Raw genomic sequence first — 47,893 nt, forward strand, 5'->3', positions numbered from 1 at the left:
CGACGCCCACCTTTATCTGCGACGGGCGCTGGCCTGGCAGGCGCAGCTCGGAACCCCCGAGCGGTGGCACGCACGGGTGGCCGAGCTCAATCGGAACGGTGTGCGGCGCACCCTGCGGGTCGATCTGTCGGGAGCCGAGGGGCAGCGCCGAGAGGTCCGCGCAGAGGCCGAGACCATCGCGGCCGCCGACGATCAGCGGAAGGCGCTGGCCGCGAGCGGATACCTGACGCCACACTGGCCGGCGCCGTACGGGCTCGGCGCCGACCCGACCAGTCAGGTGCTGATCGACGAAGAACTCGATCGCGCCGGGGTGCGCAGACCCGATCTGGTGATCGCCGGATGGGCCATCCCGACGATCATCGAACACGGCACCGACCACCAGCGTGAGCGTTTCGTCCGGCCGACCCTCGATGGTGAGGTCATGTGGTGCCAGCTGTTCTCCGAGCCCGGCGCCGGCTCCGACCTGGCGGCCCTGCGCACCAAGGCCACCCGCGTCGACGGCGGCTGGACCCTGCAGGGACAGAAGGTGTGGACCTCGCATGCGCACGACGCCGACTGGGCCATCTGCCTGGCCCGGACGGATCCCGAGGCGCCGAAGCACAAAGGCATCTCGTATTTTCTGGTCGACATGCGGTCGGACGGGATCGAGACCCGTCCGCTGCGGGAGATCACCGGCCGGGCCCTGTTCAACGAGGTGTTCCTCGACGACGTGTTCGTCCCGGACGACTGCCTGGTCGGTGAGCTGAACAACGGCTGGCGGCTGGCCCGCACCACCCTCGCCAACGAGCGTGTGGCGATGGGTGGATCGGCGCTCGGCAAGGAGATGGAAGCGCTGCTCGAGCAGATCGACGGCGTCGAACTGACCGGATCACAGCTCGAGACGCTCGGTGAACTCATCTCTCAGGCTCAACTCGGTCAGGTGCTCGACTTCCGGTCCGTGCTGAGCTCGATCAACGGGACCGATCCGGGGGCAGCCTCGAGCGTGCGGAAGCTGATCGGCGTCCGGCACCGCCAGGCAGTGCCCGAGTTCGCGCAGCAACTCCACGGTGTCGACGGGTTGGCGCAGTCGGCGGCTTCGCAAGATTTTCTCTTGAACAGGTGCCTGTCGATCGCAGGTGGTACCACCCAGATCCTCGCCACCGCCGCCGCCGAACGGCTCCTGGGATTGCCTCGCTGAGGGGTCCCAATCTCTGATACAACTAGAACAGGTTCTAATTCGCTGAAGAGGTGTAAATAGTGGACTTCACGCGCGACTCCACAGCTGAAACTGTGAGTGATGTCATCGACTCCGTCCTGCAACGTCACGAGTCGATCTGGGATGCGGCGCTTGCCGACGTCGGTGGCTTCGAGACCCCGCTGTGGGCATCGCTTGCCGAGTCGGGGCTGTTGGCACTGCCGCTGCCCGAGGCGTCCGGGGGCGACGACGTCGCGGTGGGCGGGCTGATCCCGATCCCCACGGCCCTGGGTCATGCCGCCGCGGTGACGCCTGCGATCGGAACGTTGATCGCTGGTCTGGCGCCCTTGGCGCAGCGTGCGCCCGAGTTGGCGGTGGATCTGGGGGCGAAGGTCCAGGCGGGTGGCTGGCTGGCGACGGCGGTCAGCGAACCGGGGTCGGCCCTGACAGATACTCCGCACACCTCGGTCTCGGGCGGCACTCTCTCCGGTGTCAAGACCGGCGTACTGCACGCCGAGGGCGCCTCCGCGATTCTCGTCTCCGCTGATGTCGGCGTCGTGGTGGTTCCCGCCGACGCCCCCGGCGTTCGGATCACCCGCACCACGTCGTCGTCAGGCTGGGGGGAGTACGCCGTGGTGTTCACCGACGTTGCTGCGGACACCATCATCGACGGCGACCCGACCTGGCTCGAGCAGCATCACAGTCTGGGCCTGGCCGCCTACGCCGACGGACTGATCGCGGGCGCCATGAAGCTCACGGCTACCCACGTGTCCGAACGCATCCAGTTCGACAAGCCGATCGGCACCTTCCAAGCCGTACAGCAACAACTCGCCGACATCTACGTCGTGGCCCGGTCGATGACTTTGGCGACCACGTCCGCGGGCTGGCGGCTCGCCGAGGGGCTCGACGCCGGAACTGATCTGGCGCTCTCCGGCTACTGGCTGGCTCAGGAGATCCCGGCGACCATGCGGACGATGATCCACCTGCATGGTGGCGTCGGAGTGGACCTCACGTACCCACTGCACCGCTACTTTTCCATCGCCAAGGACCTGGCCCGGCTCGTCGGTGGACCCACCGGCCGGCTCGACGCCCTGGCGCAACAGGTTGAGGCAGGAGCGTAGAAGATGTTCATCGATCTGACCCCCGAACAGCGGGCTCTGAAAATGGAGCTGCGCGAGTATTTTTCGAATCTGGTGTCGCCGGAGGACGCGGTCACGATGCTCACCGAGCGGCATGGCCCGACCTATCGCAAGGTCATCCGGCAGATGGGCAGCGACGGCTGGCTCGGAGTCGGTTGGCCAAAAGAGTACGGCGGCAGAGGGTTCGGCCAGATAGAGCAGCAGATCTTCGTCAACGAGGCAGCGCGTGCCGACATCCCGCTGCCCGCGGTGACACTGCAAACGGTCGGGCCGACGTTGCAGGCCTACGGCACCGACGAACAGAAGCAACGCTTCCTTCCCGATATCCTCGCCGGCGAGGTCCACTTCGCCATCGGTTACACCGAACCCGATGCGGGGACCGACCTCGCCTCGCTCAAGACCAGTGCAGTGCGACACGGCGACGAATACATCGTCAACGGCCAGAAGATCTTCACCACCGGCGGTCACGACGCGGATTATGTCTGGCTGGCGGTCCGCACCGACAAGGATGTCGCGAAACACAAGGGCATCTCGATGCTCATCGTCGACACCAAGGATCCCGGCTACAGCTGGACCCCCATCATCACCGCCGACCGAGCTCACCATGTGAACGCCACGTATTACTCGGACGTCCGCGTCCCGGCGGGCATGGTCGTGGGCGAGGTGAACGGTGGATGGCGCCTGATCACCACGCAGCTCAACCACGAACGCGTGATGCTCGGGCCGGCCGGTCGGCTCGACGGACTGCTGGCCCGCATCACCGACTGGGCGAATCGGCCGGGGCCGGACGGCACGGTACCGGGCAAACACACGGACGTGCGCCGGGCGCTGGCCGAACTGCACGCCTACTACCGGATCAACGAGCTGCTGAACTGGCAGGTCGCTTCCGGTGGCGACTCCATCTCCATGGCCGACGCGGCCGCGACCAAGGTGTTTGCCACCGAACGACTGCAGCACGTACACAGGTTGATCGACGAGATCCTGGGCCGTCATGGCGACTTCTCGGACCCCGCGACGGCAGAGCTCGCCGACTGGTTCGACGTGCAGGCCAAGCGCAACGTCGTCATCACTTTCGGCGGCGGCGTGAACGAGGTCATGCGAGAGATGATCGCGACCGCAGGCCTCGGTCTTCCCAGGGGTAAACGATGAGCGACGGCCGGGCCGCGATCCTGGCGGCCACCGACGAGGTGCGCGCGGCGGGTACGAGTGCTCCGCAAGCCGGGCGCGACCCGATCAACACCCCGATGATCAACAACTGGGTCGAGGCGATCGGAGACACCAACCCCATCTACGTCGACCCCGATGCCGCCCGCTCCGCCGGATATGACGATGTGGTCGCACCGCCGGCGATGGCGCAGGTCTGGACCATGCGCGGCCTGAACGGCGTTCGCGCCGCCGATGATCCGCTGGGTCAGGTGACAGAGATCCTCGATGCGGCCGGATACTCGTCGGTGGTCGCGACCAACTGCGACTCCACCTATCACCGGTACACCACGCCCGGCGAAGAGGTGACCATCGAAGCCGCGCTCACCGATGTCGTCGGGCCCAAACAGACCGCGCTGGGCGAGGGGTGGTTCTTCACCACCAAGAACATCTGGAAGGTCGGTGACGAAGTCGTCGCCGAAATGGATTTTCGCATCCTGAAGTTCCGGCCGACTGAGAAGGCCGCCAAGCCGGATTCGTCAGGCGGCGAGGTGATCTCGTCACTCGGAGTCGCAACCGACGATGTGGACCCGACGAAGATGATGCGTCCCACACCGTCCCTCGACACGTTGTTCTTCTGGGATGGGGTCCGCGAACACGAGCTCCGGATCCAGCAGGTCGAGGACGGATCGCTGCGGCACCCGCCGGTCCCGGCGCTGTGGAAACCGAAGGGGGAGAGCACCGACTACGTGGTGTCCTCGGGCCGTGGCACCGTCTACAGCTATGTGGTGCACCATGCTCCGCAGGTACCGGGCCGCACACTCCCGTTCGTCATCGCCCTGGTGGAACTCGACGAAGGGGTGCGGTTGCTCGGTGAACTCCGCGGGATCGATCCGGCGCAGGTCATCGTCGGCCTGCCCGTCCAGGTCGAGTTTCTCGATTTCCCGGCCGACGGGTCCGCACGCACCGAGGCGTGGACGTTGTACTCGTGGCAACCGGCAGGAGAGCTTTCATGACCGTTCCCGTGACACCCCCGGAAGCCGTTGTCGGGACCGAACTCCCACAACTCACCGTCACCGCGACACCGACTTTCGTGGTGTCGACCGCGTTGGCCACCAGGGACTTCCAGGACGTCCATCATGACCGCGACCTTGCACACAGCAAGGGGTCGAAGGACATCTTCGTCAACATCCTGACCGACACCGGCCTGGTTCAGCGGTACATCACCGACTGGGCGGGTCAGCGAGCCCAGATCCGTTCGATCAAACTCCGGCTCGGAGTCCCCTGGTACGCCTACGACACGTTGACCCTCACGGGCACGGTGTCTGAGGTGGACGGCGATCTCGTGACCGTCGAGGTGATCGGTAAGGACAGTCTCGGAAACCACGTCACGTCGGTGGTGACGCTGGTGATGGATCACACCGTCGCTGGAGTATCCGGGTCCAGAAGTGAAGCAGGAGTGGCACAGTGAGTGGATTGTCCGGCAAGGCGGCCATCGCCGGGATCGGCGCCACCGACTTCTCGAAGAACTCCGGGCGCAGCGAGCTCCGTCTCGCGGCCGAGGCGGTGACGGCTGCCGTCGCCGACGCCGGCCTGACACCTGCAGACGTCGACGGACTGGTGTCGTTCACCATGGACACCAACACCGAGATCGCAGTCGCCAGGGCGTCCGGCATCGGAGAGCTGACGTACTTCTCCCGCATCCACTACGGCGGCGGCGCAGCATGTTCCACTGTGCAACAGGCCGCCATGGCAGTGGCCACCGGTGTGGCCGACGTCGTGGTCGCCTATCGCGCATTCAATGAGCGATCCGGTATGCGGTTCGGTCAGGTCAACACCTCACTGGTGGCACAGGACAACTCCTCGGGGACCGACAATGCGTTCAGCTATCCGCACGGGCTGAGTACTCCCGCCGCCTTCGTGGCCATGGTGGCCCAGCGATACATGCACGAATACGGCGCCACCAGCGAAGATTTCGGGCGCATCTCGGTCGTCGACCGCAAGCATGCCGCCGTCAACCCGGAAGCGTTCTTCTACGGCAAACCGATCACGCTCGAAGATCATCAGAATTCCCGGTACATCGCAGAGCCGCTCCATCTCCTCGATTGCTGCCAGGAATCCGACGGTGGCGTCGCATTCGTGATCGTGTCGGCAGAACGGGCCAAAGAGCTGCCGCACACCCCAGCGATCATCGCCGGGGCCGCGTCCGGCAGCGGTGAAGATCAATACATCATGACCAGCTACTACCGCGACGATCTGGCCGGATTGCCCGAGATGGGACTCGTCGGCCGGCAACTGTGGCAGCAGTCGGGCCTCGGACCCGATGATGTCGATCTCGCGATCCTGTACGACCACTTCACGCCGTACACCCTGATGCAACTCGAGCAACTCGGGTTCTGCGGGCGCGGTGAAGCGAAAGATTTCGTCCGCGAACCGGGAGCTCTCGAGGTGGGCGGGCGACTACCGCTCAACACCCACGGTGGTCAACTGGGTGAGGCGTACATCCATGGCATGAACGGCATCGCCGAAGCCGTCCGGCAACTTCGCGGAAAATCGGTCAACCAGGTCCCGGGGGCACGTAAAGTCGTGGTCACCGCCGGAACCGGGGTTCCCACAAGTGGTTTGGTTCTCACGGCTTAGGAGCTTCGCATGGCGTTCAATCTTGCTGACGTGTTCGAAACTGTCGTGGATTCGGTCCCCGACACCATCGCGCTGACGTATGAGGGTGTCGACCACAGCTACCACCAGCTGGAGGTGGAGGCGAACAGGGTCGCGCACATGCTGACCGCCGCCGGGATCGGCGCCGGCGACCACGTCTCCCTGTTCCTCAAGAACAGCGTGGAACACGTGGACACCATCTTGGGAGTCATCAAGATCCGTGCGGTACCCATCAACATCAACTACCGCTACACCCCGGCAGAGCTCCTGTACATCTTCGAGAACTCCGATTCGGTGGCGATCGTCGTCGAAGAGGCCGAGCACCAGGACAACCTCGCTCAGATCGTCGCCTCGATCCCCACCTTGCGAACCATTTTCGTGATCGGCGACATCACCGAGGGGCTCGCTGCGGCGGCCGCTGACTCCGGCGTCACGGTGCAGCCCTTCGATCCGTCCGGATACTCAGACGAGCGCGACTTCGAACCCCGCACCGGCGACGAACTGTGGGTTCTCTACACCGGCGGGACCACCGGTTATCCCAAGGGGGTCATGTGGCGTCACGACGACTTCTTCCACAAGCCGTTGTCCGGTGGAAACCCCTATGACGAGAACCCACGGAAGGACCTCGCCGAAGTCGGCGCGGCGGCAAAGGAATTCCCGGGTCTGTCATTCCTGATCGCGGCGCCGTTGATGCACGGGGCGGCCCTCTACTCGCTGTTCACCTTCCTGACGCTCGGTGCCCGCCTGGTACTGATGCGCGGATTCGACCCGGAGAAGGTCGTCCGATCGATCGAAGCCGACAAGGTCAACGTGGTGCTCATCGTGGGTGATGGCATGGGCTCGCCGCTCGCCGACGCCATGGAGAAGTTGAAGGATGAGGTAGATCTTTCCACCCTGTTCTCGATCACCTCGGGCGGCGCGATCTGGTCGGTGGGAGTACGTGAGCGGATGCTGGCGGTCAAGCCGGATCTGGTGCTGCGGGACAACTTCGGTGCTTCGGAGACGGGCAATGACGGCGCGTTCGAGGTGCGCGAAGATGGCACTCTGGCGATGCCGCCTTCGTCGAAGATGTCGGTGCTCGACGAGAAACTCAACGTGATCCCACCGGGATCCGAGGACGTGGGGATGATCGCGCGGATCGGCCGGGTGCCGTTGGGCTACTACCGCGACGAGGAGAAGTCTGCGCGCACCTTTCCGCAGCTCGCGGACGGCACCAGGGTCGCGGTGCTCGGCGACATGGGACTGGTCGAGGCCGACGGCACGATCGTGTTCCTCGGTCGAGGGTCCCAGTGCATCAACACCGGAGGCGAGAAGGTGTACGCCGAAGAGGTCGAGGCGTGTCTGCACGCCCATCCCGCGGTGGCAGATGCGCTGGTGGTGCCGTCGCCGGACGAACGGATGGGGCAGAAGGTCTCGGCGGTCGTCGCGATCCGCCCAGGTGTCCCCGAACCCGGACTCGACGAGATCCAGGCACACTGCCGAACGATGCTCGCGGGGTACAAGATTCCTCGTCTCCTCGTCATCGTCGACGAGATCAAGCGGACGCCTGCCGGTAAAGCGGATTACAAGTGGGCGAAGCAGGCAGCACTCGACGCGGCGGGCGCGCCGGCCTAGCTCCGTGCGGAGTCGGCAACCCTGTCGGGTTCCGCCACGGGTTCCATCCGATTGGGGGCAAAGATTGCCAGCAGTACTGCGGCCACGATACTGAGGGCGCCGAGTGTGATGGACGCCGTGTTCATGGGACCGATGAAAGCATCCTTCGCGCCGTCGGCGATACTGTTCGCTAGCTCTGGCTGTCCCGGAGCAAGCCGCTCGGCGACTTGAAGTGCCTCTGCCAGGGTATTGGTGATGTGTTCCTTGATGCTGCCGGCGGCGGCCGCCACCTCCTGTGCCTGCCCAAGTTGGCCCGCGGATTCCAGCTGGGCTGCGGTCTGCCGCAGCTCGGCCTGGGCGGTATCTGCGGTGGCGCTCACGTCGCGGGTGTAGCCGGAGGCCAGAAGGCTTCCCGCGATGGCGATTCCGATCGCCGACCCGAGTTCGCGTGAGGTGTCGTTGATCGCGGAACCGACCCCTTGATTGTCCGCCGGGGTATTGACCATGATCGCAGTCGTCGACGGTGCTGTAGCGATACCCAGGCCCAGAGCAAAGACGATGAGGCAGACTGCGACGGTCCAGTATTCCGAGTGGTGAATCAGACCGATCAGCATCACGCCGACGCCCATCACGAACATTCCGGCCGCCAAAATGATTCGCAGATTGACCTTCACCGCTATCCAATTGCCGATCAGCGAGCAGACCATGACGACTATGACCATCGGGAACAGCGCGACTGCCGATTTGAGTGGCGAGTAACCGAATACCAGTTGGAGATATTGCAACAACACCAAGAACAACCCGAACGCCGCCATGAACTGCACGGCCACGCTGAATGAGCCTGCAGCGAACGCACGGTTTCTGAACAGCCTCACGTCGAGCAACGGCTCGGGGCGATGAAGCTGCGAATACCAGAAGAGTGCGACGAGACCGATGCCGGCAACAAAAGCGATCAGGGTCAGTGGATCGAACCACCCGCGATGGGGTGATTCGATGAGCGCAAACACCAGCAGAGCGACGGCCAGCGCTGAGGTCGCCGACCCCCACCAGTCGAATCGCGGGGAGGTCGAATCTCTCGACGTTGCGATGGTGCAGGACAATGCGGCGGTGGCCGCGGCTGCGATGGCGAATGTCAGAAAGATGGAATGCCAACTGAAGAATTCCAGTAAGACGCCGGTGACAAAGAATCCTGCGATGCCTCCGACGCCCGCAACACCCGCCCAGATGCTTACCGCAAGGGGTCGTTTGGCGTCTGGTACACCGGACGTGATCAACGACAGCGTTGCGGGCATCACGAAGGCCGCACCTACCCCTGTCAAGCATCGGGCGGCGATGAATTGGGTGGGGTCAGACACCCAAATCGGGAGTAACGAACCTATCGCGAACACGACAAGTCCGCCGATGAGTACTTCTCGACGTCCGAACCGGTCGCCGATGGCACCGGCAGGGAGCAGCAGTGCGGCAAGTGTGAGCGTGTATCCGTCGATCAGCCATGTCACCTGATTCGAATTCGCCTGAACTGCAGGCGCAATATCCGGGATGGCCGTATTGAGGGACGCCATCGCCGCGATGACCATGCTGACCGCCACACATGCGACAAAGATGAGCCAGACAGTCCGAAATCCGATTTTGTCGTTTGGTGATGCCCCCACCGTTGATTCCATTTATCCAACCTAGCCAGAACACCCGGCTGACATCGGGACTTCGCGTTGTGTAACCGTTATCACTACGTACGGTGTGGCTTCCACAGTATCTCTGCCTCTTGTGTCACATTAGTCACACTGGTAACTGAAATCGCCATGTTGCTGGTATGGCCGAGCCAACCGGACCGGCCGCACTCGGACGAGAGGGAATCCGATGGCCGCATCTCAGGTCAACGATGTCTCCGCAGTCAAACTCCGCCTATGGCGGGTACTCACGATGCTGGCTTCGCTCGTGGCCGTCATCGTCGGACTCGTCGCAATATTCATGAGCGCCGCCTGAGGCCTCGCTCGCACAACTGCGCCCCCTCGCGAGGTTTCACGAGATAGAGCAGATTGCTGAGCGAGGTCCCAGCTGCCCATCTCTACTTCTTGGTGAGCACTACGTTCCCGAGGGCCGGAGCGTCCTCGCGGTCTGCGACCGACACCGAGATCAGGTATCGGTTGCCGTCGTCCCACACCTTGATACGTAGCGTTTCACCGGGAAACACGACCCCGGCAAACTTTGCGCCGTAGCTTGCGACGCGTTCGACGTCGCCGTCGAGGAGTTGATCGATCAGCGTGCGGAGCACGATCCCGTAGGTACCCAGCCCATGCAGGATCGGCCGCGGAAATCCGGCCTTCTCTGCGAACGCGGGGTCGGAGTGCAACGGATTGCGGTCTCCACACAGTCGGTACAGCAGTGCCTGCTGCGGAAGGGTCTTCTCTTCGATGACGTGATCGGGTTCGCGGTCGGGATAGGTGATCTTGTCAGAGGTGCCGCGTTCACCTCCGAAACCGCCTGCGCCCTTGCAGAAGATGGATGACCGGGCAGTCCACAGCGGCTCGCCTGCTTCGTCCACCGTGACGAACTCTTCGACGATGACCGCGGCCGAACCCTTGTCCTGCAATTCGACGATCGTCGTGGTGGTGGTCGCCGTACCCGCCGCCGGAATCGGTTTGTGCACCTGCACTTCCTGCGCCCCGTGCACCACCGAGCCCAGGTCGATCTCGATACCCGGCTTGGATACCTTCGGTGGCTCGGTCTCGTGGAAGTGGGCAGCGACCGTGGCGAAGGCGGGAAGAACCTTCGGCCGCTGGTCGTCGAGGTAGGCCAGTCCGGCGGCGTTCAGCGGGTCGGACCCCGCACCCACGGCGAGGTTGTAGAGCGCGACGTCGGAGGCATTCCAGCTGAAGGTCTCCTTGGCCACCACGGCGCCGAGGGCGACGGCGGGATCGATCGGCATCAGCCTGCCTTCTCTTCGGTGGCGCGGGCCCTCTGCGCATTGGTCGCAATGTCCAGGGCGGCAAGGTATCCGAACACCATGGCAGGTCCGATGGTGGCTCCTGGCCCGGCATAGGTGTGGCCCATCACCGGCGAGCTGGTGTTGCCGGCGGCATACAGACCGTCGATCACGGAGCCGTCCGCCCGCAGCGCCCGGCCTGCCGCATCGGTGTTGATGCCGCCCTTGGTGCCCAGATCGCCCGGCACCATCTTCACCGCATAGAACGGTCCCTTCTTCAGGGGCCCAAGGCTCGGATTGGGCTTGTTGGTGATGTCGCCGTAGTAGTGGTCGTACTGGCTCACGCCGCGCCCGAAATCTTCGTCCTTGCCTGCAGCGGCGAAGGCGTTGAATCGCTCTGCGGTCTGAGTCAAACCGTCTGCCGGAACGCCGATCTTTTCCGCGAGGTCGGCGAGACTGTCTGCCTTCGTGATCACACCGGACTTGAACCATTTGCCCGGCAACGGCTGTCGGCCAGAGACCGACGCGAACATGTACCGATTGCGGTAGGTCTGGTCGAAGACGAGCCAACAGGGCAGGTTTTCGCCAGGGCCCTCACCCTGCCCGAACTCGCCACCGTACATCTGGTGGACGGCCTCGACATAGGGCAGCGACTCGTTCATGAATCGCCGGCCGCGATCGTTGATCATGAAACTGCCTGGCAGGGCCCGCTCGGACAGCGCGAACCACGGGCCGCGCGGCAGCGGAATCGTCGGCCCCCACCACGCGTCTTCCATGTAACTCACTCCCGCACCGATCTTCAGGCCCGCATTGATGCCGTCACCGGTGTTGGACTCGGCGCCCGTGGTCCACTGCGAACCGATGGGCTCGCGTTGGTACTTGTGGCGCATCTCGTCGTTGTGCTCGAATCCGCCGCAAGCCAGGACCACACCTTGGCGGGCGCGCAGCGTCTTCGTCTGTCCGTCGGATTCGACGACGACGCCGACGACCCGGCCACCTTCGGTGACGAGATCCACGAGGGGCGTGTTCAAGCGCAACGGGATTCCGGCCTGACGTACCCCCAGGAGCAGCTCGCCCATCAGGGCGGCCCCCATGGCGATGAGCTTCTTGCCGGTGAGCTTCGCCCAGATAAAACGCGATCCGACCTTCACCGCACGCAGCGGGCCTTTCCAGTGCCGTAGGCCGGTGCTCAGCCAGCGGTAGTCCGACTGCATCACGACCACGTTCAGCGGAGACTTCGTGTACGGCGGGTGCAGCGTCTTGAAGTCGTCGCCGAGCTTGCGGGAATCGAACGGCTTCGGCTCGCACGAACGCCCGCCCACGCGACCTCCCGGAGCCTCCGGATAGTAGTCCGAGTAGTTTTTGACCCACTCGAGTTCGAGCTTCGAGTGCTCCGTAAGAAATGCCAGCGCCTCGGGTCCGCGGTCGATGTAGGCGTCGATTCGTTCTGGGGCGACACCGTCGCCGACGATCGAGCGCACGTACGTCCGCGCGGCGTCGGGATCGTCTTTCACGCCGTCGCGCTGGAGCACCTGGTTGTTCGGGATCCACACGCCGCCGCCGGAGCGGGAGGTCGACCCGCCCCAGTACGCGGATTTCTCGATGATCACGGTGTCGAGGCCATGTGCCGCGGCGGTGATCGCCGTGCTCATCCCGGCGCCACCGGCACCGACCACGATCACATCGAAGGTCTCGTCCACCGAGGTCTGCCCCGATCCGGTCTGTCCAGATCCAGTGTGGTCCGAACTGGTCATCAATTACCCCTTTGCGCCGAAAACGTCTCTCAAGCCGGCCGACTTCTACCGACAAGGTAGAACACGTTATAAAGTGACTCACTAGGCAGGCTATACCAGCCTGGAAGGCGTTGGCGAGTGCCTGATGTACGGCAAAACAGAAACATGTTCCAGTTCGCTGGGCCCGGCAGGAGAGCGAGGCAGACCATGACGATCACCGACCAGCAGCGTCACCAGATCGCCGACGAACTGGCCAGGGCGGAGGCGACGGCAGTGGCCATCGACCCGCCGGTAGTTGCGTTTCCCGACATCGACGCCACCGACGCCTATGAGATCCAGTTGATCAACATTCGCAAGCGCCTTGATGCCGGGGCAAGAGTCGCAGGCCACAAGGTCGGGCTCGCCTCGGAGGCGATGCAGAAGATGATGGGCGTCGATGAGCCCGACTACGGCCATCTGCTCGATGTGATGGAGTACCACGAGCACACCCCCATCGATGCCACGAAGTTCTGTTTTCCGCGGGTGGAGGTGGAAGTCGGCTTCATCCTGGGCGCGGACCTGCCCGGCGCGGGATGCACCAACGACGACGTGATCGCAGCGGTCGAGTGGGTGGTGCCGTCGATCGAGTTGATCGATTCCCGGATCAGGGACTGGAAGATCTCGCTGCCCGACACGATCGCTGACAACGCGTCGTCATGTGGCTGGGTGCTGGGGGAGCAGCGGGTGAAGATCGCTGACATCGACACCGGGAACATCGACGCGACACTGCATCGCAACGGGGAATTGATCGCCGAGGGCAACTCGAGCGCGGTCCTGGGACACCCGCTCACGGCTGTGTCGTGGCTGGCACGCAAGGTCGAGAGCTTCGGGGTGCGCTTGCGCAAAGGCGACGTGATCCTGCCGGGGACGGCGACGCGCGCGATCGACATCCGATCGGGCGACCACTTCGTGGCCGACTTCGTCGGCTTGGGCAGTGTCACTCTCGACTTCACCTGAGCCCGAACTCTGGTTTTCACACTTTCACAACTTTTACGTCAGGAGCATCCAGTGTCAGACAAGGTCACCGCCGCGATCATCGGGTCGGGCAACATCGGTACAGATCTGATGTACAAATTGGCGCGGTCAGAGGTCATCGAGCCGCGGTGGATGGTCGGCATCGATGCCGATTCCGAAGGCATGAAGCGGGCCGCCGACCGCGGACTGATCACCATGGCCGGCGGCGCCGACGAACTGCTCGCGTCCACGGAGAAGCCCGACCTCATCTTCGAGGCCACGTCGGCCTATGTGCACCGCGAATACGCACCGAAGTACGAGGCCGCGGGCATCACCGCCATCGATCTCACCCCGGCCGCGGTGGGTCCGGCCGTCGTGCCGCCCGCGAACCTGCGCGAGCACCTCGACGCACCCAACACGAACATGATCACCTGTGGTGGTCAGGCGACGATTCCGATGGTGCACGCCGTGTCATCGGTTGTCCCGGTGGTGTACGCGGAGATCGTCGCCTCGGTGTCGTCGGAGTCCGCAGGCCCGGGCACACGCGCCAACATCGACGAGTTCACCAAGACCACCTCCCGCGGGATCGAGACGATCGGTGGTGCCGATCGCGGTAAGGCGATCATCATCTTGAATCCGGCTGATCCGCCGATGATCATGCGCGACACCATCTTCTGCGCCATCCCGGAGGACGCGGACATCGATGCGATCGCCGACGCGATCCACCGGCGGGAGAAGGAGATCCAGGAGTACGTACCCGGATACCGGCTGCTGCAGGATCCGCAGTTCGACCCGCCCAGTGTCGGCAACGGCGGCATGGCCAGGGTGTCGATCTTCGTGGAGGTCGAGGGCGCCGGGGACTTCCTGCCGCCTTACGCCGGCAACCTCGACATCATGACCGCCGCCGCCACCAAGGTCGGCGAAGAGATCGCCAAGCAGAAGCTCGCAGCGAAGGTAGGTGTGTGACATGTTCGCCAACTCAGCCGATGTGATGGCCGGTGCTCGCAAGTACAGCGACAACCTGGACATCCGCATCACAGATTCGTCCCTGCGCGACGGCAGCCATCACAAGCGGCACCAGTTCACCGAGCAGGAGGTTCGCGACATCGTCGGCGCCCTCGACGGAGCCGGCGTGCCGGTGATCGAGGTGACCCACGGTGATGGTCTGGGCGGCTCGTCGTTCAACTACGGCTTTTCCAAAACCCCTGAGCAGCAGCTGATCAAGGCGGCGGTGGAGACCGCGACGTCGGCGAAGATCGCGTTCTTGATGTTGCCCGGACTGGGGATCAAGGACGACATCCGGGCCGCGCAGGACAACGGAGCCCAGATCTGCCGGATCGCGACGCATTGCACCGAGGCCGACGTGTCAATCCAGCACTTCGGGCTGGCCCGCGAACTCGGTCTGGAGACCGTGGGGTTCTTGATGATGTCGCATAGTCAGCCGCCGGAGGTGCTGGCCAAGCAGGCCCGGATCATGGCCGATGCCGGATGTCAGTGCGTCTATGTCGTCGATTCGGCCGGAGCTCTTGTCCTCGAGCAGGTCTCGGACCGGGTGGCTGCGCTCAAAGCCGAGCTCGGCGACGATGCGCAGATCGGCTTCCACGGCCACGAGAACCTCGACATCGCCGTCGCCAATTCCGTTGCGGCGGTGCGGGCCGGAGCGCAACAGATCGACGGATCGGTGCGTCGATTCGGCGCAGGCGCGGGCAATACGCCGGTCGAGGCGTTTGTGGGGGTCTGCGACAAGCTCGGCATCAGCACTGGCATCGATTTCATGAAGATCGCCGACGCCGCCCAGGACGTCGTGCGGCCGGTGATGCCCACCGAATGCCTCGTCGACCGGCCGGCGATGATGATGGGTTATGCGGGCTGCTACAGCTCCTTCCTCAAACACGCTGAGGGCCACGCTGAGAAATACGGGGTGTCGGCGGCGGAGATCTTGTTGGAGGCCGGCAGCCGGAAGCTCGTCGGTGGCCAGGAGGACCAGCTCATCGACATCGCCCTCGAACTGAAGAAAAAGCAGGACGCCAACGCGGGAGTGTGACGCCTGAACGGGTGGCTCGGGTTACCATTTGTCCGAATTGACGACTCGGATGCGAGTCGGACTCCACGCGAGGTGATCGGTGAGGGCCCATGACGTACGACCGGTCGCGTGTCGATTCCGGCGGTTGGCAGTCTGCGGGGACGACCTCGAGGCGCAGGTCACGCACGGTGCCCGCGGCGAGAGATGATGGCGGCCGCCCGACGACGGGCGGTGGTTTGTTCGCATCGGCGTCCGGCGATTCGCGGTTGCGCTTCGTCGGTCTGCTGCTCGCCGCAGCGGGTGTGCTCGTTGTTGTCTGTAGTTTTCTGACCTGGGCGAGCGCCTCGGACGACGAGTTGAGCTTGTCGGTGACCGGGATGGGTTCGGTGTCGTTCGAGGCGTCGGAGGCGCGCGCTCAGGCTTTGGGTGGGTCCGCTGACGTGGCGGCCGAACTCGACCAGCGCAGCAAGTCACCGGGAATCTTCACGGCGCTGATGGGTGCACTGCTGGTAGGCGCAGCGATACCACTGGTGCTGGGCCGCTATCCCGGACTCGGAGCCGCGGCAGGCAGCATCCTCGCGCTCATCGCGGTGTTCATGTCTTTGGAGTATCTGTTCGCCCCGGGTGACGCCGTGCTCGAGGGCACCGGCAGTACCGGCATCGGTTACGCCGGACTCGGATTGTGGCTGGTTACCCTCGGTGCGTTCGGTGCGCTGGCGGCGTCTGGATTCGGGACGATCATCGCGCTACGCGGAGGGCGATCGCCGGCGACGGAGACCGCGGCGCCCAGGCGCAGGGCCGAGGCTGCGGCTCCGGCCAGACCGTCGGCGAGGCGTAGCGGAGCCCGGCCGGGCCCGACGGTATCGGCACCTGCATCTCGACCGAACTTCCGGCCGGAACCGGGATATCGGGCCCGCCAGGGTGGCGGCGATGGGCCGATGGGACGACGCCCACCCCCCGCTCAACCCGGATACCGGCCGACTCCGCCACCCAGGCCCCTCCCGAACTCTTATCCCACCGTGAATCAGCCTGCGAGAGGCAGAGATCTACCTCCTCGAGTGGTGCGGCCGGGACCTGTACCGCCTGGCCAGATCCCGCCGGGCAGGGGCGTCCCGCCCGGTCAGCGCCCGCCACCGCGACGTGCTCCGGCGCCGCCAACCGACGTGCAGGGAGAAGACGGACGATGACCCAAGGCTCTGCGTCCGGCTCCGGGCTACGTGCTCGGCGGTCGGCGAATCCGAAGCTCAAGCCGGCCGGTGCCGTTCTTGCTGTGGCGGGCGCCGCGATGGTGATCTTCAGCTTCTTCAGCTGGGCCTCCGCCGAGGACGAGCTCTTCAGCGCGGCGGTGACCGGTATGGGGTCGGTGTCGATCGAGGGTGGATTCGGCTCCGGCTCAGGAGAACTCGAGCAGCTACTCGAAGACAACAGCAAATCACCAGGGATCTCCACGGCCGTCTTCGGCGTGCTGCTCATCCTCGCCGCGGTGTTGTTGATCCTCAATCGGTTCCCGGGAATCGCTGCCGTGGTCGCCGCTGTGCTGGCTCTCCTTGCGACGATCAGGGTGCTCTTCTTCCTCTTCGACCCTGTCGACGCCCTGATCGAGAACGCGGGAGACTCGTCCATCGGCGACGTGGGCTGGGGACTCTGCCTGGTGGCCGTGGGTTCTGTGGTGGCTCTTGTCGTATCCGGCTGGGCGGTCGTGCTTGCCGTCCGGTCGCCGGCTGCGCCTGCGTCGACTGGCCGGTGAGTCCGCGCGTTACGATCGATTTCGATCAGTAGCGCCCGCGGGACGGGTGGAACCACTCACAGTAGGGGGACAGATGACTTACGGCCCACCACCCGGCAACTTCCCTCCGTCCGGCGGTCAGCCGGGTGGATTTCCTCCGCCCGGAGGGCCGGGTCAGCCGCAGGGCGGATACCAAGCAGGTGGCCATCAACCCGGCGGCTATCAATCCGGCAGCGGCTACCAACCTGGTGGCTACCCGCCGTCACAATCCGGCCATCAATCGGCGTTCGGCGCGCCAGGTGGCGGGCGACCGTCCGCGTCCGGACTGCTCGCGCCGGCGTCGTCGAATCCTCTGTTGAAGTTCACCGGTATCGCGCTGGCGGTGGGCGGACTGCTGATGGTGCTGTTCAGCTTCTTCAGCTGGGCGGCCGATGACAACGAGCTCGGGAGCGTCTCGATATCAGGTATGGGTTCGGTGTCGTTCGATGGTTCGGGGAGCGACGAGATCTCGCAACTGCTGGAGGACAGCAGCAAATCGCCCGGCATCTTCACCCTGATCCTGGGTGTGCTGATCATTGCAGCGGCCGTGCCGCTGATCATCAACAAGTTCCCGGGCATCGGCGCCATCACCGCAACGGTGCTCGGCCTGATTGCGACGATACTGGCGTTGGTCTATCTCTTCAGCCCGGCGGGGGCGGTACTGGACGACTCCGGTGACTCCGACATCTCGGATGCCGGCTTCGGACTCTGGCTGGTGACCATCGGCGCGCTCGCCGCACTGATCGCCGGCGGGCTATCGGTGTTCTTCGCGCTCACGTCGCCGGCGGGCCACCCTCCGCGCAATCAGACCCCTCCGGGGTACGGACCCACTCCGGGACAAGGTTACGGTCGACAACCATCTCAGGGATACGGCCAAGGCCAGCACTATGGCCCTCCCCAGGGTCAACCAGGTCAGGGCTTCGGCCAGCAGCCGGGCCAAGGGTATGGTCAGCAACCCGGACATGGGTACGGCCAGCACGGTCCGGGTCAGGGACAGCAGTTCGGGCCGTACGGTCAGCAGTAGTCAGCCATGAGCGATCAGAAGAACTCAGGCGGTCAGTAGTAGCCGTCGGGGTCCACGTCGGGGGATTCCTTGGGGACGATCCCCTCACTCACCCCGTGATCGATGCTCGCCGACATCCGTGGGCAGGTCGGCAACATCGCGGGGTTACCGCCCTCGGCGCGAATCGCCTTGAACTCGGGGCAGTTGTCCCGGGCCTGTGAGGTCCATTGCACGCTCGTGTGATGCGGGCTGTACTTCTTCACCATCACGCAGGCGTGGCAGGTCCGGCATTCGATCTCGGTGAGGCCACCCCGCAGATAGTGCTCTTTGTCCCGGGTGGTGGCCTTTTCCACAGCCGCCTTGCGCTCCGGATCTCCGGTGAAATCCGGGGCCTTGGACCAACTGACCGTCATGATCGGAGACGGAGCGCAGCGGAGCCCGACCCGATTTCCCGCCACTCCCTCATCAGGTTGCTGTCGCTTTGTCGGCGTCGGCGCGCTCGGCTTTGATCCGGATGTTCTCCTGCACCTCGAGGTTCCAGTTCTCGACTGCCTTGGTGGTGTCGATCTCGTACTCGTAGCGCTGGGTCATCTCTTCGGTGACATCGGCGACGTCGACGTAGAACTGCTCGTACCAACGGCGCAACTGATACACCGGGCCGTCTTCCTCGACCAGCAACGGATTGTCGATGCGGCTCTTGTGCTTCCAGATCTCGACGTCCTGGAGGAAACCGACCTCGATGCCTGCCGTGATCTTCGTGGCCATCTTATCTGCCTGCTCCGCGGTGAGACCCTCGGGGATCTTGGCGATCACGCCGTACATCAGCACGAACGAGTTGTTGTCGATCGGATAGTGGCAGTTCGTCAGGATCGTCTCGATCGCATATCCGCCGTAGTACTGGACCATCGGATTGAGCATGTAGGCCGGGCCGTAGTATGCCGCAATCGATTCCAGCTTGGTGTCGCCGTACGCCGTCATGATGTCGACGTCCGGCCTGCCATGCGAATTCATGTACTGCGCGGCGGTTTCGCCTTCGAAGACGTTCTTGAAGTAGTCCGGCAGTGAGTAGTGGACATAGAAGAAGTGCGCCATGTCGACGACGTTGTCGATGATCTCGCGGCAGTTGGAGCCTTCGATCACGATCGTGTTCCAGGTCCAGCCGGTCCACTGATCGCTGTTCAATTCGTCGAGTTCGGGGATCACCACGTTGTCTGGCGGGGGGTTTCCCTCGGGATCGTTGTAGACGAACACCTGGCCGTTGCGGATCATCCCGGGCCAGGACCGGGTCTTGGCCAGCTTGGGGGCGCGCTTCGCGTACGGGACGCCGGCACACCGGCCGTTGGCCTTCCAGCGCCAGTCGTGGAACGGGCAGGCGATGTTGCCGTCCTTGATCGAACCCTGCGAGAGATCCCCGCCCATGTGCCGGCAGTACGCGTCGAGGATCTTCAGTTCACCCTCGGCGACCCACACGACGAGCTTGGTTCCGAATACCGTCACCGAGTGGGGCTTGCCGTCGTCGTAGTCGGCCAGCAGGCCGAGGCAGTGCCAGCCGCGGGCGAATCGCGTCGGGGGCGTGCCGGTGTCGATCTCGCGAACAGCGCCGCCGTCGGCATTGTTGTCGATCCCGGCCTTCGCCGTCGTCTCCACCATGTTCTGCTCCCTATGTTCGGCGATGCCGGAATGGCTGCGCATCTGCCGGTTTGCATGTCTGCCCGGGTCGAGCTCGGCCTGCGGCTGTGTCTCCACCGGATTAAGCGCTTTCGCTTACTAGAACATGTTACAAAACTCTGTTCTGTCATGCCAGTCAATTGGCACTTTTGCACGCGATTGGGACGTAAAAGGCCAGCACTCGACATAAATGAGAACGTGTTCTAGTCTTGAAACGAAGAAGTGGAACGAGAGCGAGGAGTTGCTCGATGAGTGATCGCAGCCGAGCGGGCGCAGAGGTGTTGGAGAAGATCAGCGCGTTGCTACCTGAGATCGAACAACGGGCCCAGGAATGCGAGGACCTGCGGCAGATCCCGGATGAGACGATCGCGTCCCTGGCCGACGTCGGATTCTTCCGGCTCTTGCAGCCCGAGCAATGGGGTGGCCACCAGGTCGACCCGGTGACGTTCTACGAAGCCGTGCGCCGCATCGGGTCGGCCTGCGGTTCGACCGGATGGGTCTCCAGCATCATCGGTGTGCACAACTGGCACCTCGCGCTCTTTCCGCAGCAGGCACAGGAAGACGTCTGGGGCGAAGACACCTCGGTGCGCATCTCGTCCTCGTACGCCCCGATGGGCGTGGGAGAGGTCGTCGAGGGTGGATACAAAGTCAACGGTTCCTGGGCCTGGTCGTCGGGATGCGGTCACGCGGAGTGGGTTGTCCTCGGTGGTCCGGTCATCAAGAACGGCAAGCCCGTCGATTTCGTGAGCTTCCTGATCCCGCGCTCGGACTACACGATTCGCGACGTGTGGCACGTCGTGGGCCTCAAGGGCACCGGGTCGAACACCATCGACGTCAAGGACGTCTTCGTTCCCAGTCACCGGATGCTCAGTTTCCGGGCGATGAGCACCGGTACGGCTCCTGGACTCGAGAAGAACACCGCGCCCGTGTACAAGATGCCGTGGGGCTCGGTGCATCCCAGCGTCATCTCTGCGCCGATCGTCGGAATGGCCTACGGCGCCTACGCCGCGCACGTCGAGCATCAGGGCAAGCGCGTGCGTGCCGCCTACGCCGGCGAGAAAGCGAAAGACGACCCGTTCGCCAAGGTGCGCATCGCCGAGGCAGCGAGTGACATCGACGCGGCCTGGACGCAGCTGTCGGGCAACCTCCAGTCCGAGTACGACCTGCTGGTCGCCGGCGAAGAGGTCCCGATGGAGCTGCGGCTGAAGACTCGGCGTGACCAGGTTCGTGCCACCGGCCGCGCCGTGGCGTCGATCGACCGCCTCTTCGAGAACTCGGGGGCGCACGCGCTCGACAGTGACACCCCGATTCAGCGGTTCTGGCGCGACGCCCACGCCGGGCGGGTCCACGCCGCAAACGACGCCGAGCGTGCCTATGTGGCATTCGGCAACGGCGAGTTCGGGATCCCGATCGGCGACACCATGGTCTGAGTCGTCTCGGTGCACGCCAGCACAGCCACATCCACTTGTGGACAACCGATTTCTTGAGGAGTAGTTCGACGATGACTGAAGCGCTGGGCCCGATTCGTTCTCTCGGCTATATGCGTATCGATGCCACCGACGTGGCTGCATGGCGAGAGTTCGGTCTCAAGGTTCTCGGCATGTCGGAGGGCTCGGGTCCCACCGAGAATGCGCTCTATCTGCGGATGGACGACTTCCCGGCTCGCCTGGTGATCGTGCCGGGCGACCGCGACCACCTCGCGAGTTCGGGCTGGGAATGCGCGAACGCTGCGGCCTTGCAGGAAGTCCGCGACCGCTTGTCCGCCGCGGGGGTCATCTTCCGAGAAGGCAAGGACGAGGAGCTCGAGGATCGCCAGGTCGTCGAGATGGTCGTGTTCGAAGACCCGTCCGGCAACGTGCTCGAGGCCTTTCACGGGGTGGCCTTGCAGCATCGCCGGGTGGTCAGTCCGTACGGTCACAAGTTCGTGACCGGGGAACAGGGGCTCGGCCACGTGGTCCTCACGACCGACGACGACGCAGCGTCGTTACGGTTCTACCGGGACGTGCTGGGCTTCCGGCTACGCGATTCGATGCGACTGCCACCTGAGCTGGTCGGTCGCGAAAAAGGCGACGAGCCACCATGGTTGCGGTTCTTCGGCTGCAATCCGCGACATCACAGCCTGGCCTTCCTGCCGTTCCCGAACGATACGGGCATCGTCCACCTGATGATCGAGGTGGAGAACACCGACGATGTGGGCCTCGCGCACGACCGTGCGCTGCGGAAGAAGGTCCCCATGTCGGCGACCCTCGGCCGCCACGTCAACGACCTCATGTACTCCTTCTACATGAAGACCCCCGGCGGGTTCGATGTCGAATTCGGTTGCGAGGGAAGGCAGGTCGATGACCACGAGTGGGTCGCGAGAGAGAGCACCGCGGTGAGTCTGTGGGGACACGACTTCTCCATCGGGTTCAAGAACGCCTGACGCAATGGTCTCGCATCCGCTCGGAACCGATGATTTCGATGGTCGACAGTTCCGCACCGCGATGGGGCAGTTCTGTACCGGCGTCACGGTGATCACGACGGTGGCGCCGGACGAGACCCCGGTGGGTTTCGCCTGTCAATCGTTCGCGGCTCTGTCGCTCGATCCGCCGCTGGTCCTGTTCTGCCCGATGAAGACATCCCGCAGCTGGAAGGTGATCGAGCAGAGCAAGAAGTTCTGCGTGAACGTGCTCTCCAACAATCAGCAGAACGTCAGTGCGGCCTTCGGTGCACCCGGCGACGACAAGTTTGCCGGAATCGAATGGGATCCTTCACCGCTGGGGCTTCCGGTGATCAAACATTCGCTGTCGTGGGTCGATTGCACCCTCGAGAGGGTCGACGACGGGGGAGATCACTTCATCGTGATCGGAAGGGTGCAGACTTTGGGGGAAGTGCTGCAGGACAAGCCTTTGCTGTTCTACCGTGGTGGCTACCTGTCCACTGAGCATCCGCATGTCACCCCCGCTCAGGCGGAGCTCGAGAACTTCCTGACCTGGACCGGCGACGACACCTGGCTGTAGTGCGTTCAGCCGTTCAACGAGGAGCGAGATGACAACGACGGTGACCCCTGACGTGACAGCACCGTTCGCGGCGGCTGTGGCCGAGGCCGAAAAGCTGATTTCCTCAGCCGATTTCATCCGGAACGACGACGATCTCGCCGAAGGGTACGACTACCTCGCCGGGAGCATCCGGGCCAGTCTGCAGATGGCCTGGGCCTACGGGAAGAGCCACCCGTTCTTCGTCACGTCCACCGGGCCGTATACCAAGATGGGCCTGGACAACCCCGACACGCTCTACTATCACGCCAACGTCGAGGCGAACGCCGAGTACCTGATCACCGGGACCCGCGGTGACACCGCGGATCTCAGTTTTCAGGTGCTCAAGGGTGACTACACCGCGACCGACGTTCCCGGTGGCGACGACGCCTTCGACGATCGCCGCCTCGAGATCGACGCGGACGGATCCTTCGCGCTGAGGTTCGGTCCACCGAAGGACAACCCGGGGCCCAACTACTTCGTACTGGGCGAAGGTTCATCGATGCTTGCGGTCCGTGAGGTGTACGGCGACTGGTCGCAACACAAGGGGCAGTTGCGGATCGAGCGCGTCGACACCGTCGGCACCGCCCCCGCAGAAGCGGGCCTCGCGCAGATCACCCGCCGCTATCAGATCGCGGGCAAGATGCTGTTGTCCCGCATCAACACCTGGTTCAACTTTCCCAAGTGGTTCTATCTGGACCTTCCGGTCAACACCCTGACCGCACCTCGGTTGACCCCGGGTGGGCTCAGTACCCAGTTCTCGTCTGTGGGCCACTACGACCTCGCCGACAACGAGGCCATGGTGATCACCGTCCCGAAATCCGATGCGCCGTACCAGGGGTTCCAGCTCGGGAGCATGTGGTACATCTCGCTCGATTACGTCAACCATCAAACGAGTCTGAACACGGCCCAGGCACAGGTCGACCCGGACGGCATGATCCGGCTCGTTGTCAGCAAGCAGAATCCCGGAATCGCCAACTGGATCGAGACGACCGGCAAGCAGCGGGGTATCGCGCAGTTCCGGTGGCAGCGGGTCTCTCGCGAGCTCACCGAGTCCGACGGACCGTCCGTCGCGATCATCGACGTCGGCGACGTCGCGGCGCATCTTCCCTATCACGACAGCAACACCATCGACGAGGCCGGCTGGCGGGAACGTATCGCCGTGCGTCAGCGCGGATTTGCACAGAGGATGCTCGGATGAACGCCGCGGTGAGCACAGGATTGCTCGCAGACAAGGTCGTGGTGGTCGGGGGAGTCGGCCCCGGGCTGGGCCGTTCGATCGCCTTGCAAGCCGCCGCTGCCGGCGCCAAGGTCGTCCTCGCTGCCCGCACGGTCTCGCGGCTCGAGGAGATAGCCAAGGAGATCGACGCGGCCGGCGGCACCTCATTGCAGGTCCCGACCGATATCACCGATGATGCGGCGGTCGAGGCGCTCGTTTCCGCAACGGTCTCCGGGTTCGGCAAGGTTGACGTCCTGGTCAACAACGCCTTCTCGTTGCCGTCGATGAAGCCGTTGGCGCGCACCGACTTCGATCACATCCGGGCCAGCCTCGACCTCACCGTGCTGGGTGGCCTACGGATGACCAAGGCCTTCACCGAGGAGCTCGAGAAGTCGTCCGGCTCCATCGTGATGATCAACTCGATGGTCGTGCGCCACTCCGAACCGCGGTACGGGAGCTACAAGCTGTCGAAGGCGGCGCTGCTCGCCATGTCGCAGACGCTGGCCACCGAACTGGGCGACAAGGGGATCCGGATCAACACCGTCGCTCCGGGCTACATCTGGGACGACCAGCTCAAGTGGTACTTCGGTGAGGTCGCCAAGAAGTACGGCATCACCCCGGAGCAGGTGTACGAACAGACCGCGTCGAAGTCCGACCTGAAACGCCTGCCCGAACCCGACGAGATCGCCCGGGCGGCGGTGTTCTTGGCATCGGACTGGGCCAGTGCGATCACGGGGCAGACCATCGACGTCAACTGCGGCGAGTACCACGTCTGAACAAGGAGCGCGGGAATGACAACCAGAACTGATGTCGGCACGGTTGAAGACCTGCACGCCTCGGCGACCAAGGCCTGTGGGCTCGACGACTTCGGCGAGGACGACTACACCGAGGCGCTCGGAGTGCTGCTGGAGTCCTACGTGCGGGATGCGGGGATGACCGAGTTCGGCAGCAAGATGAACCGGTACTTCCTACGCGGCGCGTTGGTGGCTCGGCTGCTCAGCGAAGCGTCCTGGAAGGCGAACCCACAGTACGCAACCGCGCCGGTAGAGCGGCCGATTTTCGTGACCGGGCTGCCGCGGACAGGGACCACCGCGCTACACAGGCTGCTGACGGCCGATCCCGGACATCAGGGACTGGAGATGTGGCTTGCCGAGTTTCCGCAACCCCGGCCACCACGGGACACCTGGGAGTCCAATCCGGTGTTCCAGCAGATCCAGGGTGGCCTCGAGCAGCATCACGTCGAAAACCCCGAGTTCATGGGGTTGCACTACATGAGTGCCTCGGACGTCGAAGAGTGCTGGCAGCTGCTGCGGCAGACCTTCAAATCGATTTCCTACGAGTCGCTGTCGTACCTTCCGACGTATTCACAGTGGCTGCAGCAGCAGAATTGGACGAACGCGTACACCCGCCACAAGAAGAACCTTCAGCTGATCGGCCTCAATCAACCCGAACGTCGATGGATCCTGAAGAACCCGAGTCACCTGTTCGCGCTCGACGAGTTGATGGCCGTCTACCCCGACGCGCTGATCATTCAGACCCACCGGCCGCCGGCCACGATCATCCCCTCGATGTGCAGCCTGGCCGAAGCCGCGGGCGATGGGTGGTCGACCGTCTTCACCGGCGAACTGATCGGGAAGACGCAGTTGGAGTTGTGGTCGCGGGGACTGCACGCATTCAACGCGGCCAGGGTCAAGTACGACCCTGCCCAATTCATCGACGTCGACTTCAGGGATTTCCGCACCGATCCGATGGGCACGGTAGAGAACATCTACGGGACCTTCGGCCTGGATCTCACCGACGCTGCCGCGGCTGAGATGCGGACGCTGGACGAAGAGAGCAAGTCAGGTGACCGCAAGCCGGTGCACAAGTACTCGCTCGAGGACTACGGGCTCACCGAGGACGAGGTGAACGCCGCCTTTGCCTGAAAGATCAGGTACATCGTGTGATCCTGACCTCTAAACGGAGCGGTTCCTCCGCTTTGATGCTAAGTTTCTGTGCATCCGGAGCGTTGACTCCGCTTTTGTGGATCCAGGAGCTTCAATGAAAACCGCACCCCGACGTACGCACCATCAGGTGACGTTCGCCGTGCTCACCGTCGGCGTCGCGGCGTTCGCGTTGCTGCAGTCGCTCGTCATGCCGGTCTTGCCCACCGTCGAAATCGAACTGGGTACCAATCAGACCAATGTCACGTGGGTCTTGACGGCTTATCTCCTGTCGGCCTCGATTTTCACGCCGATCATGGGACGCCTCGGCGACATGTACGGCAAGAAGCGGGTCTTCGTCATCGCTCTGACCGCCCTTGCTGCGGGTTCACTGCTCGCTGCACTGGCGTCGACCTTGACGGTGATGATCCTCGCGCGCGTCGTCCAGGGAATCGGCGGTGGCGTGCTGCCCCTGGCCTTCGGCATCATCCGAGACGAATTCCCCAGAGCCAAGGTGCCCGGCGCGATCGGCCTCATTGCCGCGTTGATCTCCGTCGGTGCCGGGGCCGGCATCGTGCTGGCCGGTCCGATCGTCGAGTCCCTCGGATATCACTGGCTCTTCTGGCTCCCGCTGATCATCACGAGCCTTGCGGGAGTGGCTGCGTTGGTCCTGATCCCGGAGTCCCCGATCCGGACCCACGGAAAGATCAACTGGCTGACGGCCTTTCTGTTGTCGGCGTGGCTTGTGGCACTGCTGCTCGCCGTCAGTCAGGCTCCCAAGTGGGGCTGGGGTTCCGCGAAGGTGATCAGCCTGCTCGGGGCTGCACTGGTGGTGGCGGCGGCGTGGATCATCGCCGAGTCGCGGTCGTCGAATCCATTGATCGACATGAAGATGATGCGTATCCGCGGCGTGTGGGCCGCCAATCTCATCGCCCTGCTGATGGGTATCGGCATGTACGCCGGTCTGGGTTTCCTGCCGCAGTTCTTGCAGGCACCGTCGTCGGCCGGGTACGGATTCGGTGCCACGGTCACCGAATCAGGCCTGATGCTCCTGCCCAACGCGGTCGCGATGTTCGCGGTCGGACTCTTCTCCGGCCGCCTCGCGGCACGTTTCGGCTCCAAGAATCTCTTGGTCGTCGGATCGCTGATCACGGCCGGCAGCTATTTCATGATGGCATTCCTGCACTCATCCGAGATCGACATCTATCTCGCGAACGCCATCTCGGGAATCGGGTTCGGCTTGGTCTTCTCCGCGATGTCGAACGTGGTGGTTGCATCGGTGCCGCAGGAGCAGACCGGCGTGGCCAGCGGCATGAACGCCAACATCCGCACCATCGGTGGCTCGTTGGGGGCAGCGTTCATGGCCAGCGTCGTCGCCGTCGGAGCCTCGTCGTCGGGCGTCCCGGTCGAGTCGGGTTACACCAACGGTTTTGCGATGCTCGGTGCGGCCGGGGTGCTGGCGTCTGTCGCCGCCTTGTTCATTCCCACGGTGAAGCGAAACAAGCAGACCCATCTCGAGGACTCCGCTGACATGCCGCACCCCGAGCTCGCCATGGTCGCAGGTGGCACGTTGTCGGGTGCCAAGTCGGAATGACGTCTGTGACCGCCGAGAAAACGCTCCGCCGCGATGCCGCAGAGAACCGGCAGCGCCTGCTCGACGCTGCTGCAGCGGTGTTCAGCGAACGCGGCCTGGAGGTCGGCGTGGACGAGATTGCCCGGCGCGCCGGGGTCGGGACGGGAACACTGTATCGGCGTTTTCCCACGAAAGAAGCCCTCATCAGCGAACTGGTTCGGCAGGTGTTCATCGACTTCGTCGACGCGGCACATGCGGCGCAGACTGCACCGCGCGGTGAGGGGCTCGAGCAGTTGATGTACGCCGTCGGCACCATCCAGGCGACCAACAGGGGCTGTCTGTCCCGGGTGTGGAACGACGACGAAACCGCCGCCCACAAACGCGAGTTCCGGACGATTCTCGCGGAGCTGTTGGACACTGCGAAGTCCTACGGCCGGATCAGGGCCGACGTGGGACTGACCGATATCGATGTGATCTTCTGGGCGATGCGCGGCGTCGTCGAAACCACGCGCGGGATCACCGATTCCGGTTGGCGCAGGGCCCTTGCCATCATGTTCGCCGGCCTGCGCCCAGACGCCGAACACCTGGATGCGACCCCGATGACGGAAGACGAGTGCGCTCAGGTGGTTGCCCGCCTCAACCCGAGATAGTCCCGCCGACCGTGCCTTAACTCGCGCCGACCGTGCCGTAGCTCGCGCCGAGCGTGCCGGTAACGCCGTCGACCGTGCCGATCAGACGGGTAATCTACAGACCGGCAGCGCGGGCGAGACGTTCGAGTGAATCCCGTGGCTGGCCGAAGAGTTGTGCGCTCCCGTGCGCTCGTTTGAAGTACAACTGGGCGTCGTGCTCCCAGGTGATGCCGATTCCGCCGTGCAATTGAATCGTCTCACCGGCGATGTGGGAGAACGCCTCCGAGCAGTAGATGCGTGCACTGTCTGCGAGTTCCAGCGCGTCAGGTGCTGTGGTGACGAGTGCATCGACGGCCGCGTACGAGATCGAATGTGCGGTCTCGGTGAGAGCGTACATGTCGGCCATCCGGTGTTTGAGTGCTTGGAACGACCCGATCACGCGACCGAATTGCTTGCGCGACTTTGTGTATTCGACGGTCAGATCGAGCGCGGCCCGCGCAGCGCCGACCTGTTCGGCGCTCAGCGCGACAAAGGCGATGGCGCGGAGACTGTCCTCGATGCCGGACGGCGTCGGGATGGTGAGGGCATCGACATCGTCGAAAGTGATGGTCGCGAGGGGACGGGTGGGGTCCATCGTGGGATTGGCGACCCGGGTCACGCCGTCGGCGTTCGCGTCTACCTGATGCAACGTGACCAGTCCGCCCGATTTGGCCAGTACCAGCAAGATGTCAGCGGATTCACCGTCGAGTACATAATGGGCGGTGCCGGAGAGGATTCCGCCACCCGCGTGGACGCCCGTCTCCCGCCACCCTGCTGCATTCGCCCAGCACAGGGCTGCGGTCTTCTCCCCGGACGCAAGGGTGGGGAGCGTTGCTGCACAGGCCTCGTCGTCCCCGCTGAGCAGCAGTGCGGACGTGGCGAGCACCGCGGACCCGAGCATCGGGACCGGCGCGAGATGCCTCCCGATCTCTTCGAGGACGACGTGCGCCTCCGTCAGACTCGCTCCGACTCCGTCGAACTGTTCCGGAATGATAAGCGCCGCGACGCCGATCTGCTCGCAGAGGGTGGACCAGAGGGAGTGGTCGTAGCGCTCCGGAGTCCTCGTCGCCGCTCGTACGGCAGCTGAATCAGCTTTCCGATTCAGCAGTGAAGAGACGGAATCACGCAGTGCGGCCTGCTCTTCGGTGTCGATGCCAGGCGAATACAGAATCATGCGGTGATCAACTCCAGTACGCGGACGCGGTGCGCTGCGGGTGTGCCCCATGCGGTGAGCAGGGCCCGGGTCTTCGTGAGGTAGAGCGAGAGGTCGTGCTCCTGGGTGTACCCGATCGCCCCGAGCACCTGCAGTCCCACGCGCGACGCCAGGTGAGCGGCTTGGCCGGCAGCGACTTTCGCGGCTGACACATCACGCGAAGCCCACTGCGGCTCGGGTACCCGACCATCGAGGGCGAGCGCGGCTCCGTGCACGAGAGGACGCGCCATCTCCACGGCGACGGCGACGTCGGCGAGATGATGTTTGACGGCCTGGAATGACCCGATCTCGCGGCCGAACTGTTTGCGGGTCTTCGCGTAGTCACCGCTCAGCGTCAGCATCGTCTGGGCGAGGCCGATGAGTTGCGCGGCCGTGGCGAGTGCGCCGTGATCGAAGGCGCGGCTGGTGTCGACCTCTGCGAGCTGATCGCCCGCCCGAACAACGGACAGCGTCCTGGCCAAGTCGACCGAGGCCCGAGAATCCGTGGCGATCGCAGTGCTCAGCATCCTGCCTTCAGCCAGATACGAGTGCGCAGCGAAGTCGGTGTCCACGGCATAGGGAACGTGCGGCGGCAACGCGAGCGTGACCACCTCACCTTCGGCCATGGCGCCGAGCTGATCGGTGAGACCGGCATCGCGCAGCAGAATGGGTGCGGCAGCCATTGTTTCGGCGACGGGACCGGGCACGCCGTGGCGACCGAGTTGCTCGACCGCGACCACCATCTCGACCGCTCCCGCGCCGACGCCACCGTCATCCTCTGTGACGAGCAGCGCGTTGACGCCGGTTTCTGCCAGCTTGGCCCACACTGCGCGTCCCGGTTCGACGTCGCCGTCGTTCCAGGCCCTGATCACCGTGGGCAGATCCGATTTGGCCAGCATGGAGTCGATCGAAGCCGCCAGATCGTGATGTTCTTCTTCGAGGAGAAATCTCATGTCAGCGGTCCCCTCGCGGCAGCCCGAGTAGGCGTTCGGCGATCACATTGCGCTGAATCTCGTTGGTACCGGCGTAAATGGGTCCTGACAGGGAGAACAGGTAACCGTCCATCCAGGGACCCGACGGATGCGGTGTCGCGAGTTCGGCGTCGGCGTCGAGCAGGTCCAGTGCGGTCTCGTGGGTAGCAATGTCCCACTGTGACCAGAACACCTTGTTGATCGATGATTCCATCCCTAGTTGGCCGCCTTCGGCGAGTCGGCTGACCGTTGCGTATGTGGACAGTTCGTAGGCTCTTGCCCCGATCCACGCATCTGCGACCTGAGCGCCCACCGCGGTCCGGCTTGCCGGGTCGGTGTCGTCCCAGAGCGCCAGCAGCCGGTCGGTGGTCGCCAGGAAACGACCGGGTGAGCGCAGCGAGAGTCCGCGCTCGTTCGCCGCGGTGCTCATCGCCACCTTCCAGCCGTTGTTCACCGCTCCGATGACGCCCGATTCGCCGGGCGCATCGGGATCGTCGGGCACGAAGACGTTCTCCAGGAACAACTCTGCGAACCCCGGTTCGCCGTCGAGCTGATTGATCGGTCTGACCGTGACACCGTCGGCGCGCAGATCGAACATGAAGTAGGTGATGCCCCGGTGCCGGGTGGAATCGGGGTCGGAGCGGAAGAGGCCGAAGCCCCAGTCGGCGAAGCTGGACCGTGAACTCCAGGTCTTCTGTCCGTTGAGCAGCCATCCGCCGTCGGTTCGGGTGGCCGTGGAACGCAGGGACGCGAGGTCGCTGCCGGCTTCGGGTTCACTCCACGCCTGGCCCCAGATGTCGTCGGAACGAGCCATCCGCGGCATGATCCGGGCGAGCTGGTCCGGATGGGCGTGCTCGAAAAGGGTTGGCGCGAGCAGAAATATGCCGTTCTGGCTGACCCGTCCGGGCGCTCCGCTGCGGTAATACTCCTCTTCGAAGATCAGCCAGTGCAACAGTGGAACGTCGCGACCCCCGAACTCCTCCGGCCAGCTGACCACGGACATCCGGGCGTCGGCCATCGTCCGTTCCCACTGCCGGTGTTCCTCGAAGCCCTCGGCGCTGTCCATCGAGCGCAAGGGCGTGGTGGGCACGTTGTCGTGGAGCCAGCCGCGGATCTCCGCGCGGAACTCGTCGGCCGCGTCATCGAACAGCAGGTCCATCTACGACCCCTGCTTGTCTGCGCCGGCCTTCATGGACTTCGCGTCCATGCCACCGAGTGGATCACCCTCGGGTGCCTCGGCATTCGCACTGTGGGAGAAGTGGTGCCAGCCGAACACCGAATCCATCGCGTTCCGCAGACCCATCTGGTCTTCGGAGATGTTGACGGCCTTCTTCGTCAGTGCCAGCCCGAGTTGCGGCATCTGTGCGATCCGTGCGGCGATCTCATCGACCTTGGCGGCCAGTTCGTCGCGCGGTACAACGTGATTCACCATTCCCCATTCGAGTGCCTTGTCGGCACCGAACCGCTCGCCGGTATAAAGGATCTCCTTGGCCCGGCGCGGACCGAGAACAAAAGCGTGGGCGAAGTACTCGACACCGGGTATGCCCATCTTCACCACGGGATCGGAGAAGAAGGCGTCGTCGGAGGCGACGATGAAGTCGCAGATCCACGCGAGCATCAGACCGCCCGCGATGCACGCGCCGTGGACCTGGGCGATCACCGGCTTGGGCATCTCCCGCCATCGGCGGCACATCCCCATGTAGACCTCGGTCTCACGGGCGAGTCGCTGGTCGCCGCCGGCCCGGTCGGTGTGGTCCCAGTACAGCGACGCGGTGTTCGGATACTTGACGTGGAAGTCGCGCTCCGGCGTCCCGATGTCGTGGCCCGCCGAGAAGTGCTTGCCGGCGGCGCGCAGGACGATCACCTTCACGGCGGAGTCGTCGACCGCACGCACGAAGGCGGCATCGAGCGAGTACGTCATCACCGAGTTCTGCGCGTTGCGGAACTCGGGACGGTTGAGGGTGATGTACGCGATGGCATCGGCCGTTTCGTACGCCACGGGCGAGGTGTCGGGACCTAGCTCTGCGGCACTGAGGGGGCTCGGGATCGTCACAGCGACCACCATACCTAGCAAGTGCTTGGTTGGTAAACCCAGTGCGTGGTCACGCCATGTTTTCGTCTCCACACACGGTGTGCCCTGTGCCTTCGGGCGTCCCTTCGCCGCCCACGAACATCAGCGGGCGAGCGCGCCGGCGACCCGGTCGGCCGCCGCGACCACAGCCTTGCCGATCTGCGCCATCTCGTCGGCGAACATCTCGCGATTCGGACAAGCCACGATCGATGCGACAACCACCCCGTCGGGATCCATGATGGGCGCTCCGACGGTGACCACCGCTACGTGACCCTCGGACTCTTCGGGCAGGTAGTCGATCGTGGTGAGCTCGGTGAGCAAACCCGCCACCCGAGATCGAAGTGTGTCCGACACCGGTGAATCCCGTAGGGAGGCAAGCGCGCCGATCATCTCGGCATGGTCGGCGGTCAACCTCTCGATCGCATAACCGCGATCGCAGATGACCTCGAGCACCTCGCGCAGGCGATCGCGAGCGCCCGACGGGGCTGCGTCGATCCATTGCTCGATGTCTTCTTCGGGCGACCAGGCGACGAACTCGCGGCACACCGGCGGACGGAGGGGGATGTGGCGTCCGGGTCGGATCCAATCCATTGCCGGGATCCCGACCAGTTCGGTCACCGTGATCCGGGCGCCCTGGCGTTCGGCGAGGAACACGGGCATGTCGAGGTCTGCGGCGAGTTCGTGCACCAGCGGTGCGGCCAGCCGGCGCAGGGGATAGCCACGCTCGGCGTGCCTGGCCAGGGCGACGAAACCGGCACCGATCGTGAAGTGACCGTCTTCGCGGGTGACCCATCCGCTCCTGGTCAGTTGGGTCAGTACCGCGTGGGCGGTGGCTCGGGAGAAGCCGGTCCGCCGGACGATCTCGGCCAGAGTGATCGCTGTGCCGGGGTCGTCGGCCAGCAACTCGATCACCCGCACCACGCGCTGCGTGGGAGGCGAAGGTTGACCTCCCGACTCCGCGTCACCTACCGTAAGTGTCATATTTTCAAATCATAGTGTCGAATATTCGACAGGTCAAGTGTCGACTCGACCGGGGAAGGATCGTTGACGGTGTTGAAAACGGGGTACGAACTCTCGCACCTGGCCGCGCTCGAAGCGGAGTCGGTGTACATCTTCCGGGAGGTGGCGGCGACAGCTCGGCGGCCGGTATTGCTGTTCTCCGGCGGCAAGGATTCCGTGGTGATGTTCCACGTGGCCCGTAAGGCCTTCTGGCCCGCGCCCGTGCCGTTTCCGTTGATGCACGTCGACACGGGCCACAATTTCGACGAGGTCATCGAGTACCGCGACCGCGTCGTGGAACAAACCGGTGTGCGCCTTCTCGTTTCGAGTGTCCAGGACGACATCGACGCGGGGAGGGTGGTGGAACAGACCGGGCCGGGGGCGAGCCGTAACCGATTGCAGACCACCGCATTGCTGCGCGGGATCCGGGACAATGGCTTCGACGCCGTGTTCGGCGGCGCGCGGCGTGACGAAGAGAAAGCAAGGGCCAAGGAACGGGTCTTCAGCTTTCGTGATGAGTTCGGTGCCTGGGATCCCCGCGCCCAACGACCCGAGCTGTGGAACCTCTACAACGGCCGGCACAACAAGGGTGAGCACATCCGCGTCTTCCCGCTCAGCAACTGGACCGAGCTCGACATCTGGCAGTACATCGCGGCCGAAGAGATCGAACTGCCCAGCATCTACTACTCACATCGGCGAGAGGTGGTTCCGCGAGACGGAATGTTGCTTGCGAAAACACAATTCGTGGAGCTCGCCCCCGGGGAGGCGGTCCAGACTGAGCAGGTCCGGTTCCGGACCGTCGGCGACGCAACCTGCACCGGCTGTGTGCTCAGCGACGCGGTCACCGTGCACGAGGTGATCGACGAGGTCGCCGCCACCCGCCTCACCGAACGCGGTGCCACACGGGCAGACGACCGCATCTCCGAATCCGGCATGGAAGATCGCAAGAAAGAGGGCTACTTCTGATGACTGTTGAACAAGAGGTCCTCGCAGGCGACAACCTTGGTCGCGATGGAAAAGCATTGCTGCGCCTCGCGACGGCCGGCAGCGTCGACGACGGGAAGTCGACCCTGATCGGCCGGTTGCTGTACGACTCCAAGAGCATATTCACCGATCAGATGGAATCGATCGAACGCACCAGCGCCGAACGCGGCGACGAATACGCCAATCTCGCGCTGCTCACCGACGGCTTGCGGGCCGAGCGTGAACAGGGCATCACCATCGACGTCGCCTATCGCTATTTCGCCACTCCCAGGCGGAAGTTCATCATCGCCGACACCCCAGGTCATGTGCAGTACACCCGCAACATGGTGACCGGGGCGTCCACGGCAGATGTGGCGCTGATCCTGATCGACGCCCGCAAGGGCGTACTCGAGCAGACCCGTCGACACGCCTTTCTCTCGTCGTTGCTCGGGATCGCGCACCTGGTGTTGTGTGTGAACAAGATGGACCTCGTCGACTGGTCGGAGGAGCGGTTCGTCGAGATCCGCGACGAGTTCAGCGCCTTCGCCAGCAAGCTCAACGTCTCCGACCTCAGTTTCATCCCCGTCTCGGCGCTGCTCGGCGACAACGTGGTCGATCCGTCTACGAAAATGCCGTGGTATCAGGGTACTTCGTTGCTGGGTCACCTCGAGGACGTGCACATTTCCTCGGACCGTAACTTCATCGACGCCCGCATGCCGGTGCAGTACGTCATCCGTCCACAGGTCAGCGACGGCTCGGATCACCGTAGCTACGCCGGGACCATCGCCAGCGGGACATTCAAACCCGGCGACGAGGTGGTGGTACTCCCGGGCGGCTTCACGACCACCGTCGCGGAGATCTGGGGTCCGGGTGGCGCAAAGGTGACGGAGGCCTTCGCCTCGATGGCGGTGTCGCTGTCGCTGACCGACGAGATCGACATCACCCGCGGAGAGATGCTGGCCCGTCCCAACAACCGACCGTACGTCGGCCGCGACATCGACGCGATGGTCTGCTGGTTCTCTGAGGACACCGAGCTGACGGCCGGAAGTCGGTACACCATCCAGAGTTCCACCCGCGAGTCCAAAGCAGTCATCGGCGACCTCACCTATCGCCTGGACGTGAACTCACTCCATCGGGAAGAAGGACCACAGGAGCTGCGGCTCAACGAAATCGGTCGAGTGACCCTCCGGACGCAGCAGCCGATGATGTTCGACTCCTATCGTCAGCACCGCGACACCGGTAGTTTCATCCTCATGGACGAGGCCACCAACAAGACGGTTGGCGCCGGGATGATCAACGGGCCGGTGAGCAAGGACTCGCACGTGGTCTGGCACAGCTCGTCGGTGACCAGGGAACAGCGGGCGCACCAGGGAGCCACGATCTGGCTGACCGGGTTGTCCGGCTCGGGCAAGTCGTCCATCGCAGTCGAATTGGAACGGTCGATGGTCGCCGAGGGCAGGCCTGCGTATCTGATGGACGGCGACAACCTGCGCCACGGGCTCAACTCGGATCTCGGATTCAACGACGACGATCGTCGGGAGAACATCCGACGGACCGCAGAGGTGGCGGCGCTGTTCGCCGATTCAGGGTCGGTGGCGATCGTCTCACTGATCAGTCCGTTCGCGGCAGAACGGCAGCGCGCGAAGGAGATACACGCCGAGCGGGGGATCCCGTTCTTCGAGATCTTCGTCGACACCCCGCTCGAGGTGTGCGAGGAGCGTGATCCGAAGGGGCTGTACGCCAAGGCCAGGCGCGGTGAGGTCGCCCATTTCACCGGGATCAGTTCGCCTTACGAACGGCCCACGGGCGCGGATGTGGTCATCACGCCCGGTGACGGCGCGCCGGTGGATGTCGCCGAGTCGATCCGCCGTAATCTGGGTGTGTGACTGTGACATCTGAGGATGCGGAGCTGGCCGGACGACTGGCCACCGCCGCGGGTGAACTCCTGCTGACGCTGCGGGCCGACTCGTCGCTGACCGGCAAAGAGCTCGGCAACGCCGGTGATCTGCAGTCCAACGAGTTCCTGCTTGCCGAACTCGCGCGGCTGCGACCCGACGATGCCGTGCTGTCCGAGGAGTCCGCAGACGACCTGGTTCGCCTGGACGCCGACCGTGTCTGGATCATCGACCCGGTCGACGGCACCAAGGAGTACGGCATCGAAGGTCACACCGACTGGGCCGTCCACGTCGCGTTGTGGGAACGCGACGCCGGTGGGACGTCCGGTGGGCTGACCGCTGGTGCAGTGGCGCTGCCGGCGCTGGCGGTGACATACATCGACGACGGCGCGCCGATCGCACCGGCGGACGGCCTGGCCTCGCAGCCGCGAGGCGACCGGCCACGAGTGGTGGTCAGCGGGTCGAGGCCTCCGGTGTTCTCCGAGGCGGTGGCCGAGGCCATCGGCGGTGACGTGCTGGCGATGGGGTCGGCCGGAGCGAAAGCGATGGCGGTGGTTCGCGGCGAGGCCGACGCCTACGTGCACGCCGGTGGTCAGTATGAGTGGGATTCGGCCGCGCCGGTCGCGGTCGCGAAGTCGCAGGGCTTGTGGTGCAGCCGGATCGACGGGCTGGCGCTCGAATACAACCAGCGCGACGTCTACCTGCCAGATCTCGTGATCTGCAGGCCTGAGCTGGCCGAAGCCATCCTGGAGATCACCCGCCAGGGCTGAGGTGCTGCGGTTTCGGCTGCAGTCCAGAGAGCACCGAGGTGAGCGCGGCGTGGATGTCGGCGACCTCGATCCGCATCAACGCGTCGTCGTCGAGTGCGGTGAGGTCGATCTCGCCGCTGGTCAGTCGGTGTTCGCGCTCCTCTTCGGCGCTCTCTACGATGTTGCGGACGAATCGGCCGTTGCCCGCAGCGTCGATGGCGCGTCGTTGATGTCCGTCGGCGTCGACGTGGATCTGGTGGTACAGCGGACCGCAGGCGAACTCGAGTTCGGTCAGCGCCTCGGGGGAGAGAAGCGAATCACGCTTGCGAGCAAGTAGTTCGGCGATCTTCGCCAGCTCCGGCGGCGTGTACGAATCGAACCGGATGCGCTTGGAGAACCGCGACGACATGCCCTCGTTGGCCGCAAGGAGTCGGTCGATCTCGGCGTCGTATCCGGCAACGATGACCACCAGCCGATCCCGGTTGTCCTCCATGCGCGCCAGCAAGGTGTCGACTGCTTCCCGACCGAAGGCGTCGCCGCCCGACAAGCCACTCTGGATCAGAGTGTAGGCCTCGTCGATGAACAACACCCCGTCCATCGCGCGGTCGATGACCGCGGACGTCTTGATGGCGGTGCTACCGAGATGTTCGCCCACCAGATCCCGGCGGGAGACCTGTACGAGATTGTCGGTCTTGATGAGGCCGAGTCCGCAGTAGATCTTCGCGACGATCCTCGCGATCGTGGTCTTGCCGGTGCCCGGCGGGCCGGTGAACGCGAGATGCAGACTGCGGGGGCCTGTCGCCAGGCCTTTCTCGGCGCGTAGTTTCGCCAATGTGGCGGCCGACTTGAGTTTGGCGACTTGCGATTTCACCGACTCCAAACCGATTTGCTCGTCGAGTTCGGCTTGTGCGGCACCGAGTAGCAGGCTGTCACCTGGCTCCTCGGCTGCGGCCACCCCTATGACCGCGGTGGCGGGATCCCACTTGTCGGTACGTGACTCGATGGTCGGGGCCGTGCTGACCACCAGTCGGAACCGCTGGTCGGCCAAGGCCTGTGTGTTCGGTGCGAAGGACGGGTCGCGGGAGTAGACCGCCTCGAACAGCTCGCGCGCCGCCTCCTCCGAGCCCATCTCGCGCAGCGCCAGCCCGTGGGTGAACATCGCTGCCGTCGCAGCAGCGGGGATCGGGCCGGACCGCGCCGCCTCGAGCCTTCGGATGCCTTCGCCGAACAGCCCCATCTGTACGCAGGCAGAGCCTGCCATCAGGTCGGCTCCGGCACTCATGTAGTCGTCCGTCCAGCGCTCGGAGTCGCCAAGCGCGGTCAACACGTCAGGCCACCGTTGTGTCTTGAAATGCAAACTGGCCCTCAGGTAGTCGACGATCGGTGCCCGTCCAGAGACTGTCGCGGCGGCCTCGTCGAGCGCGTCTTCGGCACCCTGGTGGTCGGCGCCTGCGATGAGGGTCGCGGCGTACGCGGCAATCGCCTCGGTTCGGTCTGCCAGCGGGTAGTCGATGTAGAGCCCGGTGGAGAAGCGCCCCGACAGCGTGCGAGGCGGCAACCCCAGCCGGCGCTGCTCTGCCCCGAGTGCCGCCCGACTGCGGTAGAGCTGAAGGAACACAGCCGCGGAATTGTCTCCGCACACCAACCGGCCCAGCCATGCGTCGGCGAGCGCGGGATCCCATTCGGTCGCGCGTGTGAAGGCGAGAGCCGCTTTGTCGCGATCGGGAGGATACTGCTGACCGTCGACCGGAATGCCCGATGACAGCACCGCGAAGTCGAAGAGTTGACGCGCCTTGCCCGTGCGTGAAGCCAGCGCTGATCGCCCGTCGTTCATGGATGCGCCCCACCGATCGTTCGCCCCGCCACGCCGCCCCCCGACGCGCGAAGCAAATCGTACCCCGGTCGGACCGCAGGAGCGCCTGCCGACCGCGACGACGGCACCCGCGCGCACCGCCTAGACTGTTCTCGTGAGTGCAGACGTAGATACCGTTTCCGTCGCCGCCGATACCCCCGATCAGACGCAGCCCTTCCGTGAGCTGGGTCTGAAGGACGACGAGTATCAGCGGATCAAAGAGATCCTGGGCCGCCGCCCGACCGCAGCCGAGTTGGCGATGTACTCGGTGATGTGGTCCGAGCACTGCTCGTACAAGTCGTCGAAGGTGCATCTGCGCTACTTCGGCGAGACCACCACCGACGAGATGCGGTCATCGATGCTCGCCGGGATCGGCGAGAACGCCGGCGTCGTCGACATCGGCGACGGCTGGGCGGTCACCTTCAAGGTGGAGTCGCACAATCACCCGTCCTACGTCGAGCCCTATCAAGGTGCGGCCACCGGTGTCGGCGGCATCGTCCGCGACATCATGGCGATGGGCGCTCGTCCGATCGCGGTCATGGATCAGTTGCGGTTCGGCGCCGCCGACGCGCCGGACACCCGTCGCGTGGTCGACGGTGTTGTTCGCGGTGTCGGTGGCTACGGCAACTCTCTGGGTCTGCCGAACATCGGCGGAGAAACCGTGTTCGACGAGTCGTACGCCGGCAACCCGTTGGTCAACGCCCTGTGCGCAGGCGTGATGCGGGTCGAAGACCTGCACCTGGCGTTCGCGTCCGGCGCAGGTAACCGGATCATCCTGTTCGGCGCCCGTACCGGCCTCGACGGCATCGGTGGGGTCTCGGTGCTCGCATCGGAGACCTTCGACGACAGTGCCGAAGACGAAGCCGAAGGCGGAGCTCGACCGTCGTCGCGCCGGCCGAAGAAGCTGCCTGCGGTGCAGGTGGGCGATCCGTTCACCGAGAAGGTGCTCATCGAATGCTGCCTGGATCTGTACAAGGCCGGCATCGTGATCGGCATCCAGGACCTCGGTGGCGCGGGATTGTCCTGTGCGACTTCTGAATTGGCTGCGGCCGGTGACGGTGGTATGCGCATCGAGCTGGAGAAGGTCCCGATGCGCGCCACCGGGATGACCCCGGCGGAGGTGCTCTCGAGCGAGTCGCAGGAACGCATGTGTGCGGTGGTGGCGCCGGAGAACGTCGAGGCGTTCATGGAGGTCTGCCGCAAGTGGGACGTGCTGGCCACCGACATCGGTGAGGTCACGTCCGGCGAACATCTCGAGATCACCTGGCACGGCGAGACCGTGGTCGATGTGCCGCCGCGGACCGTCGCCCACGAAGGGCCCGTCTACGAGCGTCCCGTCGCCCGTCCCGACTGGCAGGACGATCTGATCGCGTCGACCACTAAGGACTTGAAGCGCCCGGTCTCCGGTGACGAGTTGCGGGAGACCCTGTTCGAGATGATTTCGTCGCCCGCGCTCTGCAGTCGGCGGTTCATCACCGAGCAGTACGACAGGTATGTCCGCGGCAACACCGTACTGGCCGAGCACGCTGACTCCGGGATGATCCGGATCGATGAGGGCTCGGGACGTGGCATCGCCCTGGCCACCGATGCGTCCGGTCGTTACACCTATCTGGATCCATACCGCGGTGCCCAGCTGGCACTGGCGGAGGCGTACCGCAACGTGATCGTCAGCGGTGCCAGCCCCAAGGCTGTCACCAACTGCCTGAACTTCGGGTCGCCCGAGGATCCTGCCGTGATGTGGCAGTTCCAGCAGGCGGTCCGCGGATTGGCCGATGGCTGTGCTCAACTGGGCATCCCGGTCACCGGCGGCAATGTGAGTTTCTACAACCAGACCGGTGCGACCCCGATACTGCCCACCCCGGTGGTCGGTGTGCTCGGGGTCATCGACGACGTCCGTCGGCGCATCCCGACCGGTTTCGGAACCGAGATCGGCGAGACGCTGATCCTGCTGGGCGAGACCCACGACGAGTTTGATGGATCGATCTGGTCGCAGGTAGCCCACGATCACCTCGGTGGTACGCCGCCCGCGGTCGACCTCGAGCGTGAGCGCCTGCTCGGCGAGATCCTCACCGCAGCATCGCGCGACGGCCTGGTCTCGGCCGCGCACGATCTCTCCGAAGGTGGACTGGCGCAGACCGTCGTCGAAGCCGCACTGGCCGGGGAGACCGGCTGCCGGATCGTCCTGCCCGAGGGCGCCGATCCGTTCGTCTGGTTGTTCTCGGAGTCTTCCGGCCGCGTGCTGGTCGCCGTTCCGCGATCAGAAGAAGTGCGGTTCACGGGCATGCTCGACGCCCGGCAGATGCCGTGGACCCGGATCGGTGTCGTCGACCAGGGCAGCGACTCCGTCGAGGTGCAGGATGCTTTCACCGTGCCCCTCACCGAGCTGCGTGAGGCCTTCGAAGGAACGCTTCCCAAACTCTTCGGCTAGCCCGATGATGGGTCCTTTTGGCGATCCCCACCTGGGTTTTTAGTCGCCAGAAGGACCCATCTTCGGTTGGTGGGGGCGGCGCTCGGGTTGATAGTTCGAGGTCCTAAGTATTACCATTGCTAACTATGTCCGAGATTGATCTGACCGAACTCGCCGACGCCATCCGACCGACGCTGGCGCGGGTGTACCTGACGATCCGGAGACGGTCGCCGTTCGGTGAATACACCGCCGCACAGGGATCTACGTTGGCCACCCTGGCCGACCACGGTTCGATGCGGATGGGCGAACTGGCCCGCCGCGAAGCCGTGCGGATGCCGACCGTCACCGCGGCGGTCGACGTGCTCGTCGGTCACCGACTCGTGCGACGCGACCCCGATCCCGATGATCGTCGGGCCGTGCAGGTGAGCATCACCGAGACCGGACGCCACGAACTCGAGCAGCTGCAATCGGCTCGCAACGAGGTTCTCGCCCGCGCGATGTCGGGGCTGACGGACGACCATCTGCAGGCACTGGATGCGGCTCTGCCCGCCCTGCGCGCGCTTCGTACACAACTCGAGGACGTCGACGAGACGAGCGCCCTCTCAATATCTCCCGAGGAGTGAAAAATGACGTCAACGCAGGCTGATGTGCAGCATGCTCCCGAGCACCAGGGATTCTTGGATGCGGTTCGTGGTCAGCCGGTCGCGGTGTGGGCCACGGCATTTGCCGCGGTGATCGCGTTCATGGGTATCGGTCTCGTCGATCCGATCCTGCCCGAGATCGCCAAGCAGCTCGATGCCGGTGCCGACAAGGTCACCTTGCTGTTCGCCGTCTACATGGGCGTTCAAGTACTCGCGATGCTGATCACCGGGTACTGCTCGTATCGGTTCGGGCCCAAGCGGACACTGATTGCCGGGCTGGTGTTCATCGTGGTCGCGGCCGGAGTTTCGGCCACAGCCAACGGGATCGGCGAACTGATCGCACTTCGCGTCGCGTGGGGCCTGGGTAATGCGCTGTTCATGGCCACCGCGCTGGCCTTCATCATCGGATCCGCACGAGGTGGTCAGCACGGTGCGATCCTGCTGTACGAGGCCGCCCTGGGACTCGGGTTGGCCGTCGGGCCGTTGATCGGTGCCATTCTCGGCGAGTGGACGTGGCGGGCACCGTTCGGCGGGACTGCCATTCTGATGGCCATCGGCGCGATCCTCTGCGCGACGAAATTGACCAAGGACGGCCCGTCCTCGGAGCGGCCGAAGGTCGGGATCACCGACCCCCTCCGCGCCCTCAAGAACCGCAAACTGCTCGTCACCGGTATCGGATCGGCCTTCTACACCGCCGGCTTCTTCACTGTGATCGCCTGGGCGCCCATCGTTTTGGACATGCGACCCATCTACCTCGGACTCGTCTTCGTCGGCTGGGGACTGTGCGTCGCTCTCAGTGGTGTGACGCTCGCTCCCCGGGTCGTCGAGGCGCTCGGTGAGAAGCTCGGAGTCATTTTCGCCGTCGGCGTCTTCGCGGTGGTGATGGCCGCCGCGGCGATCGGTACCGCCGGTGACAACAAGGCTCTCGTGATGGCTGCGATCATCGTCTCGGGTATCCCGTCCGGCGTCCTGAACACCGCCCTGACCGGCATGGCGATGGCAGCGGGCACCGGACCTCGTTCGGTGTCGTCTGCGGGATACAACTTCCTGCGCTGGATGGGCGCGGCGGTGTCTGCGCTGCTCGTCGCGCACCTGGCGGAATGGTTCGATTCGAACGCCGCGCCGTACTGGTTCGCCGTCGGATACTGCGCCGTCGCGGTGCTTGCGATCTCCCTGGTCGGTGGCGCCCCGAAACCCGAGCCGACCGCCGAAACGGAACGCCGCTTCGAAGAGGCTGCGCTGGTGGGAGCCGAGGAGCTGTAACCCCGGGCACCTCCGAAAGTGGGTCGTTGTGGCGAACGAAAGCCCAGGTGGGCTCCGCCAAAACGGCCCATTTTCGGCGGCTGGGGATCTAGTGTGGAACGTGTTCTAGTTTCCGCACCTGGAGGTCTGAAGTGGCGTTGCGCGTAGTGGTCTGGTCGACCGGCACCATCGGAAAGCTGTCGATCGCGGGCGTGCTCGCCCGGCCTGAACTCGAGCTGGTCGGGGTCTGGGTATCGAATCCCGACAAGGTGGGCAAGGATGTCGGCGAACTGGCCGGCCTTGGTCACGAACTGGGCCTGAAGGCCAGTGGCAGCAAGGAAGAACTGCTTGCTCTCCGGCCGGACTGCATCGTCCACGGCGCGATGACCGATGACCGGATCATGGAGGCCATCGAGGACCTGATCAGCTTCCTCGAAGCCGGGGTCAATGTCGTCGCGTCAGGCCCGGTGGCACTTGTCTATCCCGACGGCGTGTTCCCGGATGAGCTCAACGAGCGCATCCGCAGCGCCGCGCGCGCCGGCAATGCCAGCCTGCACGTCAACGGTATCGACCCCGGATTCGCGAACGATGTTCTGCCGCTGGCCATGACATCACTGTCCAAGCGAATCGACGAACTGCGCGTCGCGGAGATCGCCGACTACTCGACGTACTACCAGCCGATGACCATGACCGAGCTCTTCGGATTCGGCAAGCCGATGGACACCGAGTCCATGCTGTGGATGCCCGGCGTGCTCTCGCTCGCCTGGGGTCCGGTTGTGCGGCAGCTCGCCGCCGGGCTGGATCTGACCCTCGACGAACCGCTGGTGGAGAAGATCGATCGTCGCCCGGCGGACGAGGACTACGACATCGCGTCGTGCCACATCGCGAAGGGGACCATGGCCGCTGTGCGATTCGAGGTCATCGGAACCGTGAACGGCACGCCGCGAATCGTTCTCGAGCACGTCACCCGCACCAAAGCCGACGCTCAGCCGGAGTGGCCGATCCCCAGTCACGGTGACGGCTGCTACCGCATCGAGATCACCGGCGATCCTGTGATGACCGTCGATTTCGTCCACCACGGCGAGAACGGTGACCACAACGACTCGGGAATGCTGGTCACGGCAATGCGTCTGGTGAACGCGGTGCAGGCCGTCGTCGAAGCGCAGCCGGGATTGTTGACAGTGCTCGACCTGCCGCAGATCACCGGTCGCGGGTTGGTGACGAAGGACTGACCGCCCACCCGAATTCGCGCCGCCCACCAGCAATTGCCGGTGGGCGGTGCAAATTCAGGTGGGGGGGGAGTCAGGCAAGAGCCTCTACGGGCCGCCGGGGAGCCGACGCCGCGCCGCGACGCTGCAACTGGCCGGCACCGACCAGGAAGTCGACGTAGTCCCGCATCGTTTCGGTCGTCGGTCGGGGCGCGAACCCAAGGTCGCGGCGGGCTTTGGTCCCGTCGACGACAGGCTGGGCCTCGAGCGCGCCGAGCGCGGCCTTGGAGACCAGATCTGACTTGAAGATCTTGCAGATCGGTTCGGCGACCGGCAGGATCGCCTGCACCCAGCGCATCGGGAAAGCGACAGCGGGTCCGCGTCGCCCGGCTTCGCGGGCCACCATCCGGAAAGCCTCGATCATCTCGGTCATCTCGCCGGTCAACAGGTAGTTCTCGCCGGTCTTGCCGTGCTCAGCGGCGAGGATGAGTCCCGCAGCGACGTCGCGGACGTCGACGAGGTCGAAGCCGCCGGTGATCAGCGCGGGCACGCGGCCCCGCGCGGAGTCGCGGAGCATGCCGTTGATCCGCGAGTACGGGGCGTGGTCGACGGGGCCGTAGACGGCGGTCGGATTACAGATGACACCGTCGAGGCCTTTCGCGATCACCTTCTGGAGCTCCTGCTCCCCGGCCCACTTGGAGCGGTCGTAGACGGGCAGCGTGGTGCTGTCTGATCGTCCGGACAGCTCATCGATTGTGCCGCCGCATTCGTACTGGTCGAACGAGTGGATGGAGCTGCAATGCACCATTCGCCGGACCCCGGCAGTCAGTGCGGCCTCGGCGACGTTGCGTACGCCTTCGGTGTTGATGCGCCAGGCGTTCTCATCTGTGTGCCGCAGGGTGATGACCGCGACCAGGTGATACACCACGTCGACACCGTCGAAAGCCGACGCCAGGGCGGCAGGGTCGAGGATGTCGGCCGCCACCCAGGTCACCGCAGGTTTGCTCGCGGTCGAGGGGTGTTGCCGATCGATCGCCACCACGGTGTCACCGCGGGCGACGAGTTGGTCGACGAGATTGCGGCCCACAAACCCGGCGGCTCCGGTTACGGCTACTTTCATGTGAGATCACTTTCAGTCGGGGCCCCGCTCGGCTGACCGGGCACGGGTAGAACACGTTCTACTTTGCGCCTAGACTAGAACACGTTCTACTTTTGCGAAAGGGAGCGTGGATATGCCGTCATTCGATCGAGAGCAGATGCTTGCGGTAGTCGAACGATCGCCGGAGGCAGCTGGTGCCCACGATCGGAGGGCATGGGTCGGTCTGTTCATCGACGACGGCATCGTCAACGACCCGGTCGGTTCGCGGCCGCACGTCGGTCGCGGCGAGATCGAGCGCTTCTACGACACCTTCATCGGTCCTCGCGACATCACCTTCCATCGGAACGTTGACGTCGTGAGCGGCCGCACAGTCGTCCGCGATGTCGAGCTCGAGGTCGAGATGTCGGCGAAGGTGACGATGCGGGTACCTGTGCACATCCGCTACGACCTGCGGGAGGTCGGCGACCAGCTCCGGATCGAACGGCTCGCTGCCTACTGGGAGCTGCCGGGAATGATTGCGCAGTTCCTGCGCAGCGGGATCGCGGCGGCGCCGGTGTCGACCAGATTGGCGGTGGCGCTGCTGAAGAATCAAGGCCCACGTGGCGCACTGGGTTTCGTCGAGGGTTTTCGCCGCGTAGGGGGCGCGGCCAAGGCCACAGTCGGCAATTTCTTGGATGCTGCGGCGACGGGTGATGGGCCGGGCGCGGAACGGTACCTCGATCGAGCGGCCGCAGTGACGATCTCGGGTGACGACGCGGGCGCGCAAGCGTGGGTGACAGCACTTCATGGGCTGCGAGCGCACAAGTATCTGGCCGCGGGACACACCGTCGCGGTCGGGTTGGAGCACGACGACTGGAGGGGCGTCGGTCTCTTCGAGTTCGACAGCAGTCGCGGCCCGATCAAGGCGGTAGACGTGCTCATCGACTCCGGCGCCTAGGCCGGCGTCGTCCGGTGCGGTGATTCGTTACCGCCAGGTGAACTCGCACTGCCGCATTTCTCTGGGGAATCTATCGTCGGAACATGACTATTCCGCTTCACGAACCCGGCGTCTTCGGTCCCGACGACCTCGAGGGGCTGACCTGGTTCTACGACATGCACGGCTACGCGACCCTGCGTGGGGTATTGAGCGTTTCAGACGTCGATGCGATCGAGTCGGAATGCGTTGCTGCGCAACGTGGTGTGATCGCTGGGGAGTTGGATGCGCGCTACGGATCGACTGTCTTCCTGGACGAAGCGGCCAAGGCTGACAAGTTCGCAAACTACGTCGAGTTCATCAGCGAACTGTCGCCTGCGGTCGATGCCGCGATCACTCACCCGGTTGTCGAGCAATTGATGACGAGGCTCCTCGGTCCCGAGTGTTGGCTGCGGGCTCATGAACAGAACGGGGTGGTCTACCAGGATGCCCGACCAGGCAAGGAGTCTGGCTACACCCGCATCGGCTGGCATTCCGATTGGCAGGCCAGTCCTAGCTTGGATGTCTGGCCGAGCACTGCGTTCACAGTTCACGTCGACGGCACGAGTCCGGCCAACGGTTTTCTGCGAGTGGTGCCCGGGAGTCATCTGTGGTCGACGCCGGCACCGTATCGAAATGCCAACGGCGTCAGGGTTCCTGATACCGCACAACCTTCCGGCGGACGCACCACGCGAAAGCCGCCCTTCGAGATGCCACTGGGCTTCGAGAAGATCCGCGGCGAGGTCGCCGTGTACGCCGAGCGCGGCGACATCCTCTTCCATGACGCCTACCTCTGGCACTCCGCAGCACGGGCTACCGACGACAACACCCTGCGCCGACATATCCGCGGCGGATATTTCGGCGGAACCAAACCTGCTGCGGGAGTTGAAGAGTTCATCAAGAACGCTGCGCGTTAGGGCGTGCGAAGCCCGCGAAAAGTGTTCGAACATATGTTTGCCAGATACGCGAAACCCTGGTACTGTCAGTTGTAGAGAAACTCTTTTGACGGCGAATCCTTTCTGGTTGTTGTTGTCTGCGTGTGTTTCTGGGGCTGGGGGGCCTGCATGTCTGATGGTGTTGTCATCGATTCGGCGGTGGTGGGTGCGGTGTCGGAGCTGGATGCTGCGATCGCACGCTTGTCGACGTTGGATCTGACTGCTCTGTCTGACGTGGATTGTGTGCGTGTGGTGGAACGGTTGGAGGTCGCGTCGCGGCGGTTGCAGTCGGCTAGTTTGCCGGTGTTGCGGGATGTGGCTGTGCGGCGGGCGTATTCGACGGTGGGGTGTTCGTCTCCGGCGGCGGTGTTGACGTCGATGACGCGGATGCGTCCGGGTGCGGCTAGGGCCCGGGTGGAGGCGATGGACGCGTTGACGCCGTCTGTGACCCCGAGTGGTGAGGTGATCGGTCCACGGTTCCCGGAAACAGCGCAGGCGTTGGCGGC

At 64.5% G+C, this 47,893-nt stretch carries 44 protein-coding genes (1 of these 44 cut by a window edge); 32 read left to right on the forward strand and 12 right to left on the reverse strand.

All coding sequences use genetic code 11. The annotated features are described in order from the left end of the window. The 7 genes in view from J3S28_RS19655 to J3S28_RS19685 are tightly spaced (at most 59 nt apart) and all read left to right on the forward strand, a layout consistent with a single transcriptional unit that may run on beyond the window. Window positions 1–1,177 carry the 3' portion of an acyl-CoA dehydrogenase family protein gene (locus tag J3S28_RS19655; RefSeq protein WP_207842409.1) on the forward strand. Its footprint begins 1,028 nt before the window's first position, so 1,177 of the gene's 2,205 nt are visible here — the last part of the coding sequence; its start codon lies beyond the left edge, outside the window; it ends in the stop codon at window positions 1,175–1,177. A gap of 59 nt (window positions 1,178–1,236) precedes the next feature. Then, a complete protein-coding gene (locus tag J3S28_RS19660; protein ID WP_207842410.1) occupies window positions 1,237–2,295 on the forward strand; it encodes an acyl-CoA dehydrogenase family protein in 1,059 nt (352 codons plus the stop codon). Between the two features lie 3 nt (window positions 2,296–2,298). Beyond that, on the forward strand, window positions 2,299–3,462 hold the full coding sequence (locus J3S28_RS19665; protein WP_207842411.1) for an acyl-CoA dehydrogenase family protein: 1,164 nt from the start codon (window positions 2,299–2,301) through the stop codon (window positions 3,460–3,462). Further along, the gene (locus tag J3S28_RS19670) at window positions 3,459–4,472 is read left to right on the forward strand and encodes a bifunctional MaoC family dehydratase N-terminal/OB-fold nucleic acid binding domain-containing protein (protein WP_207842412.1); all 1,014 of its coding nucleotides are present in this window, start codon (window positions 3,459–3,461) and stop codon (window positions 4,470–4,472) included. Before J3S28_RS19665 ends, J3S28_RS19670 begins: the two co-directional genes overlap by 4 nt. Continuing rightward, complete coding sequence (locus tag J3S28_RS19675; RefSeq protein ID WP_207842413.1) at window positions 4,469–4,927, forward strand: MaoC family dehydratase; 459 nt, start codon at window positions 4,469–4,471, stop codon at window positions 4,925–4,927. Before J3S28_RS19670 ends, J3S28_RS19675 begins: the two co-directional genes overlap by 4 nt. After that, complete coding sequence (locus J3S28_RS19680) at window positions 4,924–6,096, forward strand: lipid-transfer protein (protein WP_207842414.1); 1,173 nt, start codon at window positions 4,924–4,926, stop codon at window positions 6,094–6,096. Before J3S28_RS19675 ends, J3S28_RS19680 begins: the two co-directional genes overlap by 4 nt. A 9-nt stretch (window positions 6,097–6,105) precedes the next feature. Beyond that, a complete protein-coding gene (locus tag J3S28_RS19685) occupies window positions 6,106–7,728 on the forward strand; it encodes an AMP-binding protein (protein ID WP_207842415.1) in 1,623 nt (540 codons plus the stop codon). Here J3S28_RS19685 and J3S28_RS19690 read toward each other — a convergent pair. After that, on the reverse strand, window positions 7,725–9,359 hold the full coding sequence (locus tag J3S28_RS19690) for an MFS transporter (protein WP_307797272.1): 1,635 nt from the start codon (window positions 9,357–9,359) through the stop codon (window positions 7,725–7,727). The two genes, J3S28_RS19685 and J3S28_RS19690, sit on opposite strands and share 4 nt — an antisense overlap. A gap of 205 nt (window positions 9,360–9,564) precedes the next feature. Between J3S28_RS19690 and J3S28_RS28620 the strand changes: the two genes are divergently transcribed. After that, the gene (locus tag J3S28_RS28620; RefSeq protein WP_272874219.1) at window positions 9,565–9,690 is read left to right on the forward strand and encodes a hypothetical protein; all 126 of its coding nucleotides are present in this window, start codon (window positions 9,565–9,567) and stop codon (window positions 9,688–9,690) included. Between the two features lie 82 nt (window positions 9,691–9,772). Here J3S28_RS28620 and chsH3 read toward each other — a convergent pair whose 3' ends face one another. Beyond that, entirely contained in the window at window positions 9,773–10,633 is an 861-nt protein-coding gene (gene chsH3, locus J3S28_RS19695; RefSeq protein WP_207842417.1) for an enoyl-CoA hydratase ChsH3, read from the reverse strand. Then, window positions 10,633–12,384, reverse strand: a complete 1,752-nt coding sequence (gene kstD, locus J3S28_RS19700) for a 3-oxosteroid 1-dehydrogenase (RefSeq protein WP_207842418.1) — start codon at window positions 12,382–12,384, stop codon at window positions 10,633–10,635. Before kstD ends, chsH3 begins: the two co-directional genes overlap by 1 nt. Before the next feature lie 186 nt (window positions 12,385–12,570). On the opposite strand from kstD, the gene J3S28_RS19705 reads away from it, so the two are divergent. The 6 genes from J3S28_RS19705 (at window position 12,571) to J3S28_RS19730 (ending at window position 18,168) form a co-directional block, all read left to right on the forward strand. Then, window positions 12,571–13,359 carry a 2-keto-4-pentenoate hydratase gene (locus J3S28_RS19705; protein ID WP_207842419.1) on the forward strand — a complete coding sequence of 263 codons (789 nt, stop codon included), beginning with the start codon at window positions 12,571–12,573 and terminating at the stop codon, window positions 13,357–13,359. Window positions 13,360–13,410: 51 nt separating this feature from the next. Beyond that, entirely contained in the window at window positions 13,411–14,322 is a 912-nt protein-coding gene (locus J3S28_RS19710; RefSeq protein WP_207842420.1) for an acetaldehyde dehydrogenase (acetylating), read from the forward strand. 1 nt (window position 14,323) lies between these two features. Continuing rightward, window positions 14,324–15,400 carry a 4-hydroxy-2-oxovalerate aldolase gene (gene dmpG / locus J3S28_RS19715; protein WP_207842421.1) on the forward strand — a complete coding sequence of 359 codons (1,077 nt, stop codon included), beginning with the start codon at window positions 14,324–14,326 and terminating at the stop codon, window positions 15,398–15,400. A gap of 167 nt (window positions 15,401–15,567) precedes the next feature. Then, complete coding sequence (locus J3S28_RS19720) at window positions 15,568–16,566, forward strand: hypothetical protein (RefSeq protein WP_207842422.1); 999 nt, start codon at window positions 15,568–15,570, stop codon at window positions 16,564–16,566. Continuing rightward, window positions 16,563–17,126: a hypothetical protein gene (locus tag J3S28_RS19725; protein WP_207842423.1), complete on the forward strand. Its 564-nt coding sequence runs from the start codon at window positions 16,563–16,565 to the stop codon at window positions 17,124–17,126. Before J3S28_RS19720 ends, J3S28_RS19725 begins: the two co-directional genes overlap by 4 nt. A gap of 73 nt (window positions 17,127–17,199) precedes the next feature. Next, complete coding sequence (locus tag J3S28_RS19730) at window positions 17,200–18,168, forward strand: hypothetical protein (RefSeq protein WP_207842424.1); 969 nt, start codon at window positions 17,200–17,202, stop codon at window positions 18,166–18,168. Between the two features lie 32 nt (window positions 18,169–18,200). Here the strand turns inward: J3S28_RS19730 and J3S28_RS19735 are convergent, their stop codons facing one another. Next, a complete protein-coding gene (locus J3S28_RS19735) occupies window positions 18,201–18,560 on the reverse strand; it encodes a hypothetical protein (RefSeq protein ID WP_207842425.1) in 360 nt (119 codons plus the stop codon). Window positions 18,561–18,612: 52 nt separating this feature from the next. Beyond that, window positions 18,613–19,797 carry a 3-ketosteroid-9-alpha-monooxygenase, oxygenase component gene (locus J3S28_RS19740; protein ID WP_207842482.1) on the reverse strand — a complete coding sequence of 395 codons (1,185 nt, stop codon included), beginning with the start codon at window positions 19,795–19,797 and terminating at the stop codon, window positions 18,613–18,615. Between the two features lie 266 nt (window positions 19,798–20,063). Here J3S28_RS19740 and hsaA point away from each other — a divergent pair, with 266 nt between their 5' ends. The 8 genes from hsaA to J3S28_RS19780 all read left to right on the forward strand — a co-directional run bounded on the left by hsaA (window position 20,064) and on the right by J3S28_RS19780 (window position 28,193). Beyond that, the gene (gene hsaA / locus J3S28_RS19745; RefSeq protein WP_207842426.1) at window positions 20,064–21,245 is read left to right on the forward strand and encodes a 3-hydroxy-9,10-secoandrosta-1,3,5(10)-triene-9,17-dione monooxygenase oxygenase subunit; all 1,182 of its coding nucleotides are present in this window, start codon (window positions 20,064–20,066) and stop codon (window positions 21,243–21,245) included. Window positions 21,246–21,316: 71 nt separating this feature from the next. Continuing rightward, a complete protein-coding gene (gene hsaC / locus J3S28_RS19750) occupies window positions 21,317–22,237 on the forward strand; it encodes an iron-dependent extradiol dioxygenase HsaC (protein ID WP_207842427.1) in 921 nt (306 codons plus the stop codon). A gap of 4 nt (window positions 22,238–22,241) precedes the next feature. After that, on the forward strand, window positions 22,242–22,814 hold the full coding sequence (gene hsaB / locus J3S28_RS19755; protein ID WP_207842428.1) for a 3-hydroxy-9,10-secoandrosta-1,3,5(10)-triene-9,17-dione monooxygenase reductase subunit: 573 nt from the start codon (window positions 22,242–22,244) through the stop codon (window positions 22,812–22,814). Window positions 22,815–22,842: 28 nt separating this feature from the next. Next, on the forward strand, window positions 22,843–24,030 hold the full coding sequence (locus tag J3S28_RS19760; RefSeq protein WP_207842429.1) for a hypothetical protein: 1,188 nt from the start codon (window positions 22,843–22,845) through the stop codon (window positions 24,028–24,030). Further along, window positions 24,027–24,824, forward strand: a complete 798-nt coding sequence (locus J3S28_RS19765) for an SDR family oxidoreductase (RefSeq protein WP_207842430.1) — start codon at window positions 24,027–24,029, stop codon at window positions 24,822–24,824. The genes J3S28_RS19760 and J3S28_RS19765 overlap by 4 nt, the downstream gene beginning before the upstream one ends. Before the next feature lie 15 nt (window positions 24,825–24,839). Next, window positions 24,840–25,973, forward strand: coding sequence for a sulfotransferase family protein (locus tag J3S28_RS19770; RefSeq protein ID WP_207842431.1), 1,134 nt, complete (start codon window positions 24,840–24,842; stop codon window positions 25,971–25,973). A gap of 115 nt (window positions 25,974–26,088) precedes the next feature. After that, a complete protein-coding gene (locus J3S28_RS19775) occupies window positions 26,089–27,564 on the forward strand; it encodes an MFS transporter (protein ID WP_207842432.1) in 1,476 nt (491 codons plus the stop codon). After that, window positions 27,561–28,193, forward strand: coding sequence for a TetR/AcrR family transcriptional regulator (locus J3S28_RS19780; RefSeq protein ID WP_207842433.1), 633 nt, complete (start codon window positions 27,561–27,563; stop codon window positions 28,191–28,193). Before J3S28_RS19775 ends, J3S28_RS19780 begins: the two co-directional genes overlap by 4 nt. 94 nt (window positions 28,194–28,287) lie before the next feature. Here J3S28_RS19780 and J3S28_RS19785 read toward each other — a convergent pair whose 3' ends face one another. The 5 genes from J3S28_RS19785 to J3S28_RS19805 all read right to left on the reverse strand — a co-directional run bounded on the left by J3S28_RS19785 (window position 28,288) and on the right by J3S28_RS19805 (window position 33,426). After that, on the reverse strand, window positions 28,288–29,385 hold the full coding sequence (locus J3S28_RS19785) for an acyl-CoA dehydrogenase family protein (protein WP_207842434.1): 1,098 nt from the start codon (window positions 29,383–29,385) through the stop codon (window positions 28,288–28,290). Next, on the reverse strand, window positions 29,382–30,356 hold the full coding sequence (locus J3S28_RS19790) for an acyl-CoA dehydrogenase family protein (RefSeq protein WP_207842435.1): 975 nt from the start codon (window positions 30,354–30,356) through the stop codon (window positions 29,382–29,384). Before J3S28_RS19790 ends, J3S28_RS19785 begins: the two co-directional genes overlap by 4 nt. A 1-nt stretch (window position 30,357) precedes the next feature. Continuing rightward, window positions 30,358–31,533: an acyl-CoA dehydrogenase family protein gene (locus tag J3S28_RS19795; RefSeq protein ID WP_207842436.1), complete on the reverse strand. Its 1,176-nt coding sequence runs from the start codon at window positions 31,531–31,533 to the stop codon at window positions 30,358–30,360. After that, window positions 31,534–32,439, reverse strand: coding sequence for an enoyl-CoA hydratase (locus J3S28_RS19800; RefSeq protein ID WP_207842437.1), 906 nt, complete (start codon window positions 32,437–32,439; stop codon window positions 31,534–31,536). It lies immediately after the preceding gene. 108 nt (window positions 32,440–32,547) lie between these two features. Continuing rightward, complete coding sequence (locus J3S28_RS19805; RefSeq protein WP_207842438.1) at window positions 32,548–33,426, reverse strand: IclR family transcriptional regulator; 879 nt, start codon at window positions 33,424–33,426, stop codon at window positions 32,548–32,550. A 69-nt stretch (window positions 33,427–33,495) separates the two neighbouring features. Between J3S28_RS19805 and cysD the strand changes: the two genes are divergently transcribed. Genes cysD through J3S28_RS19820 form a run of 3 tightly spaced genes read left to right on the forward strand, consistent with a single transcriptional unit; the run spans window position 33,496 to window position 37,072 of the window. Next, window positions 33,496–34,410, forward strand: a complete 915-nt coding sequence (gene cysD / locus J3S28_RS19810; RefSeq protein ID WP_207842439.1) for a sulfate adenylyltransferase subunit CysD — start codon at window positions 33,496–33,498, stop codon at window positions 34,408–34,410. After that, window positions 34,410–36,293, forward strand: coding sequence for an adenylyl-sulfate kinase (gene cysC, locus J3S28_RS19815; protein WP_207842440.1), 1,884 nt, complete (start codon window positions 34,410–34,412; stop codon window positions 36,291–36,293). Before cysD ends, cysC begins: the two co-directional genes overlap by 1 nt. Beyond that, window positions 36,290–37,072 carry a 3'(2'),5'-bisphosphate nucleotidase CysQ gene (locus J3S28_RS19820; RefSeq protein ID WP_207842441.1) on the forward strand — a complete coding sequence of 261 codons (783 nt, stop codon included), beginning with the start codon at window positions 36,290–36,292 and terminating at the stop codon, window positions 37,070–37,072. Before cysC ends, J3S28_RS19820 begins: the two co-directional genes overlap by 4 nt. Here the strand turns inward: J3S28_RS19820 and eccA are convergent. Beyond that, the gene (gene eccA / locus J3S28_RS19825; protein ID WP_207842442.1) at window positions 37,056–38,885 is read right to left on the reverse strand and encodes a type VII secretion AAA-ATPase EccA; all 1,830 of its coding nucleotides are present in this window, start codon (window positions 38,883–38,885) and stop codon (window positions 37,056–37,058) included. The genes J3S28_RS19820 and eccA overlap by 17 nt on opposite strands. Before the next feature lie 133 nt (window positions 38,886–39,018). Between eccA and purL the strand changes: the two genes are divergently transcribed. From purL to J3S28_RS19845, 4 genes are all read left to right on the forward strand, one after another. Further along, window positions 39,019–41,331 (forward strand): phosphoribosylformylglycinamidine synthase subunit PurL, encoded by a 2,313-nt coding sequence (gene purL, locus J3S28_RS19830; RefSeq protein WP_207842443.1) that lies wholly within the window; start codon window positions 39,019–39,021, stop codon window positions 41,329–41,331. 125 nt (window positions 41,332–41,456) lie between these two features. Then, window positions 41,457–41,933 carry a MarR family winged helix-turn-helix transcriptional regulator gene (locus J3S28_RS19835; RefSeq protein ID WP_207842444.1) on the forward strand — a complete coding sequence of 159 codons (477 nt, stop codon included), beginning with the start codon at window positions 41,457–41,459 and terminating at the stop codon, window positions 41,931–41,933. Between the two features lie 3 nt (window positions 41,934–41,936). Continuing rightward, complete coding sequence (locus tag J3S28_RS19840) at window positions 41,937–43,214, forward strand: MFS transporter (protein ID WP_207842445.1); 1,278 nt, start codon at window positions 41,937–41,939, stop codon at window positions 43,212–43,214. Window positions 43,215–43,345: 131 nt separating this feature from the next. After that, a complete protein-coding gene (locus tag J3S28_RS19845) occupies window positions 43,346–44,425 on the forward strand; it encodes an NAD(P)H-dependent amine dehydrogenase family protein (RefSeq protein ID WP_207842446.1) in 1,080 nt (359 codons plus the stop codon). Window positions 44,426–44,495: 70 nt separating this feature from the next. On the opposite strand, the gene J3S28_RS19850 is transcribed toward J3S28_RS19845, so the two are convergent. Next, window positions 44,496–45,521: an NAD-dependent epimerase/dehydratase family protein gene (locus J3S28_RS19850; RefSeq protein ID WP_207842447.1), complete on the reverse strand. Its 1,026-nt coding sequence runs from the start codon at window positions 45,519–45,521 to the stop codon at window positions 44,496–44,498. A 112-nt stretch (window positions 45,522–45,633) separates the two neighbouring features. Between J3S28_RS19850 and J3S28_RS19855 the strand changes: the two genes are divergently transcribed. The 3 genes from J3S28_RS19855 to J3S28_RS19865 form a co-directional block, all read left to right on the forward strand. Next, window positions 45,634–46,437 carry a nuclear transport factor 2 family protein gene (locus J3S28_RS19855; protein WP_207842448.1) on the forward strand — a complete coding sequence of 268 codons (804 nt, stop codon included), beginning with the start codon at window positions 45,634–45,636 and terminating at the stop codon, window positions 46,435–46,437. A gap of 83 nt (window positions 46,438–46,520) precedes the next feature. Continuing rightward, on the forward strand, window positions 46,521–47,369 hold the full coding sequence (locus J3S28_RS19860) for a phytanoyl-CoA dioxygenase family protein (protein ID WP_207842449.1): 849 nt from the start codon (window positions 46,521–46,523) through the stop codon (window positions 47,367–47,369). A gap of 147 nt (window positions 47,370–47,516) precedes the next feature. Then, on the forward strand, window positions 47,517–47,893 hold a 377-nt coding region (locus J3S28_RS19865; protein WP_372436032.1), incomplete at its 3' end, for a hypothetical protein.

This window comes from Williamsia soli, from assembly GCF_017377795.1.
Lineage (GTDB): Bacteria > Actinomycetota > Actinomycetes > Mycobacteriales > Mycobacteriaceae > Williamsia > Williamsia soli.

What these genes read in the sequence shown, in the direction of transcription:
- J3S28_RS19705 (WP_207842419.1), top strand. Translation starts at nt 12,571, where the DNA reads ATGACGATCACCGACCAGCAGCGTCACCAGATCGCCGACGAACTGGCC.
- J3S28_RS19775 (WP_207842432.1), top strand. Translation starts at nt 26,089, where the DNA reads ATGAAAACCGCACCCCGACGTACGCACCATCAGGTGACGTTCGCCGTG.
- J3S28_RS19855 (WP_207842448.1), top strand. Translation starts at nt 45,634, where the DNA reads ATGCCGTCATTCGATCGAGAGCAGATGCTTGCGGTAGTCGAACGATCG.
- J3S28_RS19795 (WP_207842436.1), bottom strand. Translation starts at nt 31,533, where the DNA reads ATGGACCTGCTGTTCGATGACGCGGCCGACGAGTTCCGCGCGGAGATC.
- J3S28_RS19840 (WP_207842445.1), top strand. Translation starts at nt 41,937, where the DNA reads ATGACGTCAACGCAGGCTGATGTGCAGCATGCTCCCGAGCACCAGGGA.
- hsaB (WP_207842428.1), top strand. Translation starts at nt 22,242, where the DNA reads ATGGTCTCGCATCCGCTCGGAACCGATGATTTCGATGGTCGACAGTTC.
- hsaA (WP_207842426.1), top strand. Translation starts at nt 20,064, where the DNA reads ATGAGTGATCGCAGCCGAGCGGGCGCAGAGGTGTTGGAGAAGATCAGC.
- J3S28_RS19785 (WP_207842434.1), bottom strand. Translation starts at nt 29,385, where the DNA reads ATGATTCTGTATTCGCCTGGCATCGACACCGAAGAGCAGGCCGCACTG.
- J3S28_RS19730 (WP_207842424.1), top strand. Translation starts at nt 17,200, where the DNA reads ATGACTTACGGCCCACCACCCGGCAACTTCCCTCCGTCCGGCGGTCAG.
- J3S28_RS19765 (WP_207842430.1), top strand. Translation starts at nt 24,027, where the DNA reads ATGAACGCCGCGGTGAGCACAGGATTGCTCGCAGACAAGGTCGTGGTG.
- J3S28_RS19670 (WP_207842412.1), top strand. Translation starts at nt 3,459, where the DNA reads ATGAGCGACGGCCGGGCCGCGATCCTGGCGGCCACCGACGAGGTGCGC.
- cysC (WP_207842440.1), top strand. Translation starts at nt 34,410, where the DNA reads ATGACTGTTGAACAAGAGGTCCTCGCAGGCGACAACCTTGGTCGCGAT.
- J3S28_RS19760 (WP_207842429.1), top strand. Translation starts at nt 22,843, where the DNA reads ATGACAACGACGGTGACCCCTGACGTGACAGCACCGTTCGCGGCGGCT.
- J3S28_RS19675 (WP_207842413.1), top strand. Translation starts at nt 4,469, where the DNA reads ATGACCGTTCCCGTGACACCCCCGGAAGCCGTTGTCGGGACCGAACTC.
- J3S28_RS19740 (WP_207842482.1), bottom strand. Translation starts at nt 19,797, where the DNA reads ATGGTGGAGACGACGGCGAAGGCCGGGATCGACAACAATGCCGACGGC.
- J3S28_RS19780 (WP_207842433.1), top strand. Translation starts at nt 27,561, where the DNA reads ATGACGTCTGTGACCGCCGAGAAAACGCTCCGCCGCGATGCCGCAGAG.
- J3S28_RS19725 (WP_207842423.1), top strand. Translation starts at nt 16,563, where the DNA reads ATGACCCAAGGCTCTGCGTCCGGCTCCGGGCTACGTGCTCGGCGGTCG.
- J3S28_RS19685 (WP_207842415.1), top strand. Translation starts at nt 6,106, where the DNA reads ATGGCGTTCAATCTTGCTGACGTGTTCGAAACTGTCGTGGATTCGGTC.
- chsH3 (WP_207842417.1), bottom strand. Translation starts at nt 10,633, where the DNA reads ATGCCGATCGATCCCGCCGTCGCCCTCGGCGCCGTGGTGGCCAAGGAG.
- J3S28_RS19790 (WP_207842435.1), bottom strand. Translation starts at nt 30,356, where the DNA reads ATGAGATTTCTCCTCGAAGAAGAACATCACGATCTGGCGGCTTCGATC.
- J3S28_RS19770 (WP_207842431.1), top strand. Translation starts at nt 24,840, where the DNA reads ATGACAACCAGAACTGATGTCGGCACGGTTGAAGACCTGCACGCCTCG.
- kstD (WP_207842418.1), bottom strand. Translation starts at nt 12,384, where the DNA reads ATGACCAGTTCGGACCACACTGGATCTGGACAGACCGGATCGGGGCAG.
- J3S28_RS19665 (WP_207842411.1), top strand. Translation starts at nt 2,299, where the DNA reads ATGTTCATCGATCTGACCCCCGAACAGCGGGCTCTGAAAATGGAGCTG.
- hsaC (WP_207842427.1), top strand. Translation starts at nt 21,317, where the DNA reads ATGACTGAAGCGCTGGGCCCGATTCGTTCTCTCGGCTATATGCGTATC.
- J3S28_RS19850 (WP_207842447.1), bottom strand. Translation starts at nt 45,521, where the DNA reads ATGAAAGTAGCCGTAACCGGAGCCGCCGGGTTTGTGGGCCGCAATCTC.
- J3S28_RS19735 (WP_207842425.1), bottom strand. Translation starts at nt 18,560, where the DNA reads ATGACGGTCAGTTGGTCCAAGGCCCCGGATTTCACCGGAGATCCGGAG.
- J3S28_RS28620 (WP_272874219.1), top strand. Translation starts at nt 9,565, where the DNA reads ATGGCCGCATCTCAGGTCAACGATGTCTCCGCAGTCAAACTCCGCCTA.
- J3S28_RS19805 (WP_207842438.1), bottom strand. Translation starts at nt 33,426, where the DNA reads ATGACACTTACGGTAGGTGACGCGGAGTCGGGAGGTCAACCTTCGCCT.
- J3S28_RS19860 (WP_207842449.1), top strand. Translation starts at nt 46,521, where the DNA reads ATGACTATTCCGCTTCACGAACCCGGCGTCTTCGGTCCCGACGACCTC.
- J3S28_RS19800 (WP_207842437.1), bottom strand. Translation starts at nt 32,439, where the DNA reads ATGGTGGTCGCTGTGACGATCCCGAGCCCCCTCAGTGCCGCAGAGCTA.
- J3S28_RS19835 (WP_207842444.1), top strand. Translation starts at nt 41,457, where the DNA reads ATGTCCGAGATTGATCTGACCGAACTCGCCGACGCCATCCGACCGACG.
- dmpG (WP_207842421.1), top strand. Translation starts at nt 14,324, where the DNA reads ATGTTCGCCAACTCAGCCGATGTGATGGCCGGTGCTCGCAAGTACAGC.
- eccA (WP_207842442.1), bottom strand. Translation starts at nt 38,885, where the DNA reads ATGAACGACGGGCGATCAGCGCTGGCTTCACGCACGGGCAAGGCGCGT.